The following is a 57,671-nucleotide window of genomic DNA, read 5'->3' on the forward strand; positions in this document are numbered from 1 at the left end:
CTTCCCGTAGGAGTCTCCGTGTATTTCCCCGAGCTGGTTAGAGGATTGCTTATTATTTTTTCATTTATAACAGCTAAAATAATATCTTACAACTACACCAGTCCGGGATCGCTCCGGGCGGTGACTCCTGCGGGAATAGCACGTGTCCGAAGACCCCGCAGAGTGGTTTTCTCGAGGAGGCTGAGGCCGTGCCCGCGGAAAGCATCCGCCCGGAGTGATCCCGGACGGCAGCAAAAGCGCGTTTTTCGGGAATAGAACTACAGTTTCTTCGCATTTATATCAACTGCGAAGTAAGCCTAACAGTTAATCCAAAGTCAACATTAGGAGGGTGTTTCGAATCCTCCTAATTTTAACAGGGCTTGTTTGTCAAATTCACTCTCAGTTGAGATATGACAAAATAATTTATAAAAAATTAAATAAAATTTCAAAAAATAGTGATTTATCGGTATAATGATTATAGTATAACTATAAGGAGGAATGCAGAATATGGAATTTACCCGTAAATGGCATGATCACTATCCGGATGAAATCCCGCCGTCTTTGGAATACGATGAGAAACCGTTACATGCTTATCTGGTCGAAAGCGCTAAAACATACAAAGAAAAGAAAGCGCTTTACTTTTTGGGGAAAGAGATGACTTACTCAGACCTGTATGCCGAATCAAAAAAGATGGCCAGCTATTTGCAGTCTCTCGGTGTAAGAAAAGGGGATAAAGTAGCCATCATGCTTCCAAACTGTCCTCAGGCAGTAATCAGCTATTATGGTATTCTTATGGCCGGTGGTATTGTCGTGCAGACCAATCCTTTATATAAAGAAAGGGAATTGGAATATCAACTGAATGATTCCGATACATCTGTCATCATCTGTTTGGATATCCTGCTCCCGCGAGTAACAAATGTAAAAATAAAAACCAGCCTGAAGCATACGATTGTAACCGGTATAAAAGATTATCTGCCATTCCCTAAAAACCTGATCTACCCGTTTATCCAGAAAAGAGAATACAACATGGTGGTTAAAGCCGAGCAAAGTGCGGATACCCATGTATGGAAGCTGCTAATGGAGAAGTCTTCCGGAGAATACCTGGAGACAGAAATTAATCCGAAAGAGGATCTCGCACTGCTTCAATACACGGGTGGTACGACTGGATATCCGAAAGGGGTCATGCTGACACATTTTAATCTTACTTCCAATGTTCAAATGTGTGAAGCGTGGTTGTACAGATCAAAAGATAGTCAGGAAGTAGTTCTAGGTGTCCTGCCATTCTTCCACGTTTACGGAATGACGACTGTTATGAACTTTTCAATTAAACAAGGTTCCAAAATGATTCTTATGCCCAAATTCAGTGCTGGTGATGTACTTAAGACGATTCACAAACAAAAACCTACCCTGTTTCCAGGTGCCCCAACCATATACGTTGGTCTTTTGAACCATCCTGATCTGAAGAAGTATGATCTGTCCTCCATTGAAGCTTGTCTCAGTGGTTCTGCCCCATTACCTCTGGAAGTACAGGAGCAATTTGAGAAGGTTACAGGCGGGAAGCTTGTTGAGGGATATGGTTTAACGGAATCTTCTCCTGTCACCCATGCAAACTTTATATGGTCAAACCGAGTGAATGGAAGTGTTGGTGTACCATGGCCGGATACAGACTCCAAAATCTTCAGGATGGATTCTGCTGGTGAAGAAGAGGAAGTTGGGGAAGTAGGAGAAATTGCTGTGAAAGGTCCTCAAATTATGCAGGGATATTGGAATAACCAGGAAGAAACGGATAATGTGCTTAGAGATGGCTGGCTGTTTACAGGGGACTTGGGTTATATGGACGAAAATGGTTACTTCTATGTAGTCGACCGGAAGAAAGACATGATCATTGCTGGAGGGTATAATATTTATCCGAGAGAAGTTGAGGAAGTTCTTTATGAACATGAAGCGATACAGGAAGCTGTTGTAGCAGGGATTCCAGATCCATACAGGGGTGAAACTGTAAAAGCATATATCGTTTTGAAAGAAGGAGCTGCAATTACGGAGGAAGAATTAGATGAATACTGCAGGAAACACCTTGCCGCATTTAAAATCCCAAGATTGTATGAATTCCGTGATGAACTTCCAAAGACAGCTGTGGGTAAAATACTCAGAAGAAAGCTGATTGATGAAGAAACAGAAAAACAGAAAGAAAACACGACGATTGTCTGAGCCTCGTGCTCTTTTTCCTTCAATTTGGGGACAAGCTTTCCATTGACAGAATTATCTGGTGAATGTAGAATAAAATTATGAATGATTATTCACTCATTTATGGAAAGATTGGAAGCAGCTAAGGAGAAAATCATGAAAAATAATAAACCGAAATATAATCAAATTATTGAAGCGGCGGTTAAAGTTATCGCTGAAAACGGGTTTCATGCATCACAGGTTTCAAAAATCGCGAAAGCTGCACGGGTGGCAGATGGTACAATCTATCTATATTTCAAGAATAAAGAAGATGTTCTTGTATCCGTGTTTGAAGAAAAAATGGGACAATTTATTGATAAAATAGCAGAAGCGATAAGTCAGAAGCAAAATGCGGAAGAAAAGCTGTACTCATTGATTGAAATGCATTTCAGACAGTTGTCGGATGATTATTATTTGGCCATTGTTACTCAGCTGGAATTAAGACAATCAAATTATACTCTTCGTCTTCAGATCAATAAAGTTTTAAAACCCTATCTAACGGTTATTGACAGCATAATTAAGGAAGGGATGGAACAGAAGCTTTTTCGCAGTAATTTAAATATTCCACTGGTAAGACAGATGATATTTGGAACTATCGATGAAATCGTGACCAATTGGGTAATGAAAGAACAGAAATATGATCTGATGAGTCAGGTACCAGAGGTGCATGCTTTACTTATTGGAGCACTATCGTCAAAAGGTTAATGAATAATTACTTATCAATTATTGATAAAGGGGGATTTATGATAAATGGGAAAAGTTGTCTATGAGACAGATGGGAACATAGCTTACTTAACAATTCAAAGCCCGCCGGCCAATGCTTTATCGAGTACGCTTTTGAAGGACCTTTACGAGAAATTGGATGCGATTGAAGAGGAAAACAGCATTAAAGCAATCGTATTGAAGGGAGAAGGCAGATTTTTTTCGGCAGGTGCTGATATAAAAGAATTTACCAGCCTTCAGAAGGATTCCGATTATGAAACACTCTCGTTGAATGGACAAAGGATATTAGACCGAATTGAAAAATCCTCAATCCCTGTCATTGCAGCAATACATGGTGCAGCTTTAGGTGGAGGACTCGAACTTGCGATGGCATGTCACATACGTATCGTGACTGAAAACGCGAAACTCGGCCTGCCGGAAATGAGCCTCGGCATAATACCTGGCTTTGCGGGAACCCAGCGGCTTCCAGGTTATGTTGGAACCGCAAAAGCCTACGAAATGATCCTTACAGGTGAACCCATAAGTGGATCCCAAGCTGCAGCTTATGGACTTGCAAACAAAGCAGTAGCTGAAGATGCTTTAATTGCTGAAGCTGCAAAACTGGCAGAAAAAATAACCGCTAAAAGCAAGCCGGCAATCAATCATATAATGAACCTTATTCCATATGCAAAGACAGAACAATTTTCAGTCGGCGTTCGTGAAGAAGCGAAAGGTTTTCGCGACGTATTCGGTTCTGAGGATGCAAAAGAAGGTATAGCGGCTTTTCTGGAAAAACGTAAGCCGAATTTTCAGGATAAATAGATTATAATAGTTTAGGAGGATGCTAGATGAATATTTATGTACTGTTGAAAAAGACATTTGATACGGAGGAAAAAATATCTGTTTCAGGTGGAAGAATTGAAGATGATGGCGCAGAATTTATTATTAACCCCTATGATGAATATGCAGTGGAAGAGGCGATTAATCAGCGCGATGCACACGGTGGAGAAGTTACAGTAGTGACGGTTGGAGATGAGGACTCCGAGAAGCAATTACGAACCGCTTTGGCAATGGGTGCGGATAAAGCTGTATTGATCAATGCCGAAGAGGATGTTGAAGAGGGGGATCAGTATACAACAGCGAAAACTCTCGAAGCTTTTTTTGAAGATAAAAATGTGGACTTAATTCTTGCCGGAAACGTAGCAATCGACGAGGCAAGTGGTCAAGTAGGTCCAAGGTTAGCTGAACTATTAGGTTTCCCATATGTTTCTACAATTACAAGCCTGAAAATTGATGGTGAAACAGTAATACTGGAAAAAGATGTAGAAGGCGATGTTGAAATCATTGAAACCAGTCTTCCCCTATTGGTTACTTGTCAACAAGGATTGAATGAGCCTCGCTATCCATCCCTTCCAGGAATAATGAAAGCTAAAAAGAAACCATTGGATGAACTGGAACTGGATGATTTGGATCTCGATGAAGATGATGTAGAGCCAAAAACAAAAACAATCGATATTTTTCTTCCACCTGAGAAAGAAGCAGGCAGAGTTCTGGAAGGAGAAATCGCAGACCAGGTAAAAGAATTGGTATCTTTGCTTAAAAACGATAAAAAAGTACTTTAAGACTTGCTGATGAAAGGAGTAACGTTATGAGTGATAAAATATTAGTTATTGGTGAAGTAAGAGAAGGGGAGTTACGGAATGTTTCTTTTGAAGCTGTCGCTGCTGCCAAAAAAATCGGTCCCAATGGAGAGATTATTGGTGTAGTGGTAGGAGAAGGCAGCCTGAGTGGTTTGGCAGAAGAAATGATTCAATACGGGGCTGATCGGGTTACAACGGTATCTCACGAAAATCTGAAAACGTATACATCTGAAGGTTACGGACAGGCTGTAATGGCAGTCATAAATGATGAGTCACCAACAGGAATCGTGATGGGGCATACGTCCATTGGAAAGGATTTGACGCCAAAACTAGCCAGCAAATTGCAGTCCGGTTTAATTTCGGATGCTGTGGATATTGAAACAGACGGCGATCAGACAGTGTTTGTTCGGCCAATATATTCAGGGAAAGCATTTGAGAAGAAAATTATTACAAATGGAATTACGTTCGTGACAATAAGGCCGAATAATATTTCGCCTTTAGAAAAAGATGAATCCCGCAGTGGTGAGATTAAGACAAAAGATGTAGATGTTGCAGACATTCGAACAATTGTAAAAGAAGTTATCCGTAAAGCATCTAAAGGTGTAGACTTATCCGAAGCAAATGTCATTGTTGCTGGTGGCAGAGGTGTAAAAAGTGCTGAAGGTTTTAAACCGTTATATGAGCTTGCCGATGTTTTGGGTGGTGCCGTAGGAGCATCCCGTGGTGCATGTGACGCAGAATACTGTGACTATGCCCTGCAAATTGGTCAGACAGGGAAGGTAGTTACGCCAGACCTGTATATTGCAGTAGGTATTTCAGGTGCCATCCAGCATCTTGCGGGAATGTCCAATTCCAAAGTGATTGTTGCCATCAATAAAGATCCCGAATCGAACATTTTCAATGTGGCCGATTATGGAATTGTCGGCGACCTGTTTGAAGTAATACCACTACTTATAGAGGAAATCAAGAAAATAAAATAACAGCATGACATGATGACCTGATACAAGAGAACAAATACTTTCCTTCCACAAGTATTGTACTTAAAAAGGATGTTCAGACAGGGAGGTAAATGCCGATTCTGTCCAGAGTCCTATAGGCCAGAGCATTTTGATACCAGCAATCATAAGGAAAAGACACCCACTGAAGTTTTGCCGATATAAAAAAGTGCAAGGATGTCAGCATTTCATATATGCACGTTAGCAGACACATCTTTACTGACTAATCAGATGTCCTGAGCATTTGTCATGAGCAAACTATTAGGAAGTATATACGGACGGTGATATACTCTTACTAAGCTTCACTTAATATGGATTTTTTAGGAGGTAAAAAATAGTGGCTATTAAAAATGTTACTGACCAGAACTTTACGGAAGAAACATCTAAAGGGCTTGTATTAGCGGACTTTTGGGCACCTTGGTGTGGACCTTGTAAAATGATTGCTCCAGTATTGGAAGAAATCGACGGAGAAATGGAAGAAAAAGTTCAAATCGTGAAATTGGATGTGGACGAAAACCAGGAAACTGCAGGCAAATATGGTGTTATGAGTATCCCGACTTTACTATTGTTCAAAGATGGTAACGTTGTTGATCAAGTTATTGGTTTCCAGCCAAAAGAAGCATTAACAGATCTAATCAACAAACACGCATAAAACAGCCAAAATTTTTGTACATTCTTTCAAAAAGTGTATAATATGAACAAATATGTAAATCCCTTGTTACTGATGTAACAAGGGATTTTCTAAAGAAATAAAAGGATTTGAAATGACTATGAATGATAAAATAGAAGAGAAGCTGGCAATAGTGCCAGGACAGCCCGGCTGTTACTTGATGAAGGACAGGCATGGCACGATTATATATGTCGGGAAATCCAAAATGTTGCGAAATCGAGTACGTTCCTATTTCCGTGGAGCCAACGATCGAAAGACACAGCGACTGGTTCAGGAAATAAATGACTTCGAATATTTTGTAACCTCTTCTGAAATGGAAGCACTTATTCTCGAAATGAATCTGATCAAAAAATATGATCCGAAATATAATGTCATGCTTAAGGATGACAAAAGTTACCCATACCTAAAAATTACTTCGGAAAGACATCCTCGGCTGCTGATCACACGGAAGGTTAAAAAGGATAAAGGAAAGTATTTCGGTCCTTACCCGAATGTAATTGCTGCCAGGGAAACAAAGAAGCTGCTCGATCGTATGTATCCACTAAAAAAATGCAATAATCCGCCTGGAAGACCATGTCTGTACTACCATATGGGCCAATGCCTGGCATGCAGCAAGCAACCTCCTGCTGTTCAGGAGTATCAGGAAATCGTACAGGAGATCACATCTTTTCTTCAAGGTGGCTATAAAGAAATACGAAAAAACCTGACAGTCAAAATGCAGGAAGCCAGCGAACTGCTTAATTTCGAACGGGCGAAAGAGCTCCGCGATCAGATCCAGCATATAGATGCAATCATGGAACGTCAGAAAATGACGATGAATGATTTGGTGGACAGGGATATCTTTGGTTACAGTTATGACAAAGGTTGGATGTGTGTTCAAGTTTTCTTCATCCGTCAAGGGAAACTGATAGAAAGAGACGTCACTGTATTTCCATTCTTTGATGACCACGAAGAAACGTTTGTAAGCTTTATCGGTCGCTTCTATTTACATGAAAATCATTTGAAGCCGAAGCAGATTCTTGTTCCGATTGGCACGGATGGCCAATTATTGCAGCATCTGCTCGAAATCAACGTTCATACCCCACTTCGGGGACGAAAAAAACAGTTGGTTGAACTGGCGACCAAAAATGCAAAAATAGCATTGAATGAAAAATTCCAATTGATTGAACGTAATGAAGAAAGAACCATCAAGGCGGTGGAGGAACTTGGCGAACGCTTAAATATCGAAGTTCCACATCGGATTGAGGCTTTTGACAATTCGAATATTCAGGGGACAGATCCTGTTTCCGCGATGATCGTTTTCATTGATGGGAAACCAAATAAGAAAGAATATCGAAAATATAAAATCAGGGATGTAAAAGGTCCTGATGACTATGAAACGATGCGTGAAGTTATTCGCCGAAGATACTCCAGAGTGTTGAAGGAAGATCTTCCATTACCTGATCTGATAATGGTCGATGGGGGAAAAGGCCAAATGTCAGCCGCGGCGGATGTCTTGGAAAACGAATTGGGCCTTGATATCCCGCTTGCAGGTCTGGCAAAGGATGATAAACATAAAACAAGTGAGTTGTTATATGGGGTCCCCCCAGTAATTATACCACTGGATAGACAATCTCAGGAATTTTATCTCGTTCAGCGTATTCAGGATGAGGTCCATCGGTTTGCAATCACTTTTCACCGTCAACTGCGGGGAAAAAGCCTATTCCAGTCCGAATTGGATAAGATTCCTGGTATAGGGGAAAAAAGAAGGAAGCTGTTACTCACACATTTTAAATCCGTCACAGAGATTGCAAAAGCATCCGTACCAGATATCACGAAGCTGGGAATACCGAAGAACACAGCAGAAGACATTATCAGTCATCTAAATAATGAAAAATAGAGAAAGGCAGAAGCTCCCCCTTATGGAACTTCTGCCTTTTTCTAAAAATAAGAAAGCATATTTAACAGCAATTAATTCTTATTCATAAACAGTAACGTCCAGTACCAACGCTTTTGTTCAGTAAATTACATATCTGCATGCCGCTTGATCAGTCGGTAAATACTACCGAGAATTCTATTTGATTAATGCGCTGATTTATTTCTTCCAAGCATTCACATTCAATTCCTTCCACTGACTGGAGAGCCTCCGATAAAAAACCAGCTTCCATCCGGAATTCCGTTTCAAAAGGAGCCTTTAATCGCAACACGACAGAGTCAGACAACAAATGAAAAATCAGTTCCTTTCTCTTTCGTTTCACCAACTCAAGCCGGCCCCAACCTAACTTATCAAACAGATAATATATATCTTCCACAGTATTGAAATCGAATTTTCTTGCCAGGTTTTTCCCCATAAAATAGAGTAGGGTGTCTTTCTCCTCTCCCATCATTTCCGGTAAGGTCACATAACGCAGGATGTCGTAACCCGCCCCTGTGGTATTTAATTCTTCCAGATCTGATAAATCCAATGTTTGATGCTTCTTTGACATCCTTTTCATCCTTTCCAACAAAAAACTGCACCCATTTCCATTCGTGCTGGAAAAACGGCTCCAATGCTATTATCATTATCTATATAAATAAGGCAATAATCAAGTGTTCTCCTGATTTAATATTATCGGATCATCCTTTTATCTCTATTAATCTATAAAATTAGTGTCATGTTTTCTTGACGCTTTTACCAGTAAGAAGTACAATAAATATGTTACAAATTTGGGCTATTATAAAAAGTTACGCTATTTGGTATTAAAGCGCTTTACTTTTTTAATAGGCTACATATCTCAGACAATACGAATCAGACTAAGGGGGGTAAACATGGCAGAGCAACGTGAGTTTTTCTACAGAAGACTGCATTCATTCTTAGGTGTTGTTCCAATTGGTATATTCCTGGTGCAGCATTTAATAGTGAATCATTTTGCTGTGTATGGAGAAGAAAGTTTCAACCAGGCGGCAGGATTTATGGGAGGGCTTCCATTTGTACTGTTGCTGGAAATATTCGTAATCTATCTGCCAATTTTGTTTCATGCAATTTTAGGGGTATATATTGTTTTCACTGCAAGAAACAATGTAAGCAGGTACGGATTCTTCCGCAACTGGATGTTCAAAATTCAGCGTATTACCGGGATCATCACACTTATATTTATCGTATGGCATGTATTCGAGACACGTGTTCAAATCGGTCTTGGCAATGCAGAGGCTAACTATACTCTAATGGAAGGCATTTTAACAAATCCTTTTATGTTCTGGTTCTACGTTATCGGTGTAATATCTACAGTATTCCACTTTGCTAACGGACTATGGAGCTTCCTGGTTACATGGGGAATTACACAATCTCCGAAATCACAACGAATTTCTACGTATGCATGTATCGTTGTTTTCTTTGCGGTCAGCTATTTGGGAATCAGAACGCTGATCAGATTTGCGTATGGTGTTTAATAGAAAGAGAAGGAGTGAGTAAAGCAAAATGAATAATCGTAAAGTCGCTGTTGTCGGTGGCGGATTAGCCGGGTTAATGGCAACCATAAAAGCAGCCGAAGCAGGCGTAAAAGTAGATCTGTTTTCTATCGTTCCTGTCAAACGCTCTCACTCTGTATGTGCTCAAGGTGGTATTAATGGAGCAGTAAATACAAAAGGGGAAGGAGATTCTCCTTGGCTTCACTTTGATGATACAGTGTATGGTGGGGACTTCTTGGCAAATCAGCCACAAGTAAAAGCTATGTGTGATGCAGCTCCAGGTATTATACATATGTTTGACCGTATGGGTGTTATGTTCAACCGTACGCCGGAAGGATTGTTGGACTTCCGTCGTTTTGGAGGTACACAAATGCACCGTACAGCATATGCAGGAGCAACGACAGGTCAGCAGTTGTTATATGCACTTGATGAACAAGTACGTCGTTTTGAGGTTGAAGGCCTGGTTACGAAATATGAAGGCTGGGAATTCCTGCAGGCGGTAATTGATGAGAATGGTGTCGGCAGGGGAATCGTTGCACAAGACGTTAAAACACATGAAATTAAAGCGTTTCGCTCTGATGCAACCATCTTTGCTACTGGTGGACCGGGAATTATTTTCGGTAAATCAACAAATTCCATGATCAATACGGGATCTGCAGCAAGTGTCCTTTATCAGCAAGGAGCTAAGTATGCTAACGGAGAATTTATCCAAATTCATCCAACTGCTATTCCCGGCGATGATAAATTACGTCTCATGAGTGAATCTGCTCGTGGAGAAGGCGGACGTATTTGGACTTACAAAGATGGTGAACCGTGGTATTTCCTGGAGGAAAAATATCCTGCATACGGAAACCTTGTGCCGCGTGACATTGCAACACGTGAAATCTTTGATGTATGTGTCAACCAAAAACTTGGCATCAATGGAGAAAACATGGTTTATCTAGACCTTTCCCATAAGGATCCTAAGGAACTTGATATCAAACTTGGTGGAATCATCGAAATCTATGAAAAATTTGTTGGTGAGGATCCACGCAAGGTTCCGATGAAAATTTTCCCTGCAGTCCATTATTCCATGGGCGGTCTATGGGTTGATGAAAGTCAGATGACAAGTATTCCTGGTATTTTCGCAGCTGGAGAATGTGATTATTCACAGCATGGCGGTAACAGACTTGGAGCTAATTCACTGCTTTCCGCAATCTATGGAGGGATGGTCGCTGGACCGAAAGCTATCGAATATATTGACGGTCTCGACCTGCACGCAGATGATCTCAATGAAGAGTTATTTGAATCATTGGAAAAAGAAGAGAAGAACAGCTTCGAACAGCTAATGAATATGGAAGGTACGGAAAACGCATACCAGATTCATAGAGAGCTCGGAGAATGGATGACTGATAATGTTACAGTTGTGCGTGAAAATGACAAACTGCTAAAGACTGATGAGAAAATCAAAGAGTTACTTGAGCGTTGGGACAATATCAATATTAATGATACTTCCCGCTGGAGCAACCAAGGGGTAATGTTTACACGGCAACTGAAAAATATGCTCCATTTGGCCAGGGTGATTACCATTGGAGCCTATAATCGTAATGAAAGCCGTGGTGCACATTACAAACCGGAATTTCCGGAACGTAATGATGAAGATTGGTTGAAAACAACGATTGCCGAGTTTGATGCTGCGGCAAAATCTCCTGTATTCAGTTATGAGGAAGTTGATGTATCGTTGATACCACCGCGTAAACGTGACTACACATCAAAACACTAAGGAGGAGTAAATATATATGGCTGAACAAAGTAAAGTTACCTTTATTATAACTAGACAAGACGGCCCGGAATCTGCTCCTTACGAGGAAACGTTTGAAATTCCTTACCGGCAAAATATGAACGTTATATCCGGCCTTATGGAAATCAGACAAAATCCTGTCAATGCAAAAGGAGAAAAGACAACTCCGGTAATGTGGGATATGAACTGTCTCGAAGAAGTTTGTGGAGCCTGTTCCATGGTCATCAACGGGACTGCCAGACAATCCTGTGCAGCATTGGTTGATCAGCTGGAGCAGCCGATTCGTCTCGAACCAATGTCAACATTTCCGGTAGTACGTGATTTAATCGTTGACCGTGAGCGCATGTTTGACGCATTGAAACAAGTGAAAGCATGGATTCCGATTGATGGTACGCATGACCTCGGACCAGGACCTCGTATGCCTGAGAACAAACGCCAGTGGGCTTATGAGCTATCTAAATGTATGACTTGCGGTGTATGTTTGGAAGCATGTCCAAATGTAAACGATAAATCAAACTTTATCGGACCGGCAGCAATTTCACAGGCACGCCTGTTCAATGCGCATCCAACTGGCGAGATGAATGCTAGTGATCGTTTGAATGGTTTAATGGAAGATGGCGGAATTGATGGATGTGGAAACTCACAGAACTGTGTGCAAGTTTGTCCTAAAGGGATTCCTTTGACAACTTCCATAGCGGCAATGAACCGTGCTACAAATATCCAGGCATTCAAAAACTTCTTCGGAAGTGACAGCGCATTATAATAATGAGAATAATAGCAAGAATGACCCTTACCTTTTCCAGGTTAGGGTCATTCTTGTAATAGGCTGTTTCTATAAGGTTGATACTGTGCTTACTCGCCCCAACGAAATAATTCTGCTTGTGTATAAAATGTGTAGATTGCGACGGAACTTAGGCTTATTCCCAGAGATATATGCTTCTCCCGCCGTCCGGGATCGCTCTGGGCAGTCGCTTTCCGCGGGCACGGCCTCAGCCCCGAAGAGAAAACCACTCTTCTGGTCTTCGGACACGTGCTTTTCCCGCAGGACAAGGAAGGCTTCGTCAGCTTTCACATCGCACGAAGAAAATTGGTTTTTATTTTCGAGGAGTCGACTGCCCGCCGCTCACCCGTACTGGTAAAGCTGTATAATTAGATTTTGTTATTAAGGATGCAGTTTATTAGCAGCAAACTTAACCAGCTCGGGGAAATACACGGAGACTCCGTGAAAATGCGTCCGCATTTTCTGCGTGCGATGTAGCGCTGCCGAAGCTTTCCTTGTCCTACGGGACGAGAGGCATAGGTGAGCCACTGAAATGCGTGATTCTTGAAGGGGCTCACCAGCCGCCTTAGGATGCGCGCAGTGTATTTCCCCGAGCGGTCGCCGAAGTATCTCGCTTCCATTATTCGTGCCAAAGTTCTAACACAAATAGAAGTTACGTCGCATTTTATATCTACTGCGAAGATTCTAATACTGAATATATAACGATAAGAGCCTTATGAAAAAGGAGGAAAGGTAAGTGCGAACAATAAATTACATAGAGAATATGGAGCAATGGCGTTCAGAGTTCACGTTTCATATTCCTGTAAAAGTGCGATTTTCAGAAACGGATATGTACGGCCATGTTAATAATGTTTCTCCCTTTATTTATTTTGAAGAAGCCCGCATTGATTATATCAAGCATACAGGACTGCTGACAGACATGGCAAGCAAGGATGGGGCTGTTATTGTTGCGGATTTGCAATGTGATTATTTACAGCAAATATACTTTAGTGAAAAGTTAAAAATGTATGTGAAGACACATTCTGTTGGAAACTCGTCCTTTGAACTTCATTATATGGCGATCAAAGATAATGGTGAGATCGCACTTACAGGTCGCGGCAGGATGGTATACTTCAACCCACAGACAGGACGACCTCAGCCATTGTCAGAGTCAAAGAAAAAGCTGCTCGTGAAAAACTAAATTTCCTTTCGGAGACAGCTCTCGTTCAATTTATACAGGCTGGTTAGAGCATATTACTTTGCCAAGACAATCAAAACCGACCCCCTGTTAAGGGAAGTCGGTTTTGTTAGAGTTTTAATTCCCCCATGCGAAGAAGCTCGACTACGGCTTGTGATCGCCCCTTGACTCCCAATTTTTGCATAGCATTTGAAATATGGTTCCGGACAGTTTTTTCGGAAATAAACAATTCTTGTGCTATTTCTTTTGTTGTCTTATCCTGCACTAATAGTTCAAACACTTCTTTTTCGCGTTTGGTTAATAATTGCTTCGGTTTGTACTCTTTGTCCTTCAAATGTTACCCCCTCCTTGCTCTATAGAGCTGCAGTATGAAGGGAAATTATTTAGTCAATATAGCTTATGAAATGTTAAGCAAATAGTGCGCACATTTCAGTCAAATATAGAGCGTTTTTTCAGTCGAATAGTTTTCAATTTAGAGGATATGGTTTACTATTAAGTTGATATTGAAATACATAAGCTATCCGTTTTCCTCTGGATGGGCAAAATCAGTAATTTTGAATATACTGTGAAGTACATGATAACTCTATATAGTACAATGTTTTTACCAGGGTATGTTAAACTGTTCGTTAATGATAATTGTAGGGGGTAACACTTTTGGGAAAAGATGCAACAATGGAATCCGTTAAGAAAATGGAGAAAAGACTTCGTTATATTTCCGGTATTATTAAGCAAAACGGCCGGAAAATATTAAATAATTATCCTATAACATCACCGCAATTTGTTGCATTGCAATGGCTGTTGGAAGAAGGGGACCTGACAATTGGCGAGTTATCCAATAAAATCAGTTTGGCCTTCAGTACGACAACTGACCTTGTTGATCGGATGGAAAAAAATGAACTTGTTGAGAGAGTCCGAGACACAAACGACAGAAGAGTAGTAAGAATACATTTATTAAATAAAGGAAAGAAGATAATTCGTGAAGTAATCAAAAAACGCCAGGAATATCTTGGTGAAGTTCTTGAAAAGTTTAGTGATGAGGAAAAAGATTCATTAAACTACCTGCTTGATTTTCTTTATGAGGAAATGAAGTCTGTAAATGAAAAATAACAACAAAGAGGAGACAGTATTTTGGATAGAGCGATCGGTGTTATCGATTCGGGGGTGGGAGGCTTGACCGTAGTCCATGAATTGATGAGGCAATTACCAAAGGAAAAACTTATATACCTGGGTGACACTGCCAGATGCCCATATGGCCCCAGAACGAAAGAAGAAGTACAAAGATTTACCTGGGAAATGGTAGAATTCTTATTGACCAAGGATATTAAAATGCTTGTCATTGCCTGTAATACGGCAACTGCTTTCACACTTGAGGAACTAAAGGAAAAGCTGGATATTCCTGTCATTGGGGTTATTCATCCAGGTGCGAGAGCGGCGATAAAATTCACAAAAAATAATCAAGTTGGAATTATTGGTACGGAAGGCACGGTGAGAAGTGGTGCCTATACGAATGCATTAAAAAAAATTAAAACGGATATCCACGTTAGTGCACTTGCGTGTCCACTATTCGTTCCGATTGTCGAAAAAGGTATACTGTCAGGAGCGCAGGCAAAAGAAGTTGTTAGCAAGTCATTGAGTCCATTGAAGACCGATAGGGAAATGGATACATTGATACTAGGCTGTACGCATTATCCGCTACTGAAGGATACGATCCAGGAGGTTATGGGTGACCACGTAACCATCATATCTTCGAGTGAGGAAACAGCAAGGGAAATAAGTACCATTCTCGATGTTCAACAGTTATTGAACAAGGAAGAATTAAGTCCTGTCCATCAATTTTACACAACTGGAGATTTAGAGATTTTTATTGAAATATCGAAGAGCATTTTTAAAGAATCAAAGTTTCAAATGCTGACAATAAAGAAAGCAGCTATCAGCAAACAACAGGTGTCCTAAAACGGGCACCTGATTTTTTTGTTTTTGTTTTTTGTTTTTGTTTGGTCTATTTTTTTCTGAGGCTCGTATATATAGTAGTACAAACCATCGTAGGGGGGAATGACATGCGTAAGCGAGGAATGCTTTTGATTGGGACAATGAGTATTTCTGTAATACTTTCAGGCTGTTTTCAGGGGGAGCAATCTTTAGAAGAAATAGATCCGCCTCAGGATGCTGAAGCTGTGGATAATTTGGAAAATATAGCGGAAGAGGTAAATGAAGATACTGAGGTAGTAGCGGAAGAGACGGTTCCAAGGCAGCTGTTTTTAATTGATTCAAACGGAATGGTTGCTTCACAGACTCTTGAACTGCCAGCTCCGAATGCTAATGAGGTTGCAGCACAGGTGTTGGAGTATCTTGTGAAGGGCGGGCCGGTCACACCTATGTTACCAAATGGATTTCAGGCCGTTTTACCGGAAGGAACCGAAGTATTAGGTTTGAATCTTCAGGAAGATGGCACCATGATTGTGGATGTTTCCGAGGATTTTAAAAATTATGAGGGTACGGAGGAACTCAAGATTCTGGAATCCATGACACACACATTGACACAGTTTGAGAATGTGAGCAAGATCAAGTTAAGAATCAACGGGCAAGCACTCGATGAAATGCCTGTAAACGGGACTCCGATAGGTGATGGCTACTCCCGTGTGAATGGAATAAATATCGTTGATACGGATACATTGGATTTGCTTGAAAGTAAACCTGTAACGATGTATTACCCAGCAGAGCATGATGAAAACCGGTATTATGTTCCGGTTACACAATATATTGAGGTTGATGATAACAATGAATTCAGTTCTATTATACAAGGATTGATAGATGGACCAGGCTTCCAAACAAATGTTGTGCATGTATTTAATTCGGAGACATTATTGGCGAGTGAACCAGTATTAACTGATGGGGTGCTCGAGATTGTATTTAATGACGGAATTCTAAAAGATAGCGACCAATCCGTCATATCAGATGAGGTAATGGAGACGATCGTACGGACATTAACAGAGCAGCGTAATGTGGAAGCAGTAAATGTAAAAGTTGAAAATGTTAATCAGTTAGTAAATGAAAATGGGGAAGCGTATTCGGAACCTGTAACGAAGGAAACATTTACCCCGACGGAAAGACTATAAAAATAGGCTGAGCTCATCAGCCTATTTTTTTAGCTATTTTACAGCAGAACTTTTTGATTGGCACCTCACATATATCCCATGTCTGTTACGGACTTGAAAATCTATAACTATGTAGTAACTGCCAGCTGATCTCCACTGTGGAGAATAGCGCACCTTAGGGTTCGGACTCAAAGAGCGTATGAAGTAATTTGCTTCCAGTATAGAGTGCCACCGATCTAACTCAATAGAAGTTACGTCCATAGTTACTGTGAAAGTCAAAAATCTGAATAGCGGTAAAACTTACGGAAAGAGCCAAATTAAAGGGTATCAGCGTGTCTCTTTTGTATAAAATATGATAAGCTATTGATTGTACGATGAGGAGGAAATAGTTATGAGAAACGACCAACGAGAAGTCAACAATCTGAGACCGATGAAAATTACTGCAAATTATATTAATCATCCGGAAGGTTCTGTCCTGATAGAGGCCGGTAATACAAAAGTAATCTGCAATGCTAGTATAGAAGACAGGGTTCCGCCATTTATGCGCGGTCAGGGGAAAGGCTGGATAACAGCAGAGTATGCCATGCTTCCGCGTGCAACTGCGCAACGTAACATAAGAGAATCCTCTAAAGGAAAAGTAAGTGGAAGAACAATGGAGATTCAAAGGCTAATTGGCCGTGCACTACGATCTGTAGTTGATTTGGACAAAATAGGCGAAAGAACGGTATGGGTGGATTGTGATGTGATCCAAGCTGATGGCGGTACGAGAACAGCATCCATAACAGGGGCTTTTGTTGCGGTCGTTCTTGCTTTCGGCAAGTTATTGGAGAATAAGTCCCTTACAAAAATGCCGGTAAAAGACTATTTAGCTGCAATTTCAGTCGGAGTATTGCCTGATGGGACCGAGGTTCTTGATTTGGACTACGAGGAAGATTTCAAGGCACTTGTCGATATGAATATTGTCATGACTGGTGCAGGGGAATTTGTTGAAATACAGGGAACCGGGGAAGAAGCTACTTTTTCCCATAACCAGCTGCAAAATATGTTGAAACTTGCCGATGAAGGTTTGCAGGAGATTGTGGAAAAGCAAAAAACGGTGATTGGCGGACTAGCTGAACGCATCGGCGAAACGAAGTAATTATCTGATAAGGAGAAAATTGCAATGAAGCAAATAATAATCGCTACGAAAAACAAAGGAAAAGCCAAAGAATTTAAAGAATTCTTTTCAAAACACAATATAGAGGCAATTTCATTATTGGATCTGGACCAGGATATCCCGGATGTGGAAGAAACCGGCTCCACATTTGAGGAAAATGCAGCACTAAAGGCAGAGCAAATCGCAGCGTTACTAGACACCCCAGTGCTTGCGGATGATTCCGGTTTGATGATTGATGCATTGGATGGCAGACCAGGTCTTTTTTCCGCCAGGTATGCAGGAGAACCCAAAGACGATCAGGCGAACATAGATAAGGTGCTGGAGGAGATGAAGGAGATACCGGAACCGGAGAGGACTGCCAGGTTTATTTGTGTATTGGCAGTTGCCATTCCAGGAGAAAGAACCATTTTCCGAACAGGTTATTGTGAGGGTAAAATCAATTTTACCGAAAGAGGTGAAAACGGTTTTGGCTATGATCCGATCTTTACGCCGGAAGGTTATGAAGTAACCATGGCTGAGTTGACACCGGATGAAAAGAATCAAATAAGTCACCGAAAAGATGCGATTAGTCAATTGGAAAAATGGATACATACTCTATAGACAGCAATATTCGGAGGGGATTAAATGACGAAGGTTCTGATTATGAGTGATAGCCATGGTTTGACTGAAGAAGTGTCCATGATTAAGGCCCGTCATGATATAAAATTCATGATTCATTGTGGTGATTCGGAATTAGATCTTGATGCGGATGAAATGGACGGATTTTATAAGGTGGCGGGAAATTGTGATTTTGATGCCAGATATCCAGACGAACAGACGATCCAGTTAAATGACCTTACTTTTTATGTTACCCATGGGCATCTTCATCATGTAAAAATGGGGCTATTGGGATTGTCCTACCGGGCAGCGGAAGAAAAAGCAAACGTAATATGCTTCGGACATACCCATATTGCCGGTGTGGAACAGATTGATAAACAGCTCTTTATCAACCCGGGAAGTATCCGTTCACCTAGGAATCGGCAAGAAAAAACTTACGCAATAATGGAATGGGACAGTCCAGCTTCGGTAACAGTAAACTTTTATACAGTTAATGGAGATATGCTGGAAGACCTTGCCTTTCATGCCACCATATGAGAGACGAACAGCTGATCAGGAATCATATGGAAATGGTTCCTGATTAGACCTTTAAAAATTAATTTAAATTTACTGTTGACAAAAAAATATATTTTGCATATAATAATTCTTGTCCGCTAATTTTGGACACTAAAAAATACTTCACATAGTACATATATGAACGTCGTTAGTAAGGGTGGCTCACCTGCAGGTTATATTTATGTAGCAGGGATTGAAATATTTCATAACATAGTAGTGGCTTGAGTGCATTTATGGTAACCGAAGTTGCGTGAATCTAATTAAATAATCTATCATACACCGTGCGGGTGTAGTTTAGTGGTAAAACCTCAGCCTTCCAAGCTGATGATGAGGGTTCGATTCCCTTCACCCGCTCCAAACATCATATGTCCCAGTAGCTCAGCTGGATAGAGCAACAGCCTTCTAAGCTGTGGGTCGCAGGTTCGAATCCTGCCTGGGACGTCTAACAAAGAGAAACCTAAGGGAGTATATTAGGTTTCTCTTTTTTCTTAGTTGCAGAGCAGGTTGCGAATGTACGTACAAACGCTATGTAATGTTTATTTATTAAAAATACGGGAATCCATAGTTACTAACGTATTTGAAATTACTGTGCAAGGGGAAGAGGTGAATAAATGGAACCGAATTCAGATAATATCATACTTTTTCCAAGATTAAAGAAAACACTTGAGGAAGACAGTTTAAAAGCACTTCAGGAAAAAAAGTATGATGAGGCTCTTGGGAAATTAAATCAACTGATAAGCTATGGTGAGGACAGTCATGAAATTGTGATAGGGAAACTTATTTGTCTGATGGAACTGGGGAGGCATGAAGAAGCACAAGATCTTTGTGAGGAACTGATTCAACACAAGAATGAAAACTATTATCATTATGTACATATTTATTTGACCATCCTGTTTCAGACTAGCCAATATAGGCTTTTAATGGAACAGATTGAGTATGAGTTTGAAAATAATCAGGTTCCGGAGCCATTACAGGAACAATTTAAGCAGTTGTACGATATGAGCGAAAAAATGAAACTTGACTTTGTTATGGAAAAGTCCGACACTAAAGTCGAGGAGTTATTTACGGCTGTAAACCAGGATAACCATATAGAACAATGGCGGATTGTTGATCAGTTGAGAAGCATGAAGGTACAGCCGGATACTCAAATATTGTCTTTATTGAAGAGTGAACATGTGCATCCCGTTATCAAAACAGCGATACTTGCCTGGATGAAGGATGCAAGCATAACAGATGAGGTGGAAATACATAAATTTAGTTTAAGTACGCATGTGAAACCAATTGAAATTCCACCGATAAAAACAAACGAAGTGTACAAACAGATTATGTTACTGCTGAGTGAGGTCGAACAGAATAATCCGACATTATTCCAGCTGCTAGACCAGTTACTTTATCGCTACATATATGTGATCTATCCATTCATGCCGCCAAGTGAAGATGTGGAATCGATTATGCAGGCAATCAAAAATATAGGAAATCAGTATTTACATATACAAATTGAGGAAAGCGATGAAACGAGTGACGAAGTTCAGCACTATATGAAAGAAATCAGAATGTGCGACTCTTTATATTTGAGTATCATAGAGGAATAGGGTTTCCGGCAGCAGTAAATGCTTGAAACCACTATTAATTATGTTATAATGAGATGGTTGCAAATTTGATTATATATCAGAATACGCATGAAAAGTTAAAAAATGAATGGAAACAATAGATTTTGGAGGGAATTTTATGACAGCAAAATGGGAAAAGCAAGAAGGCAACAAAGGAGTACTTACATTTGAAGTAACATCTGAAGAATTTGATAAAGCATTGGATCAAGCATTCAAAAAAGTTTCCAAGGATGTTCAAATCCCTGGATTCAGAAAAGGTAAAATTCCGCGCGGACTATTTGAAAAACGTTTTGGTGTTGAATCACTTTATCAGGATGCAGTGGATATTGTGCTTCCTGGTGCATATACGCAAGCAATTAATGAGACGGATATCTTCCCTATCGCTCAGCCGGAAGTGGACATTGAGCAAATTGAAAAAGGAAAAGACCTGGTTTTCACTGCTACTGTTGAAGTGAAACCGGAAGTAACTTTAGGTGATTACAAAGGCCTTGAAGTTGAAGAGCAATCTGTAGAAATTACAGATGAAGATGTAGATAAAGAACTCGAGCAAATCCGCGAGCGTCATGCAGAGCTTGTTGTCAAAGAAGAAGGTAAAGCTGAAAACGGCGATACTGCTGTAATAGATTTTGAAGGATTTCTTGATGGAGAAGCTTTTGAAGGCGGAAAAGGAGAAAACCATTCATTGGAAATCGGTTCAGGACAATTCATCCCTGGTTTTGAAGAGCAATTAATCGGTAAAGAAACGGGCGATGAATCTGAAATTGAAGTTAATTTCCCCGAAGATTACCATGCAGAAGAGCTTGCTGGTAAAAAAGCCGTTTTCAAAGTTAAAATACATGAATTGAAATTCAAAGAACTTCCTGAACTGGATGATGAATTCGCTAAAGATGTTGACGAAGAAGCAGAATCTCTAGAAGATTTGAAGAAAAAGAAAAAAGAAGAGCTTGAAGCTCAGGGAAAACAGAATGCAGAAAATGAAAAACGCGAAGCACTGATCCAAAAAGCATCTGACAATACGCAAGTTGATATTCCAGATGCCATGGTTGATACAGAGTTGGATCAAATGGTGCGTGAATTCGAACAACAATTGCAAATGCAGGGCATGACAATGGAAATGTATGCACAGTTCTCTGGCCAAGATGAGGCAGCATTGAAAGAGCAGATGAGAGAAGATGCAGCTAAACGTGTTAAAACGAATCTTACTTTAGAAGCTATCGCTGAAGCTGAAAATCTTGAAGCTTCTGACGAAGATGTTCAGGCGGAGCTTGAGAAAATGGCTGGCATGTACGGTGCAGAAGTCGATCAGCTAGTACAAATGCTTGGTGGCAATACAGATACGATTAAAAATGATTTGAAAATGAGAGCGGCTATTGATTTCCTGGCTGAAAACAGCAAAACTGTCCAATAAATCAAACATTAACTAAAATGTTCTCAAACAAGGTGCGATTTATGTCGCACCTTGTTTTGCTTTTTTGAAGTAAATCATGCTATTAATTTGGTTTACCTCATATAGTAAATGTAAGACGTTTCCAAAGTTATAAGTTGACTTTTTTTAATATTTATCCATAATGGAAACAACAACCATTTTTAAATGCAGCATTTCTTACGTTCATCACATAAAAGGTTTATTGTTTTGTTTTTTAAATTGTATCTGATATGATGACTATAAAAGTTGAAAGCTGATATAAAATTCAGCATGTTTAGGGGTGAGATGTAATGTTTAAGTTCAATGAAGAAAAAGGTCAACTGAAATGTTCATTTTGTGGAAAGAGTCAAGAACAAGTACGTAAGTTAGTCGCCGGTCCTGGCGTTTATATATGTGATGAATGTATTGAACTCTGCACAGAGATTGTTGAGGAAGAGCTTGGTACGGAAGAAGAAATGGAAATGGAAGAAATTCCGAAGCCAAAGGAAATCTGTAATATTCTTGATGATTATGTTATCGGGCAGGAAAAAGCCAAAAAGAATATGGCAGTGGCGGTATATAATCACTATAAACGTATTAATACTACAAAAAGTACGGATGACGTTGAAATATCTAAAAGTAACATAGCGATGATAGGACCAACAGGAAGTGGTAAAACATTGCTGGCTCAAACATTGGCTCGTATCATTAACGTACCTTTTGCAATGGCAGATGCGACATCATTAACGGAGGCAGGTTATGTCGGTGAAGATGTTGAAAATATTCTTCTCAAATTGATCCAGTCAGCAGATTATGATGTTGAAAAAGCTGAGAAAGGGATTATCTACATCGATGAGATCGATAAAGTTGCCCGGAAATCAGAAAACCCTTCCATTACACGAGATGTATCGGGGGAAGGGGTTCAGCAGGCGCTGCTGAAAATTCTTGAGGGGACAGTTGCTAGTGTTCCGCCACAGGGTGGACGAAAGCATCCACATCAGGAATTTATCCAAATCGATACGACAAATATCCTTTTCATCGTCGGTGGCGCGTTTGACGGAATTGATCAGGTAATCAAACGACGTCTAGGTAAAAAGGTAATCGGTTTTGGTTCAAATGAAAAACAGGAAGATCTGGATATGGGACAGCTGCTTTCAAAAGTATTACCTGAAGATCTGCTGCGTTATGGTCTGATTCCTGAATTCATTGGACGTATTCCAGTTATCGGGAGTTTGACCCCGTTGGATGAAGATGCATTGATTCAGATTCTGACGAAGCCTAAAAATGCACTGGTCAAACAATACCAAAAGCTATTTGAAATGGATAATGTCGAGCTCGAGTTCGAAGAGGAAGCCTTGGTGGAAATCGCCAAAAAAGCAATTGAACGTAAAACCGGAGCTCGTGGTCTGCGTTCGATTATAGAGGGCATCATACTGGATGTTATGTTCGATCTCCCATCCAGGGAAGATGTTGAAAAATGTGTCATAACTAAAGATACAGTTACAGAGGAAGATGGCAGTCCGAAACTGATTTTTAATGATGGAACGGTTAGAAAAGGAAACGAAAAGCTTCCAAAAGAAAGTGCATAGATAAAGTATGAGACTGACTCGGGGCAACTTCTTCTTTTTGAAAGAAATGCCTTTGGTTGGTCTCTTTTTTTGTTTATGAAAGCAAATTACGGTCATACTAACGGAGATAAAATAAAACAAAAGGTAATAAATGGATTTACAAATGGCTGTTTTTTCATTAGACTTAAGTGATACATAATAGAATTAGTTTCAATAATACATATAAAATGGAGGTACTGATAATGAGTGACAAGACAATACAAATTCCCCTCCTCCCTTTGCGTGGACTGTTGGTGTTTCCATCAATGGTTCTTCATTTGGACGTAGGCAGAGATAAATCAATTGCGGCACTTGAAAAAGCGATGATGGAAGATCAAAAAATCTTTCTCGCCGCCCAGAAAAAAATCGATCTGGATGATCCGGAGCCTAAAGACATATATACAATCGGAACGGTGGCGACCGTAAAACAAATGCTGAAATTGCCAAACGGAACCATACGAGTATTGGTTGAAGGGTTATCTAGAGGTGAAATTCAGCGCTATATTGATTCGGATAACGAATATATGATTGAGATAAACCTGTTGGCGGAAACCCATGGTGATAAGCACGAAGAAGAAGCTTTAACACGCTCCTTGCTGGAACAATTCAAGCAATACATAAAATTATCCAGAAAAATAACACAGGAAACTTATGAAACAGTCGAAGATATCGAGGAATCGAGCAGGCTGGCCGATATAATCGCATCCCATCTGGCGCTTAAGGTAAAAGATAAGCAAGAGATTCTGGAATTAACAAATGTGACTGACCGAATTAAGCTTCTGATCAAAATTATCTCGAATGAGAAAAAGGTTCTCGATCTGGAAAAGAAAATCGGACAGCGTGTAAAGACATCCATGGAAAAAACACAAAAAGAATATTATTTGCGTGAACAGTTAAAGGCCATCCAAAAGGAGCTCGGTGAAAGGGATGGAAAGTCCAGTGAAGTTGAAGAACTGCGGGACAAGATCGAGCAGTCAGATATGCCGGAGCATATTATGGAAGTTGCCCTTAAGGAATTAGGAAGGTATGAAAAAGTACCTCAAACTTCTGCTGAGAGCTCTGTGATCAGAAATTATTTGGAATGGCTGATCGTGTTGCCATGGACGAAAAAGACACAGGATCAGATTGAGATCAAACATGCTGAAAAGATATTGAATGAAGATCATTATGGTCTGGAAAAAGTAAAAGAGCGTATTTTGGAATATTTGGCCGTTCAAAAACTGACGAATACGATTAAAGGGCCCATTTTATGTCTTGTTGGTCCACCAGGTGTAGGTAAGACTTCACTTGCCAAATCAATATCCCGGTCAATTGACCGTAATTTCGTTCGTATTTCACTTGGTGGTGTCAGGGATGAGGCAGAAATAAGAGGTCACCGAAGAACATATATAGGAGCCATGCCAGGGCGAATTGTCCAAGGTATGAAAAAAGCAGGTACAATAAATCCGGTCTTTCTTCTGGATGAGATTGATAAAATGTCAAATGATTTCCGGGGCGACCCTTCTGCCGCGATGCTCGAAGTGTTGGACCCTGAACAGAACAGTACATTCAGCGATCATTTTATCGAAGAAAACTATGATTTGTCCAATGTGCTTTTTATTGCAACAGCAAACAATGTAAACAGTATCCCTGGACCGTTATTGGATCGGATGGAACTTATCTCAATCGCTGGTTATACCGAGGTGGAAAAGCTTCATATAGCGAAAAAGCATCTATTTCCAAAGCAGCTGAAAGAAAATGGTCTGAAAAAAGGCAATATGCAGATCAGAGAAGGGGCCATCCTGAAACTGATCCGGACCTATACTCGGGAAGCAGGGGTACGTGGTCTTGAAAGGCAATTGGCCAAATTATGCCGGAAAGCAGCGAAAATAATCATTTCAAAAGAAAAAGATAAAGTGATTGTAACTGAGAAAAGCCTGGAAGAATTACTCGGCAAGCCTATTTACAGTTATGGCCTTATGGAACAGGAAAATCAAGTAGGAACTGCAACAGGTCTGGCTTACACATCTGCTGGAGGCGATATCCTTTCGATTGAAGTCAGCCACTATCCGGGTAAAGGTAAATTGACGCTTACTGGAAAACTTGGAGATGTCATGCAGGAATCAGCCCAGGCTGCATTCAGCTACATTCGTTCCCGTACAACAGAATTTAAAATTGAACCGGATTTTCATGAGAAATATGATATCCATATTCATGTGCCGGCCGGTGCCACACCTAAGGATGGGCCATCAGCCGGAATTACAATTGCTACCGCACTCGTTTCTTCATTAACTGGAAGGGCAATTAAGAAGGAAGTTGGAATGACAGGGGAGATTACACTTCGGGGACGAGTATTACCGATTGGCGGATTAAAAGAAAAGTCGTTAAGCGCACATCGAGCGGGCTTGACTACACTGATTGTGCCGGAAGAGAACGAAAAAGATATAGAAAATATACCAGAAAGCGTGCGAAACGAACTGACATTTATCACTGTAAAACACCTTGATCAGGTTCTCGAGCATGCATTAGTGGGGGAGAAAAATGAAAGTAACAAACGCTGAAATTGTAATCAGTGCCGTAAGTCAAAAGCAATACCCGGGTGACATGCTGCCCGAGATTGCCCTTGCTGGTCGTTCCAATGTTGGTAAATCGTCATTCATTAACAAGCTGATCAACCGCAAGAACTTGGCACGCACATCCTCAAAACCAGGGAAAACACAAACACTAAATTTTTACAAAATCAATGATGGCTTCTATTTCGTTGATGTTCCTGGATATGGATATGCAAAAGTTTCCAAAAAGGAACGGGAAAAATGGGGAGTTATGATGGAAGAGTATTTCCAGACAAGGGAAACGTTAAAAGCTGTCTTACTTATTACGGACCTTCGTCATGAACCGACCAAGGATGACCTGCAAATGTATGAATTCTTGAAATATCATGATCTGCAGGTCATCATCATTGGGACTAAACTTGATAAAATACCTAAAAACAAAAGGGCGCAGCATATAAAGCGTACAAAGCAGACATTTCAGGCAGGGCCAGATGATATTGTCATACCATTCTCTTCCGAAACCGGAGAAGGTAAAGAGGAATCATGGTCTGTAATTACTGCGTTTTTAAAAAACTGATAAAAGCTCACTTGCCAGTATCTGCACATGGCAAGTGAGCTTTTTTAACAGGAAAGAGATGTATAAATTGCAATTTATTCATCTCTTTCTGAGAAAATAGATTCCGACAAGGATGAGTGCAATCGGCCAAAAGCTTTCTAATACATCAACAATCTCGTATATCCAATCCAAATAATCCGGCAGATTAATAGAAAAGATCATCAGGACAGCAAGAGCAACGAGAAACAGCCCCGGAAGCAATCCATTCTTCGTTTTGCTGTAACGAACGATGAATGCCAATCCGATAATCAATAGAAATACTGCCCAATGATCAATCCAGAAGCTGTAATGCTGGACTCCATGCAAGTGAATTCCTATCCCAAGAATGATTGTTCCACCGAATAAATTTTGATAGCCTTTTGATGTGTAGCTATGTATTAGAAGTGAAAGGCCGATAATAATGAGTAATGTCTGCCAGGAATAAAAGTCTGTAAGAATTGGAATCTTAAGCTCTCTTAAAAGAAAATAGATACCGATTCCAATGAGTAGATAGGCGAGTAATGAATTTTGTTTTTTCATTAATGAATGTCCCTCCGGAGTATGAGTCGATTTGTTGATAACCCGTCTACAGTATGGTAAAGTACAGACGAGTTGTTATTATACGTTTTATACTAACATATTGTTTCAGAATCTGTTCACAATTTAATGATAAAGACTACCGCAATACATGTTATACTAGTAGACAGGTAACGTAAGTATGGGGATATATCCGTAATTTATCTAGAGGCAGGAAAGTACAGGCTTGCCTGTCTGCCTAAGCGAAATGAAGGCTGTCACCGAAAGACTTGGTGGCAACCAAGTTTTCTAATGGGGGTAGAAAAGTGCATATTTTAAAAGTAGGTTTCAATTATAAAACAGCCCCTGTAGAAATAAGGGAGAAGCTCACGTTTGCAGAACAATCTCTTCATGAGGCGATGGTTGAATTGAAGAGACAGAAAAGCATTCTGGAAAATGTGATTGTTTCAACATGCAACCGGACAGAAATCTATGCCGTGGTCGATCAATTACACACCGGCCGTTATTATATAAAGCAATTTCTGGCTGATTGGTTTCAAATGGATAAGGAGGAATTTTCCTCTTATTTGCGTATTACGGAAGATGATGGTGCAATGGAACACCTTTTCCGTGTTTCTACAGGGCTTGACTCTATGGTACTTGGTGAGACGCAAATCCTTGGTCAGGTAAAACAGGCATTTTTGACCTCACAGGAAATGCAGACGACTGGAACGATCTTTAATGAATTATTTAAACAAGCGATTACATTTGGAAAGCGTGCCCATAAAGAAACAGAAATTGGCGAGCATGCCGTTTCAATCAGTTATGCTGCCGTGGAATTGGCAAAGAAAATCTTTGGTGATCTGCAGAACAAACATGTAGCAATTCTCGGGGCGGGAAAAATGGGCGAGCTTGCTGCCAAAAACCTGCAAGGCTCAGGGACAACGGAAATTACGGTTATTAATCGTACATTGAAAAAAGCAGAAGAGCTGGCAAATAAATTTAACGCAAAAGCCCAAAGCATGGACAACTTACTGGATGTTATTCAGAAAGCAGATATATTAATCAGCTCCACTGGATCTGATTCTATTGTACTGACGAAGGAAATGCTCGAGCCAATTCAGAAAAACCGCAAAGGAAAAGTTCTTTTCCTCGTAGATATTGCCGTTCCAAGAGATGTCGACCCACAAATCAGCAATCTGGATGATGTGTTTCTTTATGATATCGATAATTTAAAAAACATCGTTGATGATAACCTGGAAGCTAGAAAAGCAGCTGCCAAGCAAATAGAAATAATGATGGAAGAAGAAATTGTCATGTTTAAGGAATGGATGAAAACATTGGGAGTAGTGCCTGTCATTTCGGCATTACGTAAAAAAGCACTATCCATCCAGGCGGAAACGATGAAAAGTATCGAAAGAAAAATGCCTGATATGACAGCCCGTGAAAAGAAAGTGATCAGCAAGCATACAAAAAGTATTATTAACCAGCTGTTGAAAGAACCGGTTACACAAGCGAAAGAGCTTGCCGGGAGCGAAAAGGCAGAAGAATCATTACAGCTTTTCATCGATATTTTCGGTATTGAGGAGGAAGTGAAGGAAGAATTTGAGAGACAGGCAAAAAAAAGTGAATTGATGCAGACACTTGCAAAAGATGAAAAAACTTCCTTTCCGGTCATTGAAAAATTATCTACCAGTTAACACCAAAAAGGTTGGAGCATCAGTACAGAATAGAGGCATGTGACTATAACCGGCACGTTTAGCCCACCTATTTTCACCGCATCTATTTCCTTGTGTCGATGTGCACTTCTTTCTCGAACGAAAATATGGAAAGTGTATTAGGCGATGGACACTGTGGCTGGATGTGGATAGCCATTATGCCCTTCGTTATCCAGGCCGCCAATTACAGTTTCCTAAGAATGAAGAAAGGATAATACGATGATTGAAATGAAGTGGCTTTATGAAATTATTCTTATTATATACGGCTTCAGTTTAATCGGTTATTTTATAGATTTCATTCATAACAGCCGGAAAGCAAATAGAATTGCTTTCTGGTTGCTTAGTATGGTTTGGTTTATTCAAACTGTTTTTTTCGTTTATGAGATAATCGTTCAGAAGAGCTTTCCTGTTGCGACCGTCGTGGATAGTCTGCTTATGTATTCATGGGTCCTCATTACGTTTTCGCTCATCATCAATAAACTGTTTCCTGTTCGTTTTATAGGAATGTTTATAAATATATTCGGATTCTTTATTTTGTTGATGTATGTGGCTGCAAGTGCTGCCAACCGTTTTCCAAGTCAGGCGATTGCTTTTGTACATGAAATTCTCATTGCCCATATTACACTTGCAATCATTTCGTATGGTTTTTTTACATTGGCGTTTTTGCTATCCATTATGTATTTAATTCAATATCGTTTCTTAAAAAAGAAAAAAGGTTTAAAATGGATGTGGCGGCTTGGTGATTTAGGTGTGCTGGATAACTATAGTTTTAGAGCGGTGTCGGCAGGGGTACCATTATTATTAATAGCGATTATACTAGGTGTCGTCTGGGCCAATGTCTCCACATCAGCATTTTTTTGGATTGATGCTAAAACGATTGGTTCCATCATTGTTTTGATTGTTTATACAGTGTATTTAATTTTAAGGATCATATTCGGTTACAAAGGAAAGTTCCTATCATCTTTCAACACAGTTGCTTTCCTGATTTTGCTGATCAATTTCTTTTTATTCAGCTCATTATCGAATTTTCACTTTTAGGAGGATCATATATGCGCAAGATTGTAGTAGGTTCAAGACAAAGTAATTTAGCCCTGACCCAAACAAAGTGGGTAATTAATCAGCTGAAAGAAGCTGGAGTTAAAAATGATTTTGAAATAAAAAAAATCGTAACAAAAGGAGATCGGATTCTTGATGTTACGTTATCAAAAGTAGGCGGTAAAGGTCTCTTTGTAAAAGAGATTGAGCAGGCTATGTATGATAAGGAAATTGATTTTGCAGTACATAGTATGAAAGACATGCCATCAGAGATGCCAGAGGGACTTGTGATTTCTTCTATTCCTGTGAGAGAAGATCATCGTGATGCCTATATTGCAAATGATCATGTAAAACTTGCAGACTTGCCAAAAGAGGCGATTGTTGGAACAAGCAGTTTACGTCGAGCAGCGCAAATACTCGCTGAACGTCCGGACCTAAAGATTAAATGGATCCGCGGCAATATTGAAACACGGATTCGAAAATTACAGGAAGAGGACTACGATGCGATTATTCTTGCTGTCTCCGGGCTTAAACGGGTTGGATTGAGTGAAGAACTAATTACCGAATACTTGGAGCCGGAAATCTGTGTTCCAGCTGTTGGGCAGGGCGCTTTAGCTATTGAAAGCCGTGAAGATGACGAAGAAATCCGCGGGATTCTGGAAAAAATCAACGACGACTTAACAACAAGAACTGTAACAGCAGAAAGAACATTTCTGAACTTACTTGAAGGCGGATGCCAAGTACCAATTGGCGGATACGCTTACCTTGAAGAGAATGATATTGTCCTGACCGCATTAGTCGGAACACCTGATGGAAAAACAATACTCAAAGAAATTGTCCGAGGAAGTGATCCGGAAGCAGTCGGAAAAGAGGCGGCAGAATCATTGATCAAGCAAGGTGCCAAGGAGATTGTGGAACAGGTAAAAGAGGAGCTAGACAAGTAATGGATCTATCATTGCATGGATGCAAAGTTCTTATAACAAGGGAAGCGAAGCAGGCAAATGTGCTTGCAGAAAAACTTGCAGCCCTTGGTGGCATACCTGTTACGGTTCCATTACTTAGAATTTCATGTAAAGATGCAAAGGAAAATCAGCAAATCCTTGCCAAAATCCAGACCTATACATGGATTTTTTTTACAAGTGCCAACGGGGTGGATTGTTTTTTTCGTCTAACTGAAAAATATCACGTGCATACTTTTGGACAACTTAAATTTGCCACTGTGGGTCAGAAGACAGAACAGGCTTTAAATGCATATGGTTATCAAACCTCATTTGTTCCTTCTACCTATAATGCGGAGAACATGGCCAAGGAATTTGGGAATGAATTCAGTGAGGAAGGTCCAGTCCTCTTGATTCGCGGCAATCGTTCAAGGGATGTTCTGCCGGTGGAATTTTCCAAAAAGCAGCTAGCCTTTGATTCCATGGAGGTTTATGAGACATCTGTTAATAATGATGCAAAAGAAGAGCTCAATCAAATCCTGTCAAAGGATGACATTGATTTTATTACTTTTACAAGCCCTTCAACTGTTGAGGCATTTCTGGAAATGGCTGAAGCGATACCTGAGAAGAATATTGTCTGTATTGGTACCACAACAGAACAGCGGGCAAGGGAACTTGGTTTCAGTGCCATCATTACACCACATAAGTTCACTACAGAGTCGATGCTAGAAGCAATAAGCAATTACATAAACAGAAAGGAAGGATCATATGTCTCACCCGATAAACTTTAAGCGCCACCGAAGATTACGTTCATCCTCGGGCTTGCGTTCCATGGTACGTGAAACGCATTTACGTACAGAAGATTTTATTTACCCGATGTTTGTCATTGAAGGCCAAAATGTAAAAAATGAGGTTCCATCAATGCCGGGGGTATATCAGCTTTCCTTTGACTTATTGCTTGATGAGGTAAGGGAAGTGTACGAGCTTGGAATCCGCTCTGTTATTTTCTTTGGAGTAATCTCAGAGAAAGATGAAGTCGGTTCTGGAGCATTCGCAGAGGACGGCATTATCCAAAAAGCGACACGTCTAGTCAAAAAGGAATTTCCTGAACTGCTTGTAGTCGCTGATACTTGCTTATGCGAGTACACTTCACACGGTCATTGCGGTGTTATTCACGATCATGACGTCAATAATGACGAATCACTGAAATTACTCGCCAAAACTGCAGTTTCCCAAGCCCAGGCAGGTGCAGACATTATTGCACCTTCCAATATGATGGATGGTTTTGTCGCAGTTATCCGGGCAGCATTGGATGAGGCCGGATATTTACATATTCCAATTATGTCTTATGCTGTAAAATACGCGTCAGCATTCTACGGTCCATTCCGTGATGCAGCAGACAGTACACCACAGTTTGGTGATCGCAAAACATACCAGATGGACCCTGCAAACCGATTGGAAGCACTGAGGGAAGCTGAAACTGACGTTGCGGAAGGAGCAGATTTTCTTATTGTAAAACCTGCAATGTCGTACCTTGACATCGTTCGTGAAGTGAGGGACAACTTTAATTTACCAGTAGTTGCCTATAATGTAAGTGGTGAATATGCGATGGTAAAGGCAGCAGCGCAAAATGGCTGGATTGATGAGAAATCATTGGTAATGGAAAAGCTAACTTCCATGAAACGTGCCGGAGCAGATTTAATCATCTCGTACTTTGCAAAAGATGTTGCCATATGGCTGAAAGAAAATGACTGAAGGGGTGTAAATGGTGAGAAGCTATAATAATTCTATGGATGCATATAAAGAAGCAGTAAATTTAATGCCTGGCGGAGTCAATTCTCCCGTACGAGCATTTAAATCAGTTGGGATGTCTCCTGTTTTTATGGAAGCAGGAAAAGGTTCCAAAATTTACGATATCGATGGCAATGAATACATCGACTACGTATTAAGCTGGGGACCATTGATTTTAGGGCATGCTGATGACCGTGTGGTAGCAAGCTTAAAGGAAGCTGCCGAAAAAGGGACGAGCTTCGGGGCTCCAACCGTACTGGAAAATAAACTTGCACAGCTTGTGATTGAACGTGTACCTTCAATTGAAATGATCCGTATGGTCAATAGTGGTACAGAAGCTACAATGAGTGCCATTCGACTTGCAAGAGGATATACGGGCAAAGACCTTGTCTTAAAATTTGAAGGTAGCTACCATGGGCATGGAGATTCTTTATTGATAAAAGCAGGCTCAGGTGTTGCGACGCTAGGTTTGCCGGATAGTCCGGGAGTTCCGAAATCGATTGCCAGCAACACGATTACAGTACCGTATAATGATATGGATAGTGTGAAGGTTGCATTTGATAACTTCGGTGATAACATTGCGGCAGTTATTATGGAACCTGTGTGTGGTAATATGGGCGTTGTCCCACCACAGAACAGCTTCTTGCAGGAATTAAGACAAATAACAGAAGACCATGAGACTTTATTGATCTTTGATGAAGTTATGACTGGATTCCGTGTAGACTACAATTGTGCACAAGGTCATTTCGATGTTACACCAGATCTTACTTGTCTCGGTAAAGTGATTGGCGGGGGACTGCCAGTTGGTGCCTATGGCGGAAAGCGTGAAATAATGGAGCAAATTGCCCCATCTGGACCGATTTATCAGGCTGGAACATTATCAGGTAATCCATTGGCCATGACTGCAGGCTATGAGACATTAGCAGCTTTAACAAAAGAATCATACGAAGCGATCAGTGAAAAAGTTGATCATCTTGTCGATGGATTCCGTGCAGCCGCTGCGGAATATGATATACCATTGCATATTAACCGTGCTGGTTCTATGGTTGGAGTATTCTTTACGAATGAGGAAGTAACGGATTTTGAAAGTGCCCAAGCATCAAACCTTGATTACTTTGCACAATATTATCGGGCGATGATGGACGAAGGTGTCTTTCTTCCGCCATCACAATTCGAAGGACTATTCCTTTCCACAGCCCATACGGATGAAGATATTGCAAAAACAATCCAGGCCATCCGTACAGCATTTTCTAAAATAGAAAAGCAGTAATCATCATAAATTAGACATAAGCTATTCCGTTATTGAAAACATCTGTAAAGGTGAGATTCAATGAAGGAATAGCTTTTTTCATGCATATACAATTGTTGCTGTTCATATAGATTATAAAGACATATCGGCATATGGATATATGTTGAAGGGAGGAATTTTTGTGACAGGCGATTCCAAGGCATTTACCTTTGAACTGGAGGAGTCTCTGTTTTTCGAAAAGGGACAGGAAGTTGCGGAAATGAGAGCAATAGCTTTAGAACCTGAAATCTCTATTCAGTCCTATGATGAGTACATTTCCATTAAAGGAATTATTGAACTGCGTGGAGAATATGAAAGATCACCGTCTGCAGAGAGCGAAGATGAAGTGCTTGATTTCGACGATTTCCAGGCAAAACGTTATGTGGAAAAAGTCATTGAAGAAGACGGTACAGTTGTTTTCTCCCACTCTTTTCCGGTAGAGATTTCCGTACCGCCTTACCGGGTTGCAGACTTGAACGATGTGACGGTGAATATTGAATCATTTGATTATGAATTACCGGAATCAGGTAAATTAAAGCTCTATGCATCCATTGAAATCCATGGAATCAACAGTGAGGAAGAAAAACCACGGACAGAAAAAGAAGAACAAGTTCTGGATGAGTTTGCAGATGATGAAGAAGATACCTTTGAATTCGAAATCAGAAAGCAAAAAGAAGAATTTGCTGAGGATAGGGAAGAATCGAAAGAAGCAGAAACGGAAAATCCTCCTGAAGTAATAGAGCAGGAAAATCAGGATATCCAAGCTGAAGAAACGGAAGGCGAAGCTATGGAGAAGGAAGATCCAGACCGTTGGAAAGTAAAGTCCCAGACATTAGCGGAGTTTTTCAATAAGTTACCAGAGGAACAAGAAGATAAGGCAGAAGATATGGAAGAATTGGTGGCACAAGAATCGGAAGTTAATTCAACAGACGATAACAGCACTTCCGATGGTGAGCAATCTGTTGAGGTTCATCCTTCGGGGTATGAAGAGCAAACCATGGAGGACGCTACTTATTTATCGGATATTTTTCGAAGCACTGAGGAAGAAAGCTTCACAAAAATGAGACTTTGCATTGTTCAGGACCAGGACACAATTGAAAGCATTGCACAACGTTTTTCGATCAGTCCACTGCAATTGATAAAACATAACGATTTGGATACGGATTTTGAAGTATATGAAGGCCAGCTGTTGTATATACCGCACAACAGTTAAGAGATTTAACCCCTTGTCTATTTATATTCAGGGGGTATATCATTTTAGGGGTGGTGAATGAGATGGATAAGATAAAGAAAGTCATGGAAGCCTATAAGGTCTATCCAATCCGTACAGAAAAAATAACCGAGCGATTATACCGAGTGAATGACGGCCAACGCGATTACGCCCTGAAAATGAGTAAACTAAATGAAGCGAATATTGAAAAATGGCAAAATGTATATTACTTGGCGAATGAAAAAAACCTCTCGGAAATAGTACCAGTATATTTAACAAAAAATGGCAAGCTATTCGAGAAATTCAATGAAGCGTTCTTTTACCTGACTCCATGGATAGATATTCCTGCCCGTGGAAATGATGAAAACACAATAAAGAATACAATGCATCGTTTAGCAAGTGTACATGAGAAAACCAAAAATTCCCAGCGTATTTCCAGTGAGAAATTAAAAGAAAACTTTCATACATATCAAACCTTTTGTAAGCAGTTGCCGTCAGAATTGCTTTCCATTATAAGACAGTTTGAAGGTAATCGGTATATGTCGCCATTTGAGCTCCTGGTTTGCACGCAGTACAGAGACCTCGAATATGCAACCAATGCAAATAATGAGTTAATTAATGACTTCCTTGAACAAAATGAAGCACATATCCCATGGAATCGTTGCCTCTGTCACGGTAATTTGCGAAAAGAGCATATTGCAGATCGGCATCTTTTGAATTGGGAAAATGCTGGGTACGATTTACCTGCAACGGATCTGGCTGTTTATTTCAGTCACTTGACCGGAAATTATGACCAACCCGTCGAAACGATAACAGAAGGGTTCAAAATCTACAAAGAAAAAAACGACCTTTCTGGACCGGAAATGCAGCTGCTTTCGATTTATCTGTTTAACCCATCTTCTTATATAACAATCGTTCGTGATTACATGGGGCGTTCTTCCACTAAGCCAATGACAGACCAAATCACAGAATTGCAGCAACAATACAGAAAAATCCTTTTCGCAATAAAATGGAGGAAGTTCATCAGGGAGGAATATGAGAGCATCTCTTTTGACAACTCTGCTACCTAAATCCATTCCAAATAAAATGCAATAAACAGACCGATAAACAATCCAAGCAACAGCACATCAAATGTTGTAGGAATAAGTAACGTACGTATTAATTGGAAAATCAGGATTGGCAATGTTACCTTTTCCAGAACGTAGAGACAGTGCCTCCCCCATGGAGGAAGCTTATACCGATAATAACGGGCCACTGAATACACCTCTTTTTGGTAAAATTATGCTCACATCTTCGCTTTTGCTTATATACTATGTATAAACACCCCACATTTGTGCAATACAATAGTAAAAATAGTTGACGTTGCAGGTTGTTACGGATAAAATAATAAGCATACTAATAAGTAAACCAATATACGAAAGCGATGACAGGGAAGAGTACAGAGTAAACGCCTAAAAGAGAGGGAAATCAAGTGCTGAGAATTTCCCAGGCAGGTTGTTCTGGAAGGTCGCCCAAGATGCAGCTTCTTTGAAATTGTAGTAGAGGAAGCCGGTCATTGACCGTTATCAATACATGAGTGTACAAACTCTTTCATAGTGCAGATAAGCAGGTGTAAACCTTCTCTATTTGTATTCATGCAAATAGGGCATTTGCCTGAATGCATGGGGACTGCCAGCATATTCCGAGTTTGTAAACAAAGGTGGTACCACGGAAGCTTACCCTTTTCGTCCTTTATTTCAGGATGAAAAGGGTTTTTTAGTATAGTTAAAATAGGAGGCATACAAAATGAGCGATCAGGAAAACACATCACTTCCATCAAAGTATAACCCACAGGAAGTGGAAAAAGGACGATATCAGTTTTGGGTGGAAGGAAAATACTTTGAGGCTACCGGTGATCCGGATAAAGAAGCCTTCTCGATTGTTATTCCACCACCAAATGTAACCGGGAAACTTCATCTCGGTCATGCATGGGATACAACAATGCAGGATACGATATCCCGTATGAAACGGATGCAGGGCTATGATGTATTGTGGCTTCCCGGTATGGATCATGCCGGAATTGCAACACAGGCAAAAGTAGAAGCAAAACTGAAGGAACAGGGTACAAATCGATATGAGCTTGGTCGTGAGAAGTTTTTGGAAAAGGCATGGGAATGGAAGGAAGAGTATGCGGATTTCATTCGTTCGCAGTGGGAAAAAGTTGGTCTTGGCCTTGACTACTCCCGTGAACGTTTCACATTGGATGATGGCCTGTCAGATGCGGTTAAAGAAGTCTTTGTCAGGTTATATGAAAAAGGGCTTATCTATCGCGGGGAGTACATCATTAACTGGGACCCCGAGACCCAAACAGCTTTATCCGATATTGAGGTGATTTATGAAGAGGTGCAAGGTAAATTTTATCATATGCGCTATCCAATCAAAGACAGTGACGAAACAATTGAAATAGCAACTACACGTCCCGAAACAATGCTTGGTGATACCGCAGTTGCCGTACACCCGAAAGATGAACGTTATAAACATCTGATCGGCAGAACGGTGATCCTGCCGATTGTAGGTCGTGAAATTGAAATTGTAGCCGATGAATATGTGGATATGGAACTTGGATCGGGTGCAGTTAAAATAACACCTGCTCACGACCCTAATGATTTTGAAATTGGTAATCGGCATGATCTGAAACGTATCCTTGTTATGCATGAAGATGGTTCCATGAATGAGAACGCTGGAAAATACGAAGGGCTTGACCGCTTTGAATGCCGTAAGCAGATTGTGAAGGATCTTCAGGACATGGATGTTCTGTTTGAAATAGAAGAACGTGTGCATCAGGTAGGGCATTCTGAACGAAGTGGCGCAGTTGTGGAACCATATCTTTCAACACAATGGTTTGTTAAGATGGAACCCCTCGCAGAAGCTGCAATAGAGATGCAGCACGGGGAAGATAAAGTGAATTTCGTTCCGGAACGTTTTGAGAAAACATACTTTAACTGGATGGAGAACATTCGTGATTGGTGTATTTCGCGCCAGCTTTGGTGGGGACATCGCATTCCGGCATGGTATCACAAAGAAACAAAAGAGGTCTACGTTGGAAAATCAGCGCCAGCAGATATCGAGAATTGGGAGCAAGATGAAGATGTGCTTGATACATGGTTCTCCTCTGCATTATGGCCGTTCTCCACAATGGGCTGGCCGGACACGGAGGCAGAAGACTTCAAACGCTATTTCCCGACAGATGTACTTGTAACGGGATACGATATCATTTTCTTCTGGGTAGCGAGAATGGTATTCCAGTCGAAGGAATTTACTGGAGAAAAACCGTTTAAAGATGTACTGATGCATGGACTTATCCGGGACGCCGATGGCCGTAAAATGAGTAAGTCATTAGGTAATGGCGTTGACCCAATGGATGTAATAGAAAAATATGGGGCCGACTCATTAAGATACTTCCTTCTGACTGGTTCTACACCAGGTCAGGATCTGCGTTTCCAATGGGAAAAAGTGGAATCTACCTGGAACTTTGCCAATAAAGTATGGAATGCATCGCGCTTCTCATTAATGAATATGGAAGGATTGCAATATGAAGATATTGACTTAAGCGGAGAGCTTTCCCTGGCTGATAAATGGATTCTTACACGCCTGAATGAAACGATCGAATCGGTAACGAAGAATACCAATAAATATGAGTTTGGTGAAGCTGGTCGTCATCTATACAATTTCATCTGGGATGAGCTTTGTGACTGGTATATTGAAATGGCAAAACTTCCACTATATGGTGACGATGAAGAGAAGAAGCAAACAACAAGATCTGTTCTTGCCTATGTACTTGATCAGACAATGCGTATGCTGCATCCATATATGCCGTTTATTACTGAAGAAATCTGGCAGCAGCTCCCACATAAGGGAACTTCCATTACGGTAGCAAAATGGCCGGAAGTACGCAATGAGTTCCATGACGAAGATGCCTCCAAGGAAATGAAACGATTAGTGACCATCATCAAGTCGGTACGTAATATTCGTGCGGAAGTGGATACACCGATGTCGAAACAGATTAAGATGATGATTCAGGCAGAGAACGGGGAGATTGTTCGTGAGCTTGAAGGTAATCGTGAATATCTGGAACGCTTCTGTAATCCTAGTGAATTAATGATTGCTGAAAAATTGGATATACCTGAAAAGGCGATGTCTGCTGTTGTAACGGGTGCAGAAATATTCCTGCCGCTTGAAGGACTGATTGATTATGAAAAAGAAATTGAGCGTTTAGAGAAGGATTTGACCAAATGGACAAAAGAAGTTGAACGCGTTCAGAAGAAACTATCCAACCAAGGTTTTGTCAGTAAAGCACCACAATCAGTTGTAGATGAAGAAAAACGCAAGGAACAGGATTATCTCGATAAACAGGCCAAAGTTAAAGCACGATTATCGGAGCTTAAGGGCTAACATGAAAACAGCGGAAATCTGATCAGATTTCCGCTGTTTTCATGTAATTTCAGCTTTGATAAATGCCATATACTTTTCAAGAATATTGATGTCACTCGTTGCACTTAACGTTCTGGAGCCTACCACATCTTCTATCTCATTAAATAATAATTCACCATTATGGCCAATTAAAAAATCGATTCCAACCATCCCAAAATCAAAGTGTACGATAATCTTATATATCTGTTCTTTTTCGTGCTCCTTCAGATTATAAAGTTTGGCAGATCCACCGAGTTTATAATTAGCTCTGAAATCCGACGAGCTTTCGCGCAGCACGGCACCAACAATCTCTTTACCGACAATGAACACACGAAGATCCTTACCTAGCTGCACGTCTGCAGATTGAAGGATGATATCTGTCTGAATCGTTGTTTTGCATTTCATCCAATCCTTTGGGTTTTCGATATAATATACCTGCTTGCCGCTTCTGCCGCTTACTTCCTTCACAATAAACGGGTATGAGAAGGGGGGTGTATCCGGAATATTGTCTTTGCTGCTGAAAATTGTTTCCACCATCGGAACTCCCAGCTGATTAACATGAAGATGGGTCAAAGCTTTGTTATTGCAGATACGGGAAACCTCTGCAGAATTAAATACGGGTATTCCCATCGCTTCCAAATGAAGGTTCAATAATGGTTCAACACTTCTGACAATAGTAAAATCCGGTTGGGGTACAGTCTTGTTATTAACCTGTATGCTCATATCATTGTTTATGATTCCAATCGTCATTTCTTCACGAAGGATTAATGACAATAACAGATCTTGTTTGTTTGCTTCGTCCATAAGCCACTTAATATAAGATGCGTTTTGCAAGGCATCTGTTTTACTGTAAATAAGCCAGCCATTTTTCACGACAAAACCTCCGTAATATAGTCTATTATGTATTCGGCAGCGTTTATACCAGTACAGTCAAGAAGGTTTCTAATATGTGCATTTGAATTAACCTCACAAATCAGGCGGGTCTGCCCAGGACCTATCAATATATCCACCCCGCCAAAGTCAGCATGAATGGCCTTTACTGCCGATACAGCAAGCTGCGATTCGATTTTGGACGGTTGATAAGATTCCATCGATCCGCCTGCAGTGACATTTGCACGAAAGTCATTCCTATTTGTTCGTTGCATAGCTGCAACTACTTGGTCTCCAACAACTTGGAGACGTAAATCTCTTCCGAAGCTGGATGGGATAAATTCCTGGAACAGATAAGGTTTCTCTTGTATCTCCTCCATCTTCTCCATGACAGCCTCCTTGCTCTCCAGCAAATAAACCTGTTCCCCAAACGAACCATATGTTTCCTTAATAATTAAAGGGAAACCAAAGGTGTTCGTGACCTTATTCACTAGCTCAGAATCAATTTTACCATTTTTAAAAATTTTGGGCGCAATGATTGTCTTCGGTATTGGTAGGTTATTGGCTGCCAGTAACTGATAGGTGGCAATCTTATCATCGCTTATTTCGATAGCCTGACTGGAGTTGAAAACACGAATGCCGAGTAATTCAAGTTGTCTCGCCAAATAAATATCTTTATCGGCAAAAACGACAAAATCCGGTAAGTCAATATTGCCGGTATGTAACAAATCAAGCTTGTTCTCTGTAAGCAAACCAAGCAAAACATTATTTTTGAAGATGACAGTTTCTATATTTTTTTCCGTAGCTGCCTGCTGTACCATTTCCGCATAATCAAGAAATTTATTTCCGGGCAGATTGCCATTATATATAATCCAGCCTTTTATATTCATAGGGTATATCCTTTCTGCTATAATAAATTTTACTTACATATTGGAAGGTGTGGAACGATGTTTACTACGTTTCAGGAAGTAGAAGCTTTTTTTGACTCTAGAAAATCACTAGGGATTAAACCTGGATTGGATCGTATGAATAACATACTTCAACAGCTGGGTAATCCACAAAGAAACATACAGGCAGTGCACATTGCCGGAACCAATGGAAAGGGTTCGACCGCCCAATACATCAAAAATGCCCTCGAGGCGAACGGCTATCAGGTTGGCGTTTTCTCTTCACCGAGCCTTTCCGGACTGACGGGCCATATACTTCTTGATGGTAAAGAAATCGGTGAAGAAGCATTCAAAGATTTATGTAATGAAATTTATCCAGTGATTAAGCAAATGGATGCGGCCGATCTTGCACCAACGGAATTTGAAATCATTACAGTGATCGCATTTATTTATTTCGCACGCTATAGTGATATTGCTCTTATTGAAGCGGGTATGGGTGGCAGGGAAGATACTACCAATTGCATTCAGCCTATTTTATCTATTATCACGAATGTTGCGAAAGACCATATTGGCTTTCTCGGAAATACAATTGCAGAAATAGCTTATCAGAAAGCCGGCATTATTAAAAGTGGTGTCCCTGTTATTACCGGAGAGCTTGTGGAAGAAGCACTGCCTGTTATTAATTTGGAGGCTGAGAAAAGAAAAACAACAGTCTATCGGTTTGGTGCCGATTTTACGTTTGAAAAAAGAAATGATAATTATATGATTTGGACAAACGGCCAAAGAAAAGCTGTAACAAAGCTGCGCATGCTTGGCAAACATCAGTGTAAAAATGCGTCTATTGCATTTATGGCACTTGAGAAACTTTCAGATGCAGGATATGCAATGTCATCGAAGAAAGCAGCAGATGGGATAGGAAATACAACGCTTGCAGGAAGATTTGAAATGGTAAGCAGAGAACCTGCCATTATTTTGGATGGTGCCCACAACCCAGATGGAATAAACGCTTTCGTAAACACTGTTGAGGAGTACTATGGTGAGGCTGAAAATCATATTTTATTTGCTGCTTTTAAAGATAAAGAACTGAAAAAGATGCTAGAGCGAATGGAGACCAGTTTTTCGTCGATTACACTTACAAGCTTTAACCATCCCCGTGCAGCTGATGCCTCTGAACTAGGAGATTTAGTAGAATATGCAGAAAATAAGAAGGTAGCAGCCAATTGGGAAAGGGCAGTGGATGAGATTCTAGAAAACAAATCAGGAAATCACTTTATTACTGGCTCACTGAATTTCATTTCCTTAGTACGTACATATATTTTAAATAAGTCAGCTTACACCGAGTGACATTGAAAAAAGGCTTTTACAATTATGGGTGGAAGATACGCTGTTTAAGTGGGTCTTGATTGACTGTTAGTTCCTAGTAATATGGATATCCTGAGACTCCCTGGCTCCTTTCAGTGTTTTAACTTTAGTTAGTGGCACAAGAGTTGTGTAAATAATTGAAAGAAGCAGAAAGATGTAGAACGATTTTTTCTTCTTCTGTCATTATTCGTCTTACTTTTTATATATGCTGTGCTAGAGTTTAACATATTAACGGGCATAGGAGGCGAGTTATGGAAAAAAATAAGGCAGTACTAGTAGAAAAGAATGGGAAACAGCTAAAATATAAACTGCAGGATCGAACAAATCGCCACTCTCCAGATGAAGAATTCGCGGCTGCCCTCGAAGAATCTGATGAATCGATTCCCGTCCTGAGTGGCGTCAATAAATATAACGCTTCTAAAAAGAAAAAGAAAAGCAGAATTTATTTTTCCAAGCCAATGTTATTCGCTATTCTATCGGCCATCATCGTTGGGACTGTGATGGGATTCGCGATGCTTCGTATTTTCGTGGATGTGGAGGCTGAAAGTGATGGACAACCGCTTAATAATCAGCCGCCAATCACAGCTGCGAATGAGAACGCCTCCGCTGAAAAGGCATCGCCATTTTCGATGGACCCACTGGAGGCATATATATTACAGGCGGGGGTTTTTTCAGAAAAAGAAAATGCAGAGAAGTGGGCTGCAGAATATACGGATAAAGGAATTGAGACGATTATATGGAATAGGGATAATCAATTTTATCTCTTGGCTGGAATCGCTCCAACGAAAGAAAAGGCAGTGTATATAGCTGATGAATTAAAAACCGGAAACTCCATTGATCTATTTGTAAAGGAATGGAGTACGATTGCAGGCGAAGCACCATTAAATGTTGAAGAACAGGAGTGGGTAGGTCATTTTCAGGATGTGTGGAAGGATTCATTGAGCAACATGAACGAAGGGCAGTCAAACTCTATCGATAACTGGAGTAATCTAATGGACAGGAAACCGAATCAATCGGATATATTAGCCCCCCTGGTTACCTCTATAGGCGATTCAAGCAGGGAAGGGAACCCGATACAGCTATTGCAATGGATGTATCACTATGAGCAAATGATGGAATCTAAGCAGTAGAACAGGTAATTTACATATTACCTGTTTTTTAATTTTACGTAACAAAAGTTGGCTTAAATTACTATTTTCCCTAAGCGATTTTCTAATAATAGAGACGAATACCCCCTTTAAAATACAATTTTGATAATTTGTTAGTCTGAAGAGTAATGAGTATGATAGTGTTATCAAAATTGAAAGGGGAATGGAAATGACTCTACCTACCGTAACGATTAAGGATGTACCTAAGGAGGATCGCCCTCGTGAAAGATTGTTGAAGCTTGGTCCAGGACATTTATCGAATCAGGAAATACTGGCTATTCTTATTGGCAATGGAACAAGGGAAGAACCGGTAATGTCGGTGGCAAATCGGATACTAATGCATTTTGAAGGTTTAAAATTATTAAGGGAAGCAACAATTGAGGAGCTAACTTCGATTAAAGGTATTGGCACTGCAAAAGGCTTAATCATTTTGTCTGCAATTGAACTAGGAAAACGCATGAATGAATACAAACCGAACGATAAATATATTATCCGTTCTCCGGATGATGGAGCCAACTATTTAATGGAAGAAATGAGAAATTTGACCCAGGAACACTTTGTCGTTTTGTTTTTAAATACAAAAAACCAGATTATTCATCGGCAGACAATTTTTATCGGCAGTCTCAACGCCTCGATCGTTCACCCGAGGGAAGTCTATCGGGAAGCAGTAAAACGGTCTGCAGCCTTTATCATAGTAGCCCATAATCACCCCTCCGGAGATCCGGCACCCTCCCAGGAAGATATCCATGTGACCAGAAGATTGGTCGAGTCAGGAAAAATGATAGGTATTGAACTTTTGGATCATATCATCATTGGGGACAGGAAATTTGTTTCATTAAAAGAAAAAGGATACTTATAATACTATCTATTTTAGAAGATTTTTCGTATAATTATATAAGGACTGACAAAGCAGCGCCATTTTTCTATTTTAAAATGAAAGTGGCGCTTATTCTCATTAGGAATTTAGGTGGATTAGTTTACTTATTTCCATGAAAATGTAATAATTAGAGCTTGTTTACGACCAATAATTTAACGACAAGGTTTAACTACATATTAAAAGGGATTGTGTATCGGAAAGGGAGATAGCAGTGGGGATTTTTGATTTTTCACAGGATTTGGGAATAGATTTAGGAACGGCTAATACGCTAGTCTTTGTTAAAGGGAAGGGGATAGTAGTACGTGAACCTTCTGTAGTAGCAAAAAATACTACAACCGGCGAAATTGAGGCTGTCGGTAGTGCTGCCAGAAATATGATTGGACGAACTCCCGGAAACATATCAGTCATACGCCCGATGAAAGATGGGGTAATCGCTGATTATGAGACGACTGCTGTCATGATGAAATATTATATGAAAAAAGCGATGAAAAAACGTTCCTTTTTGGCAAAAAAACCAAGTGTCATGGTTTGTGTGCCTTCAGGTATCACGATGGTGGAGGAACGGGCAGTGATTGATGCTTCCAAGCAAGCAGGTGCTAAAGAAGCATATCCGATTGCAGAACCTTTTGCGGCGGCAATTGGTGCAGGCCTCCCTGTATGGGAACCGACAGGCAGCATGATTGTCGATATCGGGGGTGGAACGACAGAAGTAGCTGTCATCTCATTAGGTGGCATTGTAACGAGTGAATCTATCCGTGTTGCTGGTGATGATATGGATGAGGCAATTATTAACTATATTCGGAAAAACTACAGCCTCATGATTGGAGAAAGGTCTGCTGAGTCCATTAAGATGGATATCGGAGCTGCAAGGCAGCAGAATTCCGAGGAAGAAATGGAAATTCGCGGCCGAGATCTATTGACCGGATTACCGAAAACCATTACTGTAACAGCAAATGAAATTTCTGGTTCTCTTGGGGATACAGTCGATTCAATTGTAAACGCAGTAAAGATCACATTGGAAAAAACACCTCCGGAGCTGGCTGCGGATATTATGGATCGTGGTATTGTATTATCGGGTGGGGGAGCATTGCTCAGGAATCTGGAGCAAGTAATCAGTGATGAAACAAAAATCCCTGTATTTGTGGCGGAAAGTCCTTTGGAGAGTGTTGCAATAGGAACAGGAAAATCTTTGGAATATATCCACCATTTCCGCTCCAGTCCGAATGTGTCATCCCGACCTTTAAATAATTAAGTAGGTGTTTTTATGCAGTTTTTTCGTAATAAGAGACTTTTTATTCTACTCATAGGGTTTATCGTATTAGTGTCATTAATCGGTTATTCATTAACAGATAGAGATAAATTATCCACAGCTGAGAAATTTATTAATGATGCAGTCGGCTGGTCACAAAGTATCATTCATACTCCGGTAACCTTTATAACGGATATTGTGACAAATATAAAAGATCTCAAGAACACTTATGATGAGAACCAGCTATTGAAAGAGCAGCTTTCTCAATATAAGACTTTGGTATATGAAGTGCAGGAGATAGAAGAGGAAAACGAGGAACTTAGGGATTTAATCGGTATTACAGAATCAGCCAGAGATTATGTTCCAATACAGGCTACGGTAATTTCGAGATCTCCGGAGCGTTGGGTGGAACAAGTAACCATTAATAAAGGGGAGCAGGACGGTGTCCGTTCCAATATGGTGGTCATTACTGCAGAAGGAATGGTCGGAAAAGTTCAAAGTACATCTGAATTCACATCCACTCTGCAGCTTTTAACTGGTTTTGATCAATATAACCGCATTTCCGCCACAATATCACGAGATGATGAAAATGATATATTCGGTATGATTGAAGGGTTTGATGAGGAGACAAATTCACTCATCTTCAGAATTATCGAAGAATCAGAAAAAGATCTGGAAGAGGGAGAATTGGTTGTTTCCTCTGAACTAGGTGGAGAATACCCTGCAGGCCTGCCTATCGGTACTGTCAAAGAGGTGGTGTCGGACCAATACGGACTTACTCGTATTGCGATGGTTGACCCTGCTGCTGACATGTATGATTTCCGGAATGTCATTGTCGTCGATCGTGCCCTTGCTGAACCGGAAGAAAGCAGTGATGAGGAGGAAGAGGAATAATGAAACGTTTATTGTTCCCTCTCATTCTTTTTCTATTGACGATATTGGAAGGTTTAGCATTGGAACTATTGCCCCCGGATCTCGTCATGGGCAATTTGCTTATTGTTCCCCATTGGGTTTTCGCATTCCTGGTATATATGGCAGTATTCTATGATAAGGACAGTACGTATCATTCCGTTGTTTATGCATTGCTCTTCGGGTTGCTGATCGATGCAGTATATACTGGGATACTTGGTGTTTACATGTTCTCCTATGCCCTTGTAATCTACATAGTTCACGGTATGAAAAAAATTCTGCACGGGAATTTCTACGTGCTCGTATTACTTGGGATTGTCGGTATCTTTTTAGCTGATCTATTTATATATTTCATCTATTCTTCCATAGGGTTAGTGGATATGGTATTCGAAGATTATATTGTTCATCGGATGATTCCTACAATATTATCGAACCTTGTGTTTATCTTACTTCTTTATCCCATGACCGCCAAACATCTTGCCAGGTGGGGGAGAGAACAACTGACTGGAAGCAGTACACTATGAGCAGTACACTATGAGCAGGATGCTCATAGTGTGATTACATAAAAGAGACAGGTTATTTTAATGAGGTGAACTTGCTGTGCTGGACAAGAAACAAATGATTACTATAAAAGGAACTAGAGAAGGACTTAGCTTATTTATCGAAGAATCCGCATCGTTTGATGATGCAATAAAAGAACTAAATGAAAAGATTATGGCGAGCAAACCAAAGAAAGATGAACCTGTCGTATCTGTTAAAGTGAAATTGGGTAACAGGTATCTGAATGAAGAACAGGAACAGGTGTTAAGAAGAATTATAAGTGGGGAAAATCGTTTTCATATAGAATCAATTGAATCAGAGCTTATTAGAATAGAAGATGCGTTAAAGTGGCAGGAAGAGAGTGAGATTAAGGCAATAAATCGAATTGTAAGATCCGGCCAGGTCCTGTATATAAAAGGAGACCTTCTCTTGATCGGCGACGTCAATCCGGGAGGTAAGGTTATAGCGACCGGTAATATATATATTATGGGTAATTTATACGGTATAGCGCATGCCGGTTCAGAAGGAGATCGCGATGCCTTTATTGCAGCCTCCTATATGAAACCGACACAACTTCGGATTGCCGACTATATTAGCCGTGCCCCGGACTATGAAGCTGACGGTGTATATATGGAATGCGGCATCATCGATGAGGAACAGGATAAAATCATTATCGATTCATTAAAGATTCTTTCACATAAACGTAAGGAAATAAGCGGATTTGAAAGGAGAATGAATAATGGGTGAGGCTATTGTTATTACTTCCGGAAAAGGCGGTGTAGGTAAAACAACAACGTCTGCAAATATTGGTACTGCATTGGCTTTGATGGAGAAGAAAGTCTGTTTGATAGATACAGATATTGGCTTAAGAAATCTAGATGTAGTTATGGGACTCGAGAACAGAATTATCTATGATATTGTAGACGTTATTCAAGGACGATGTAAGCTGAAGCAAGCACTTATCAAAGACAAGCGGTTCGATTACCTGTCACTGCTTCCGGCAGCCCAAACCAGTGATAAAACTGCTGTCACAATAAGTGGAATGAAAGAAATAGTTGCTGAGCTGAAACAAGAGTATGATTATATCATCATTGACTGTCCTGCAGGTATTGAGCAAGGGTTCCAGAATGCCATTGCCGGAGCAGATAGAGCGATTGTAGTAACTACTCCCGAGAAGTCCAGTGTTCGAGATGCCGATCGTATCGTAGGATTGCTCGAGAAAGAGGATATGAAAGAGTCTCCGAGTCTAGTTATAAACAGGATCCGTAATCATATGATGAAAAGCGGAGATATGATTGATGTTGATGATATTGTCCAATTGCTTTCCATTGATTTGATTGGAATTGTCATTGATGATGATGAAGTTATTAAAGCTTCCAATAAGGGCGAGCCAATTGCGCTCAGCCCAAACTCGAAAGCATCGATTGCCTACCGCAATATTGCAAGGAGGATTTTAGGGGAAACAGTACCATTACAATCCCTTGAAGATGATAAAGGCGTTTTGATGAGAGTTAAAAAATTTTTAGGTATGCGTGGATAATATGAATGAAATAAGCTTGAACAAATAATCGTGTGTGCCACATATTACTGATGTAATGAAATAACCTTCATTGCATCTTTTTTTGTTCATACATCTTCCCACGAGAACATATACATATGTACAAATGAATCTGAAGGATTGTGAGGAAAATGGACAAAGATATCAGAGAAATAAGAAAGTCTATTGAACAGCGGAAGAAAAATCGGGGGCTCAATCCAGGAACTGATACCAAAAAACAAGTCATGTCTCCTTTTCCAGAAATAGAAGAGAAACATGGCTACTATCCTGTATTTACCGGTACGGGTGAACCAAGATCCAAAAACAATGCAGTGGCTGGTGTTGCAGTAAAAGGAATTTTGTCCGTCATGCTTTTTTTGGGTACCGCAATTGTCTGGCAAACGGATTCTGATCTTTTAGAAACGCCTAAGCAATGGACAAGCCAAGTTCTGACAGATGAATTTCCGTTTGCAAAAGTAAATGTGTGGTATAAGGAAGCTTTTGGCAGACCATTATCTTTGACACCTAATCCTGTGGCAGAGGTGGATCAGTCACAAACAATAGCTTTGCCTGTTTCGGGTAGTATTACAGAATCCTTTCAGGCCAACGGAACAGGAATTATGATCAGTCCAGGTGAAACGGCAACAGTATCCGCAATTCGGGAAGGGGTTGTCATTTTTGCCGGAAATGATAGGGAAACAAACAAAACGGTAACGGTACAACACTCGGATGGATCTGTATCCAACTATGGCAATCTAAGCTCTATTGATGTTCATCTATATCAGTTTATCACAGGGAATCAGCGAGTTGGAAGCTTTGTACCTGATGTGGAAAATGAAACCGTATATTTCTCAATTGTAAAAGATAATGATTATATTGATCCTGTACAGGTGATCCCGGTTGATGAACTTCAGTAAATATTTGCCGAGTATCCATCTCCATCCTGTGCTTTATATTTTTATTGTCATTTCTTTTTTGACAGGTACGTTCCTGGAATTATTCATTATCTTTTTTCTCGTACTGTTTCATGAAATGGGACATTATGCTGTTGCTAGAAATTTGAAATGGAGAATCGGAAACATCGTTCTTTGGGTATTTGGTGGCGTTATGGATACCGAGGAACATGGGAATAAACCAATAAAAGAAGAAGCACTCGTTACCCTGGCAGGTCCTTTCCAGCACTTGGTCATATATTTTCTGTGCTTTTTGGCAGAATCTTTTTACCTTGTTCCGGTATCTGTTGTCGAGCTCGTGCTATACTATAATACGGTCTTATTATTATTTAATTTACTTCCCATTTGGCCTTTGGATGGAGGTAAATTACTGCTTTTAATTTTATCTGCATACATTCCTTATAAAAAATCCTATCAGTTTACAATTTTGTTTTCTATGGTTACTACTGTCTGTGTTCTACTCATTCAGCTCTTGTTTTTCCCTTTTACATTAAGCTCATTTTTTATTTGGTTATTTTTGTTTGGGGAAAACAGGTCTGACTGGAAACAGCGCTCCTATGTATTTATGCGATTCCTGCTAAAGCGATATGAAGGGGAGTCTTCCATTAACGGTGTTATCCCAATTAATGTTGCATCTGACAGTACTTTTTTAGAGCTTTTTTCGCGGTTCAGAAGAGAGAAAAAACATCCCGTCTATATAATCTATCCAGGGAATGAACGAAAATCGGTCGATGAAACGGATTGTCTTCAAAGCTATTTCTATGAAAGAACCTATGATACTTCTGTTGGAGAAGCATTTTTATATAAATAAAACTATTTATCAGGTTTTCTTTATATTGCGCGGTTGATATAAAGTGCGAAGTAACTTCTATGTTGGGTCTCTAACCTGGTAATGGAAGCATGTTACTTCGGCAACCGCAGCCCGTATACACTCCGCTTTCCACGGGCGGCTGGTGAGCCCCTTCATGCTATCGCATTTCAGTGTCTCACCTATGCCTCTCTTCCCGCAGAAGTCTCCGTGTATTTCCCCGAGCTGTTATATTGTCCAGAAAATGAATTCGCTCTTTTATGGCAGTTGATTGGAGCGGAGGACAGTTGACTCCTGCGGGAACAGCACGTGTCCGAAGACCCCGCAGAGTGGTTTTCTCGAGGAGGCTGAGGCCGTGCCCGCGGAAAGCAACTGTCCGCAGCGGAAATCAACCAGCAGTTACTTCGCATTTTACATATTTTGTGACAGAAACATCATTATTTTCGTAGGGAAGGGTACCAGAGTATCGGACTTTTAGAAAACAGTGATTTATTTAGATAAGCTTGACATAAGCTGGCGAAACATGGTATTATCAATACGTTATTCATCGTAGCACCCGTGCTACAACCGCACAGATCAGGTTATAAACTTTTCGGAGTACCTGTATGGCGAGTCTGAGTCTATTAAGGAGGTGCAAGTATGTACGCAATTATTGAAACAGGCGGTAAACAAGTTAAAGTTGTTGAAGGTCAGGAAATCTTTGTAGAAAAAGTTGCAGGAGAAGCAAATGATTCTGTTACTTTTGAAAAAGTTCTTTTTGTTGGCGGAGATGATGTTAAAGTTGGTGCTCCATACGTGGAAGGTGCTACAGTAACTGCTAAAGTTGCTAAACAAGGTCGTCAGAAAAAAGTTACAGTTTTCAAATTCAAAGCAAAGAAAAACTACCATCGTAAACAAGGTCATCGTCAGCCTTACACAAAATTAGTGATCGAAAAAATTAATGCATAAGGGTTTTGGATTATGATTCGGGTAACTGTATTTCGAGCAGACAAACAAATTACATCTCTTGAATTATCCGGACATGCAGATAGCGGTCCATATGGATATGATCTCGTATGTGCTGGGGTTTCAGCTGTATCAATTGGTGCTGTGAATGCAGTGATGGAATTATGTGAAACAAACCTGGAAATCGAACAAGGCGGAGAAGGCGGTTATTTACATGTAAAACTGCCGGAACAGCTTGAACCTGAAATAATGGGGAAAGTGCAGCTCTTATTCGAAGGTATGATTATCTCACTTAAATCAATTGAACTTGAATATAGTGAATTTATTAAGATAGTAAACAAATAAGGAGGTGTAATCCATGATACGTCTAGATTTACAATTCTTCTCAACTAAAAAAGGTGCTGGTAGCACTAAAAACGGACGTGATTCCGAGTCCAAACGTCTTGGAGCAAAACGTGCCGATGGCCAATTTGTAACTGGTGGATCCATTTTATACCGTCAACGCGGAACGAAAATCTATCCGGGTGAAAATGTAGGTCGTGGTGGAGATGACACACTTTTCTCTAAAATCGATGGTGTTGTTAAATTCGAACGCTATGGCAGAGATCGCAAGAAAGTAAGTGTTTATCCTGCAGCCCAAGAAGCATAATTAAAACTATAAAACTCCAGCCAATTCGTTGGCTGGAGTTTTTATTTTACATAGGTTTCTTTTCCGTTGTAAATTTATACGTTCAAGTTCGCCTGCACTGCGGTCTCTTGCTTATGCGTACATTTCTAAACAGTCGCTTCCGCTTTTGGTTTATTTCTGCTATACTTTCATCATAATGGGGTGGTACGGGATGAGTACGGAGATTGTTCAAATGTTGCAGCATTATCGTCATGATTTAATGAACCGTCTGCAAATTGTGCAAGGTTATTTAAGCATGGGGAAAGCAGAAAAAGCAGAGGAGAAACTTAATGAAGCTTTGCATTATTACAATGAAGAGCGTAAATTGATGAGTTTGAATGTGCCCGAATTTATGCTTTGGATTCTGAAATTTAATAGTAATTTCAATAATTTCCGCTTGAATTATACTATTCAAGCAGTGAATAAAAACATGCATTTGTCAGATTCTATACTATTGGGTAACTGTATCGATATTATGGACAGCTGTACAGAGGAACTTGATTCACAGGTGCTTTATGAAATAGATCTGGAAATCAGAGAGGTATCAAATATGCCCTTTATGGATGTTGTTTTTTTCATTAAAGGGGAAGTTAATCCGATATCAAAATTGGAAAATATAAAAAAAAGGTTTGTAAATACAGAAATTGACATCGAGAAATCATTAGACGGATTGGTTTTTTCTTTTTCTGTTCCATGTCAATAATGAGGTGAAATGAATGTTTGTTGATCAGGTCAGTGTTTATGTGAAAGCTGGTGACGGTGGGAATGGACTTGTTGCCTACCGAAGAGAAAAATACGTTCCCATGGGCGGCCCTGCCGGTGGAGACGGTGGAAATGGTGCAGATGTAATTTTTAAAGTGGATGAGGGTCTTAATACGCTGATGGACTTTCGATATAACCGTCACTTTAAAGGGAAACGCGGAGAGAACGGAATGAGCAAGACGCAGCATGGCAAAAATGCTGCACCATTGGTTGTAGCTGTTCCACCAGGGACTACAGTAATCGATGAAGATACAGGAGAAGTAATTGCAGATCTGCTTGTACATGAGCAAGAGGCTATAATCGCCAAAGGAGGAAGGGGTGGACGTGGAAACACTCGTTTTGCCACTCCGAGAAATCCCGCTCCCGATATAGCCGAAAATGGTGAGCCTGGACAGGAGCGTAATATAAAGGTGGAGCTAAAGCTAATTGCTGATGTAGGGCTTGTTGGTTTTCCAAGTGTCGGTAAATCTACATTTCTTTCTGTAGTCAGTGCCGCAAAACCTAAAATCGCGGATTACCACTTTACGACATTGTCTCCTAATCTCGGTGTTGTCGACACAAGTGATCAGCGGAGTTTTGTTATGGCCGATCTTCCAGGTTTGATTGAAGGTGCATCTGAAGGGGTCGGACTCGGGCATCAGTTTCTTCGTCATGTGGAGCGTACAAGGGTTATCGTCCATGTTATCGACATGGCAAGCACAGAAGGCCGAGAGCCATACGAAGATTATGTAAAAATCAATCAGGAATTAGAAGAATATGATGAAAAGTTAATGAATCGTCCGCAGATTATTGCAGCAAATAAAATGGATATGCCTGGTGCAAAAGAAAACTTAGAAATTTTTAAAGAGCAGCTGGGGGAAGACATACCGGTGTACGAAATCTCTGCTCTTACAAAAGAAGGTTTAAGAGATATTCTTTTTGCCATTGCTGATACGCTCGAGGCAATTCCAAAAATCACGAAGGAATTGGATGATGTCGATGAAACGGTTGTTTACCGCCATCAGAAGGAAGAAGCACCTTTCCACATCACAAGGGATCCGGACGGTGCGTATGTTCTGTACGGTAATAAGATTGAAAAACTGTTTAAAATGACTGATTTCCAACACGATGAGGCAGTGCAACGCTTTGCCCGTCAAATGCGGGGAATGGGTGTAGACACAGCTCTCAGGGAACGCGGAGCCAAAGATGGAGATACAATCCGCCTACTTGATTATGAATTTGAATTTGTAGAATAAAAAAAAGCTTGAGCTTTTGGGGGAGGAAATTTTTTGACGACAATAGGCTATTTGGGCCCAAAGGGGACCTTTACAAAGCTGGCGGTAGATACTGCCTTCAATCAAGAAAAAAAGAAAAGCTATAAAACCATTCCCGAATGCATAGATGCCATTTCCATGGATGAAATTGAAATAGGTGTCGTCCCACTGGAAAATGCGATTGAGGGGACAGTCCAATTGACAGTTGATTATCTGATTCACCAGGTCAGACTTCCGGTTGCTGCTGAAATAGTCGTTCCTATCCAGCAGCATTTACTTGTCAGAAAAGATTTTGATGGCGATCTGCGTGACATTAGGGAAGTGCACTCTCATAGTCACGCAATAGCACAATGCCATCAGTATATTCATCAGCACTTGACGAACGCCACGATAAAATATACGACATCCACCGGTAAAGCAGCCGAACTTGTAAGTGAAAGCGGTGAATCGATTGCAGCAATTGGAAATAAACTTGCTGCAAGTGAATATGATTTAAAAATACTGGAAGAAAATGTACATGATTACCCAAATAATCATACGCGTTTCCTTGTTTTGACCAAAAATGAAGATTTAGTTAAAATTAATCATGAAGTACTATCAGAGAAAACAACCTTGATGATTACGTTACCAAGCGATCAGGCTGGTGCATTACATCAAATCCTGTCAGCATTTGCCTGGAGGAAAATGAATCTTTCCAAGATTGAGTCGCGGCCAACAAAGACAGGGCTGGGTAATTATTTCTTTATGATTGATGTCGAGCAGGCTTATGATGATGTTCTGTTTCCAGGTGTTCAAGCAGAACTGGAAGCCTTGGGCTGTAATGTTTCCGTTCTTGGTACATACCCTGTATATCATTTAAATATATAAGCTAACCACCGGGCGACTTTCATTCGCTTGGTGGTTTTCTTTTTTCAGTCGGTCCCCAATCCATTTCCTGGGCAACTTTTATTCTTTTCGTGCATATGCTGATATAGAGTAATTAGCCCAGATTTTTATGCAACGAAAGGAGCAGGATCAGTTTTGAAAATACACATTGTTCAAAAAGGAGATACATTGTGGGAAATCTCCAAGAAGTATGGCGTGGATTTTGAAGAACTAAAAGGAATAAATTCGCAGTTGTCCAGTCCGGATATGATCATGCCGGGGATGAAAATTAAAATACCTGGTACATCAAAACAAGTTCAGAAAGAAAATGTTGCACTCAAAGAAACAAAAAAGGAAACAGTACAGCAGCCATATAAGGATTTCTCACCAAAACCAATAGCTGCAATTCAAGAGGATGATGCTAAAGTCCAAAAACCGGTAAAGCCGAAAATGCCAATACCATCATTGCCACAAATGCCGGTATATGAACAGGATATCAAACAATATACAACGATAAACTTCCCGCAAATGCCGCAAATGAAAGCACCACAAGTAAAACCTGAAAAGGAAAAAGTTAAAAAAGAAGAAGTTAAGCAACAACAACCAATCATGAAGCCAATACAAAAGCCACAACAGCAGCCTGTAAAGCTGCCGCAGTCAACTATGAAGCCGGCACAGCAACCTATACAACCGACACAGCAACCCGTACAACCGACACAACAGGCACCTGTATATCAACCTATACATCACCAGCCAATGCAGCATCCGTGTCCTCCTGTCATCCCTGTATGCTGGCACCATTTCCACCATCCATACTGTCCACCTATGCCATATCATCACACACCGATTCCTTACGGTGAGCAAATGAATCCCAATTTTACTATGCCTGCCCAGGATTTCAATGTAGCTGATTGCGGCTGTAACGGAGGTCAAACGATGGCATATGGCCAGATGGATCCGGGCTTGTATCCAATGGCGGATGGTTACAGTGTACAACAACAGCCATTTGGTGGAATGTATCCACCGCAGTTTGGCAGTATGCAGGACGATGGCAGTCTTTATCCACAACCACCAGCATTTCCAGGGTTCTCTGCTTTACGTAAAGAAGAGAATGATCAAGAAATGGATGAAGAAAAAGAGAATGACGAATAGAAAATCAGCAGAGACGAATATCATTCGTCTCTGTTAGTTTATGGTGAAAAAAAGCGAAATAATGGCATTATTTTTTGAAAAATACTTAATCAATGTTAAAATATAGGAAATATAATGCAGCAAGGAGAGATTACAATGGAAAAAGATGTACATGGGATTGTGGAATGGCTCCAGAATCAGGTTAAAGAAACTGGGGTAGATGGTCTGCTTGTCGGAGTTAGTGGCGGTCTTGATTCTGCAGTGGTTGCCAATTTAATCAAACGGGCATGTCCGGATAACTCTCTCGGTGTCATGATGCCAATCTATACATCCGCTTCCGATTTGGGTGACGCTGAAAATGTAATTGAAAAATGTGGGATCGATTCGATGCTCGTTGACCTGACAGAGACCCATGAGGTGATGTATTCCCAGATTCAAAAAGGCTTGAAGGAAAAAGGCGAGTTCAATGAAGAGAATGACCGACTGGCCGGAGCAAACCTTAGGGCGAGACTTAGAATGGGAACATTATATACCATAGCGACGAACTACAATTATCTCGTTGTAGGTACGGATAATGCTGCAGAATGGTATACAGGTTACTTTACGAAATACGGTGATGGCGGTGTGGATATCCTTCCCCTTGTCGAATATACAAAAACAGAAGTTAGGGAACTTGCCAAGTATCTTGATGTTCCAGAACATATTGTGACAAAAAAACCGAGTGCAGATCTATGGGAAGATCAGACAGACGAAGCGGAAATGGGTGTAACCTATGATACGATTGATGCCTATTTGAAAGGCCAAAATATCGCAGAAAAAGATATAGAAATCATAGAGGATTTGCATAGACGGACAGCTCATAAACGTGAGGCACATCCAAAATATACAAGAAGCTGATTTTTCCTTAATTTAACTGTGTAATAAAACCTCCCTTATACAAACTATGTATAAGGGAGGTTTGCATTCTATGACAATAAAAAAAATAACCCCATTCATTCTAATGGTGTCAATTGTTGGTGCCTGTAACGGTGGAGCTCAAAATACTTCGGAACAGAGTTATGATGATTCGGTGCAGCCAATGCATTTTGATGAGAAAACAGAAGATATCTATGATGAACAGGAACCTTCGATTGGAGATATGGGTGGTTATCATCAAAGCGAACAAAGAAATGTAAATAAGTCTGATTTCAGTGAATATAGTGATGTTTTTACCAACGAGGAATCAATCCGTATATCAGAGGAATTGGCGAATCAGAAGGATATTATCCAGGCCCAGGTAGCCTCGACAGATGACCGTATCATTGTTGCTGTCATGCTGCGTGAGCATTTTGACCACCACGCATCTGTTGATATTGAAAGTGAAGTAAGGAAAATAGTGCCGGAAACGGAAAAGCAGATTACCGTCTATACAGACGATATACAATGGGATCGCATGAAAAA

Annotated in this window: 56 protein-coding genes, 2 tRNA genes and 2 other annotated features (1 of these 60 running past the window's edge); of the genes, 52 read left to right on the plus strand and 6 right to left on the minus strand. The window is 40.4% G+C overall.

The annotated features are described in order from the left end of the window. Window positions 1-486 precede the first annotated feature (486 nt). The 7 genes from A4245_RS08180 to uvrC all read left to right on the plus strand — a co-directional run bounded on the left by A4245_RS08180 (window position 487) and on the right by uvrC (window position 8,088). Window positions 487-2,187, plus strand: coding sequence for a long-chain-fatty-acid--CoA ligase (locus A4245_RS08180; RefSeq protein WP_067727238.1), 1,701 nt, complete (start codon window positions 487-489; stop codon window positions 2,185-2,187). A gap of 132 nt (window positions 2,188-2,319) precedes the next feature. Then, window positions 2,320-2,907 (plus strand): TetR/AcrR family transcriptional regulator, encoded by a 588-nt coding sequence (locus A4245_RS08185; RefSeq protein ID WP_067727239.1) that lies wholly within the window; start codon window positions 2,320-2,322, stop codon window positions 2,905-2,907. Window positions 2,908-2,952: 45 nt separating this feature from the next. Then, the gene (locus A4245_RS08190) at window positions 2,953-3,726 is read left to right on the plus strand and encodes an enoyl-CoA hydratase (RefSeq protein ID WP_067727240.1); all 774 of its coding nucleotides are present in this window, start codon (window positions 2,953-2,955) and stop codon (window positions 3,724-3,726) included. Between the two features lie 26 nt (window positions 3,727-3,752). After that, window positions 3,753-4,526 carry an electron transfer flavoprotein subunit beta/FixA family protein gene (locus A4245_RS08195; RefSeq protein ID WP_067727241.1) on the plus strand — a complete coding sequence of 258 codons (774 nt, stop codon included), beginning with the start codon at window positions 3,753-3,755 and terminating at the stop codon, window positions 4,524-4,526. A 26-nt stretch (window positions 4,527-4,552) separates the two neighbouring features. Further along, window positions 4,553-5,524, plus strand: coding sequence for an electron transfer flavoprotein subunit alpha/FixB family protein (locus A4245_RS08200; RefSeq protein WP_067727242.1), 972 nt, complete (start codon window positions 4,553-4,555; stop codon window positions 5,522-5,524). Between the two features lie 352 nt (window positions 5,525-5,876). Then, a complete protein-coding gene (trxA, locus tag A4245_RS08205) occupies window positions 5,877-6,191 on the plus strand; it encodes a thioredoxin (protein ID WP_067727243.1) in 315 nt (104 codons plus the stop codon). Between the two features lie 118 nt (window positions 6,192-6,309). Then, a complete protein-coding gene (gene uvrC / locus A4245_RS08210) occupies window positions 6,310-8,088 on the plus strand; it encodes an excinuclease ABC subunit UvrC (RefSeq protein WP_067727395.1) in 1,779 nt (592 codons plus the stop codon). Window positions 8,089-8,236: 148 nt separating this feature from the next. Here uvrC and A4245_RS08215 read toward each other — a convergent pair whose 3' ends face one another. Further along, complete coding sequence (locus A4245_RS08215; protein ID WP_067727244.1) at window positions 8,237-8,674, minus strand: YslB family protein; 438 nt, start codon at window positions 8,672-8,674, stop codon at window positions 8,237-8,239. 322 nt (window positions 8,675-8,996) lie between these two features. Between A4245_RS08215 and A4245_RS08220 the strand changes: the two genes are divergently transcribed. The 4 genes from A4245_RS08220 to A4245_RS08235 all read left to right on the plus strand — a co-directional run bounded on the left by A4245_RS08220 (window position 8,997) and on the right by A4245_RS08235 (window position 13,376). Then, window positions 8,997-9,617, plus strand: coding sequence for a succinate dehydrogenase cytochrome b558 subunit (locus A4245_RS08220; protein ID WP_067727245.1), 621 nt, complete (start codon window positions 8,997-8,999; stop codon window positions 9,615-9,617). A gap of 28 nt (window positions 9,618-9,645) precedes the next feature. Further along, window positions 9,646-11,397, plus strand: a complete 1,752-nt coding sequence (gene sdhA / locus A4245_RS08225; protein WP_067727246.1) for a succinate dehydrogenase flavoprotein subunit — start codon at window positions 9,646-9,648, stop codon at window positions 11,395-11,397. Between the two features lie 16 nt (window positions 11,398-11,413). Further along, window positions 11,414-12,178 (plus strand): succinate dehydrogenase iron-sulfur subunit, encoded by a 765-nt coding sequence (sdhB, locus tag A4245_RS08230; RefSeq protein ID WP_067727247.1) that lies wholly within the window; start codon window positions 11,414-11,416, stop codon window positions 12,176-12,178. A gap of 754 nt (window positions 12,179-12,932) precedes the next feature. Further along, a complete protein-coding gene (locus tag A4245_RS08235; protein ID WP_067727248.1) occupies window positions 12,933-13,376 on the plus strand; it encodes an acyl-CoA thioesterase in 444 nt (147 codons plus the stop codon). A 106-nt stretch (window positions 13,377-13,482) separates the two neighbouring features. Here the strand turns inward: A4245_RS08235 and A4245_RS08240 are convergent, their stop codons facing one another. Then, a complete protein-coding gene (locus A4245_RS08240; RefSeq protein ID WP_067727249.1) occupies window positions 13,483-13,707 on the minus strand; it encodes a helix-turn-helix domain-containing protein in 225 nt (74 codons plus the stop codon). A 338-nt stretch (window positions 13,708-14,045) separates the two neighbouring features. On the opposite strand from A4245_RS08240, the gene A4245_RS08245 reads away from it, so the two are divergent. From A4245_RS08245 to yihA, 13 genes are all read left to right on the plus strand, one after another. Further along, window positions 14,046-14,480, plus strand: coding sequence for a MarR family winged helix-turn-helix transcriptional regulator (locus tag A4245_RS08245; RefSeq protein WP_157087688.1), 435 nt, complete (start codon window positions 14,046-14,048; stop codon window positions 14,478-14,480). A 21-nt stretch (window positions 14,481-14,501) separates the two neighbouring features. Beyond that, window positions 14,502-15,326, plus strand: a complete 825-nt coding sequence (gene racE / locus A4245_RS08250; RefSeq protein ID WP_067727251.1) for a glutamate racemase — start codon at window positions 14,502-14,504, stop codon at window positions 15,324-15,326. Window positions 15,327-15,430: 104 nt separating this feature from the next. Next, the gene (locus A4245_RS08255) at window positions 15,431-16,489 is read left to right on the plus strand and encodes a GerMN domain-containing protein (protein WP_067727252.1); all 1,059 of its coding nucleotides are present in this window, start codon (window positions 15,431-15,433) and stop codon (window positions 16,487-16,489) included. Window positions 16,490-16,859: 370 nt separating this feature from the next. Then, a complete protein-coding gene (rph, locus tag A4245_RS08260; RefSeq protein ID WP_067727253.1) occupies window positions 16,860-17,606 on the plus strand; it encodes a ribonuclease PH in 747 nt (248 codons plus the stop codon). Between the two features lie 24 nt (window positions 17,607-17,630). After that, on the plus strand, window positions 17,631-18,224 hold the full coding sequence (locus A4245_RS08265) for an XTP/dITP diphosphatase (RefSeq protein WP_067727254.1): 594 nt from the start codon (window positions 17,631-17,633) through the stop codon (window positions 18,222-18,224). A 24-nt stretch (window positions 18,225-18,248) separates the two neighbouring features. After that, the gene (locus tag A4245_RS08270; RefSeq protein WP_067727255.1) at window positions 18,249-18,758 is read left to right on the plus strand and encodes a YfcE family phosphodiesterase; all 510 of its coding nucleotides are present in this window, start codon (window positions 18,249-18,251) and stop codon (window positions 18,756-18,758) included. A gap of 301 nt (window positions 18,759-19,059) precedes the next feature. Next, window positions 19,060-19,133, plus strand: a tRNA-Gly gene (locus A4245_RS08275). 10 nt (window positions 19,134-19,143) lie between these two features. Continuing rightward, window positions 19,144-19,217: transfer RNA gene (locus A4245_RS08280), tRNA-Arg, on the plus strand. Window positions 19,218-19,387: 170 nt separating this feature from the next. Next, the gene (locus A4245_RS08285) at window positions 19,388-20,368 is read left to right on the plus strand and encodes a tetratricopeptide repeat protein (protein WP_067727256.1); all 981 of its coding nucleotides are present in this window, start codon (window positions 19,388-19,390) and stop codon (window positions 20,366-20,368) included. 136 nt (window positions 20,369-20,504) lie between these two features. Beyond that, on the plus strand, window positions 20,505-21,794 hold the full coding sequence (gene tig, locus A4245_RS08290; RefSeq protein ID WP_067727257.1) for a trigger factor: 1,290 nt from the start codon (window positions 20,505-20,507) through the stop codon (window positions 21,792-21,794). Between the two features lie 308 nt (window positions 21,795-22,102). After that, window positions 22,103-23,380 carry an ATP-dependent protease ATP-binding subunit ClpX gene (clpX, locus tag A4245_RS08295; protein WP_067727258.1) on the plus strand — a complete coding sequence of 426 codons (1,278 nt, stop codon included), beginning with the start codon at window positions 22,103-22,105 and terminating at the stop codon, window positions 23,378-23,380. Between the two features lie 221 nt (window positions 23,381-23,601). Next, window positions 23,602-25,938 carry an endopeptidase La gene (lon, locus tag A4245_RS08300; RefSeq protein ID WP_067727259.1) on the plus strand — a complete coding sequence of 779 codons (2,337 nt, stop codon included), beginning with the start codon at window positions 23,602-23,604 and terminating at the stop codon, window positions 25,936-25,938. Beyond that, window positions 25,919-26,506, plus strand: a complete 588-nt coding sequence (yihA, locus tag A4245_RS08305; protein WP_067727260.1) for a ribosome biogenesis GTP-binding protein YihA/YsxC — start codon at window positions 25,919-25,921, stop codon at window positions 26,504-26,506. Before lon ends, yihA begins: the two co-directional genes overlap by 20 nt. 78 nt (window positions 26,507-26,584) lie before the next feature. Here the strand turns inward: yihA and A4245_RS08310 are convergent, their stop codons facing one another. Beyond that, entirely contained in the window at window positions 26,585-27,064 is a 480-nt protein-coding gene (locus A4245_RS08310; RefSeq protein ID WP_067727261.1) for a LiaI-LiaF-like domain-containing protein, read from the minus strand. A 302-nt stretch (window positions 27,065-27,366) separates the two neighbouring features. Between A4245_RS08310 and hemA the strand changes: the two genes are divergently transcribed. The 8 genes from hemA to A4245_RS08350 all read left to right on the plus strand — a co-directional run bounded on the left by hemA (window position 27,367) and on the right by A4245_RS08350 (window position 36,090). Next, window positions 27,367-28,740, plus strand: coding sequence for a glutamyl-tRNA reductase (gene hemA, locus A4245_RS08315; protein WP_067727262.1), 1,374 nt, complete (start codon window positions 27,367-27,369; stop codon window positions 28,738-28,740). Window positions 28,741-28,977: 237 nt separating this feature from the next. Further along, window positions 28,978-29,796, plus strand: a complete 819-nt coding sequence (locus A4245_RS08320; protein ID WP_067727263.1) for a cytochrome c biogenesis protein — start codon at window positions 28,978-28,980, stop codon at window positions 29,794-29,796. Window positions 29,797-29,807: 11 nt separating this feature from the next. Beyond that, window positions 29,808-30,737: a hydroxymethylbilane synthase gene (gene hemC / locus A4245_RS08325; protein WP_067727264.1), complete on the plus strand. Its 930-nt coding sequence runs from the start codon at window positions 29,808-29,810 to the stop codon at window positions 30,735-30,737. Then, window positions 30,737-31,522, plus strand: a complete 786-nt coding sequence (locus A4245_RS08330; RefSeq protein ID WP_067727265.1) for a uroporphyrinogen-III synthase — start codon at window positions 30,737-30,739, stop codon at window positions 31,520-31,522. The genes hemC and A4245_RS08330 overlap by 1 nt, the downstream gene beginning before the upstream one ends. Then, window positions 31,500-32,486, plus strand: a complete 987-nt coding sequence (hemB, locus tag A4245_RS08335) for a porphobilinogen synthase (protein ID WP_067727266.1) — start codon at window positions 31,500-31,502, stop codon at window positions 32,484-32,486. Before A4245_RS08330 ends, hemB begins: the two co-directional genes overlap by 23 nt. 10 nt (window positions 32,487-32,496) lie before the next feature. Next, window positions 32,497-33,792: a glutamate-1-semialdehyde 2,1-aminomutase gene (gene hemL, locus A4245_RS08340; protein ID WP_067727267.1), complete on the plus strand. Its 1,296-nt coding sequence runs from the start codon at window positions 32,497-32,499 to the stop codon at window positions 33,790-33,792. Window positions 33,793-33,952: 160 nt separating this feature from the next. Beyond that, window positions 33,953-35,023: a stage VI sporulation protein D gene (gene spoVID, locus A4245_RS08345; protein ID WP_067727268.1), complete on the plus strand. Its 1,071-nt coding sequence runs from the start codon at window positions 33,953-33,955 to the stop codon at window positions 35,021-35,023. Between the two features lie 62 nt (window positions 35,024-35,085). Continuing rightward, window positions 35,086-36,090, plus strand: a complete 1,005-nt coding sequence (locus tag A4245_RS08350) for a phosphotransferase (RefSeq protein ID WP_067727269.1) — start codon at window positions 35,086-35,088, stop codon at window positions 36,088-36,090. Here the strand turns inward: A4245_RS08350 and A4245_RS08355 are convergent. Then, complete coding sequence (locus A4245_RS08355; protein ID WP_067727270.1) at window positions 36,087-36,275, minus strand: hypothetical protein; 189 nt, start codon at window positions 36,273-36,275, stop codon at window positions 36,087-36,089. The genes A4245_RS08350 and A4245_RS08355 overlap by 4 nt on opposite strands. A 159-nt stretch (window positions 36,276-36,434) precedes the next feature. Then, window positions 36,435-36,755, plus strand: a binding site (T-box leader). A 50-nt stretch (window positions 36,756-36,805) separates the two neighbouring features. Between A4245_RS08355 and A4245_RS08360 the strand changes: the two genes are divergently transcribed. Further along, window positions 36,806-39,451 (plus strand): valine--tRNA ligase, encoded by a 2,646-nt coding sequence (locus tag A4245_RS08360; RefSeq protein WP_067727271.1) that lies wholly within the window; start codon window positions 36,806-36,808, stop codon window positions 39,449-39,451. 39 nt (window positions 39,452-39,490) lie between these two features. On the opposite strand, the gene A4245_RS08365 is transcribed toward A4245_RS08360, so the two are convergent. Both A4245_RS08365 and A4245_RS08370 read right to left on the minus strand, forming a co-directional pair. Next, complete coding sequence (locus A4245_RS08365; protein WP_067727272.1) at window positions 39,491-40,342, minus strand: ATP-grasp domain-containing protein; 852 nt, start codon at window positions 40,340-40,342, stop codon at window positions 39,491-39,493. Beyond that, the gene (locus tag A4245_RS08370) at window positions 40,339-41,229 is read right to left on the minus strand and encodes an ATP-grasp domain-containing protein (protein ID WP_067727273.1); all 891 of its coding nucleotides are present in this window, start codon (window positions 41,227-41,229) and stop codon (window positions 40,339-40,341) included. The genes A4245_RS08365 and A4245_RS08370 overlap by 4 nt, the downstream gene beginning before the upstream one ends. A 57-nt stretch (window positions 41,230-41,286) precedes the next feature. Between A4245_RS08370 and A4245_RS08375 the strand changes: the two genes are divergently transcribed. From A4245_RS08375 to A4245_RS08465, 19 genes are all read left to right on the plus strand, one after another. Next, on the plus strand, window positions 41,287-42,570 hold the full coding sequence (locus tag A4245_RS08375; RefSeq protein ID WP_067727274.1) for a bifunctional folylpolyglutamate synthase/dihydrofolate synthase: 1,284 nt from the start codon (window positions 41,287-41,289) through the stop codon (window positions 42,568-42,570). Between the two features lie 269 nt (window positions 42,571-42,839). After that, window positions 42,840-43,718, plus strand: coding sequence for an SPOR domain-containing protein (locus A4245_RS08380; RefSeq protein ID WP_067727275.1), 879 nt, complete (start codon window positions 42,840-42,842; stop codon window positions 43,716-43,718). A gap of 181 nt (window positions 43,719-43,899) precedes the next feature. After that, window positions 43,900-44,595 carry a RadC family protein gene (radC, locus tag A4245_RS08385; protein WP_407668375.1) on the plus strand — a complete coding sequence of 232 codons (696 nt, stop codon included), beginning with the start codon at window positions 43,900-43,902 and terminating at the stop codon, window positions 44,593-44,595. Window positions 44,596-44,824: 229 nt separating this feature from the next. Then, window positions 44,825-45,865, plus strand: a complete 1,041-nt coding sequence (locus A4245_RS08390) for a rod shape-determining protein (protein WP_067727277.1) — start codon at window positions 44,825-44,827, stop codon at window positions 45,863-45,865. Between the two features lie 12 nt (window positions 45,866-45,877). Beyond that, complete coding sequence (gene mreC / locus A4245_RS08395) at window positions 45,878-46,756, plus strand: rod shape-determining protein MreC (protein ID WP_067727278.1); 879 nt, start codon at window positions 45,878-45,880, stop codon at window positions 46,754-46,756. Continuing rightward, window positions 46,756-47,295 carry a rod shape-determining protein MreD gene (gene mreD, locus A4245_RS08400; RefSeq protein ID WP_234402379.1) on the plus strand — a complete coding sequence of 180 codons (540 nt, stop codon included), beginning with the start codon at window positions 46,756-46,758 and terminating at the stop codon, window positions 47,293-47,295. Before mreC ends, mreD begins: the two co-directional genes overlap by 1 nt. A 76-nt stretch (window positions 47,296-47,371) precedes the next feature. Continuing rightward, a complete protein-coding gene (minC, locus tag A4245_RS08405) occupies window positions 47,372-48,058 on the plus strand; it encodes a septum site-determining protein MinC (RefSeq protein ID WP_067727280.1) in 687 nt (228 codons plus the stop codon). After that, the gene (gene minD, locus A4245_RS08410; RefSeq protein WP_067727281.1) at window positions 48,051-48,851 is read left to right on the plus strand and encodes a septum site-determining protein MinD; all 801 of its coding nucleotides are present in this window, start codon (window positions 48,051-48,053) and stop codon (window positions 48,849-48,851) included. The genes minC and minD overlap by 8 nt, the downstream gene beginning before the upstream one ends. 149 nt (window positions 48,852-49,000) lie before the next feature. Continuing rightward, window positions 49,001-49,765 (plus strand): M23 family metallopeptidase, encoded by a 765-nt coding sequence (locus tag A4245_RS08415; protein ID WP_067727282.1) that lies wholly within the window; start codon window positions 49,001-49,003, stop codon window positions 49,763-49,765. Further along, window positions 49,752-50,612, plus strand: coding sequence for a M50 family metallopeptidase (locus A4245_RS08420; protein ID WP_067727283.1), 861 nt, complete (start codon window positions 49,752-49,754; stop codon window positions 50,610-50,612). Before A4245_RS08415 ends, A4245_RS08420 begins: the two co-directional genes overlap by 14 nt. Before the next feature lie 552 nt (window positions 50,613-51,164). Then, window positions 51,165-51,235, plus strand: a sequence feature (ribosomal protein L21 leader region). Window positions 51,236-51,248: 13 nt separating this feature from the next. After that, window positions 51,249-51,557 (plus strand): 50S ribosomal protein L21, encoded by a 309-nt coding sequence (gene rplU, locus A4245_RS08425; protein WP_067727284.1) that lies wholly within the window; start codon window positions 51,249-51,251, stop codon window positions 51,555-51,557. 12 nt (window positions 51,558-51,569) lie between these two features. After that, window positions 51,570-51,899, plus strand: coding sequence for a ribosomal-processing cysteine protease Prp (locus tag A4245_RS08430; protein WP_067727285.1), 330 nt, complete (start codon window positions 51,570-51,572; stop codon window positions 51,897-51,899). Between the two features lie 13 nt (window positions 51,900-51,912). Continuing rightward, window positions 51,913-52,203 (plus strand): 50S ribosomal protein L27, encoded by a 291-nt coding sequence (gene rpmA / locus A4245_RS08435; RefSeq protein WP_067727286.1) that lies wholly within the window; start codon window positions 51,913-51,915, stop codon window positions 52,201-52,203. A gap of 190 nt (window positions 52,204-52,393) precedes the next feature. Further along, on the plus strand, window positions 52,394-52,924 hold the full coding sequence (locus A4245_RS08440) for a Spo0B domain-containing protein (protein ID WP_067727287.1): 531 nt from the start codon (window positions 52,394-52,396) through the stop codon (window positions 52,922-52,924). A gap of 13 nt (window positions 52,925-52,937) precedes the next feature. Continuing rightward, the gene (gene obgE, locus A4245_RS08445; RefSeq protein WP_067727288.1) at window positions 52,938-54,218 is read left to right on the plus strand and encodes a GTPase ObgE; all 1,281 of its coding nucleotides are present in this window, start codon (window positions 52,938-52,940) and stop codon (window positions 54,216-54,218) included. A 33-nt stretch (window positions 54,219-54,251) separates the two neighbouring features. Continuing rightward, window positions 54,252-55,103 carry a prephenate dehydratase gene (gene pheA / locus A4245_RS08450; RefSeq protein WP_067727289.1) on the plus strand — a complete coding sequence of 284 codons (852 nt, stop codon included), beginning with the start codon at window positions 54,252-54,254 and terminating at the stop codon, window positions 55,101-55,103. A gap of 153 nt (window positions 55,104-55,256) precedes the next feature. Next, entirely contained in the window at window positions 55,257-56,252 is a 996-nt protein-coding gene (gene safA / locus A4245_RS08455; protein WP_067727290.1) for a SafA/ExsA family spore coat assembly protein, read from the plus strand. Window positions 56,253-56,387: 135 nt separating this feature from the next. Beyond that, entirely contained in the window at window positions 56,388-57,128 is a 741-nt protein-coding gene (gene nadE / locus A4245_RS08460; RefSeq protein WP_067727291.1) for an NAD(+) synthase, read from the plus strand. A 70-nt stretch (window positions 57,129-57,198) separates the two neighbouring features. Beyond that, a protein-coding gene (locus tag A4245_RS08465; protein ID WP_067727292.1) for a YhcN/YlaJ family sporulation lipoprotein crosses the window boundary here: on the plus strand, window positions 57,199-57,671 show its 5' portion. Its footprint extends 82 nt past the window's final position; only the first 473 of its 555 coding nucleotides appear in the window; it begins with the start codon at window positions 57,199-57,201; its stop codon lies off the right edge, out of view.

This window comes from Oceanobacillus damuensis (genome assembly GCF_001618145.1).
GTDB classification, from domain to species: Bacteria; Bacillota; Bacilli; order Bacillales; family Amphibacillaceae; genus Oceanobacillus; species Oceanobacillus damuensis.

Excerpts from the sequence above, each read along its gene's own strand:
- yihA (WP_067727260.1), top strand. The coding sequence starts at position 25,919 with ATGAAAGTAACAAACGCTGAAATTGTAATCAGTGCCGTAAGTCAAAAG.
- A4245_RS08320 (WP_067727263.1), top strand. The coding sequence starts at position 28,978 with ATGATTGAAATGAAGTGGCTTTATGAAATTATTCTTATTATATACGGC.
- lon (WP_067727259.1), top strand. The coding sequence starts at position 23,602 with ATGAGTGACAAGACAATACAAATTCCCCTCCTCCCTTTGCGTGGACTG.
- A4245_RS08350 (WP_067727269.1), top strand. The coding sequence starts at position 35,086 with ATGGATAAGATAAAGAAAGTCATGGAAGCCTATAAGGTCTATCCAATC.
- A4245_RS08375 (WP_067727274.1), top strand. The coding sequence starts at position 41,287 with ATGTTTACTACGTTTCAGGAAGTAGAAGCTTTTTTTGACTCTAGAAAA.
- A4245_RS08220 (WP_067727245.1), top strand. The coding sequence starts at position 8,997 with ATGGCAGAGCAACGTGAGTTTTTCTACAGAAGACTGCATTCATTCTTA.
- tig (WP_067727257.1), top strand. The coding sequence starts at position 20,505 with ATGACAGCAAAATGGGAAAAGCAAGAAGGCAACAAAGGAGTACTTACA.
- hemB (WP_067727266.1), top strand. The coding sequence starts at position 31,500 with ATGTCTCACCCGATAAACTTTAAGCGCCACCGAAGATTACGTTCATCC.
- obgE (WP_067727288.1), top strand. The coding sequence starts at position 52,938 with ATGTTTGTTGATCAGGTCAGTGTTTATGTGAAAGCTGGTGACGGTGGG.
- uvrC (WP_067727395.1), top strand. The coding sequence starts at position 6,310 with ATGAATGATAAAATAGAAGAGAAGCTGGCAATAGTGCCAGGACAGCCC.
- A4245_RS08370 (WP_067727273.1), bottom strand. The coding sequence starts at position 41,229 with ATGAATATAAAAGGCTGGATTATATATAATGGCAATCTGCCCGGAAAT.
- A4245_RS08180 (WP_067727238.1), top strand. The coding sequence starts at position 487 with ATGGAATTTACCCGTAAATGGCATGATCACTATCCGGATGAAATCCCG.
- clpX (WP_067727258.1), top strand. The coding sequence starts at position 22,103 with ATGTTTAAGTTCAATGAAGAAAAAGGTCAACTGAAATGTTCATTTTGT.
- A4245_RS08215 (WP_067727244.1), bottom strand. The coding sequence starts at position 8,674 with ATGTCAAAGAAGCATCAAACATTGGATTTATCAGATCTGGAAGAATTA.
- A4245_RS08330 (WP_067727265.1), top strand. The coding sequence starts at position 30,737 with ATGGATCTATCATTGCATGGATGCAAAGTTCTTATAACAAGGGAAGCG.
- A4245_RS08430 (WP_067727285.1), top strand. The coding sequence starts at position 51,570 with ATGATTCGGGTAACTGTATTTCGAGCAGACAAACAAATTACATCTCTT.
- mreD (WP_234402379.1), top strand. The coding sequence starts at position 46,756 with ATGAAACGTTTATTGTTCCCTCTCATTCTTTTTCTATTGACGATATTG.
- A4245_RS08245 (WP_157087688.1), top strand. The coding sequence starts at position 14,046 with ATGGAATCCGTTAAGAAAATGGAGAAAAGACTTCGTTATATTTCCGGT.
- A4245_RS08380 (WP_067727275.1), top strand. The coding sequence starts at position 42,840 with ATGGAAAAAAATAAGGCAGTACTAGTAGAAAAGAATGGGAAACAGCTA.
- mreC (WP_067727278.1), top strand. The coding sequence starts at position 45,878 with ATGCAGTTTTTTCGTAATAAGAGACTTTTTATTCTACTCATAGGGTTT.
- A4245_RS08440 (WP_067727287.1), top strand. The coding sequence starts at position 52,394 with ATGAGTACGGAGATTGTTCAAATGTTGCAGCATTATCGTCATGATTTA.
- A4245_RS08285 (WP_067727256.1), top strand. The coding sequence starts at position 19,388 with ATGGAACCGAATTCAGATAATATCATACTTTTTCCAAGATTAAAGAAA.
- A4245_RS08310 (WP_067727261.1), bottom strand. The coding sequence starts at position 27,064 with ATGAAAAAACAAAATTCATTACTCGCCTATCTACTCATTGGAATCGGT.
- A4245_RS08265 (WP_067727254.1), top strand. The coding sequence starts at position 17,631 with ATGAAGCAAATAATAATCGCTACGAAAAACAAAGGAAAAGCCAAAGAA.
- sdhB (WP_067727247.1), top strand. The coding sequence starts at position 11,414 with ATGGCTGAACAAAGTAAAGTTACCTTTATTATAACTAGACAAGACGGC.
- sdhA (WP_067727246.1), top strand. The coding sequence starts at position 9,646 with ATGAATAATCGTAAAGTCGCTGTTGTCGGTGGCGGATTAGCCGGGTTA.
- rpmA (WP_067727286.1), top strand. The coding sequence starts at position 51,913 with ATGATACGTCTAGATTTACAATTCTTCTCAACTAAAAAAGGTGCTGGT.
- A4245_RS08415 (WP_067727282.1), top strand. The coding sequence starts at position 49,001 with ATGGACAAAGATATCAGAGAAATAAGAAAGTCTATTGAACAGCGGAAG.
- A4245_RS08255 (WP_067727252.1), top strand. The coding sequence starts at position 15,431 with ATGCGTAAGCGAGGAATGCTTTTGATTGGGACAATGAGTATTTCTGTA.
- A4245_RS08360 (WP_067727271.1), top strand. The coding sequence starts at position 36,806 with ATGAGCGATCAGGAAAACACATCACTTCCATCAAAGTATAACCCACAG.
- minD (WP_067727281.1), top strand. The coding sequence starts at position 48,051 with ATGGGTGAGGCTATTGTTATTACTTCCGGAAAAGGCGGTGTAGGTAAA.
- hemC (WP_067727264.1), top strand. The coding sequence starts at position 29,808 with ATGCGCAAGATTGTAGTAGGTTCAAGACAAAGTAATTTAGCCCTGACC.
- A4245_RS08185 (WP_067727239.1), top strand. The coding sequence starts at position 2,320 with ATGAAAAATAATAAACCGAAATATAATCAAATTATTGAAGCGGCGGTT.
- radC (WP_407668375.1), top strand. The coding sequence starts at position 43,900 with ATGGAAATGACTCTACCTACCGTAACGATTAAGGATGTACCTAAGGAG.
- A4245_RS08190 (WP_067727240.1), top strand. The coding sequence starts at position 2,953 with ATGGGAAAAGTTGTCTATGAGACAGATGGGAACATAGCTTACTTAACA.
- A4245_RS08270 (WP_067727255.1), top strand. The coding sequence starts at position 18,249 with ATGACGAAGGTTCTGATTATGAGTGATAGCCATGGTTTGACTGAAGAA.
- rplU (WP_067727284.1), top strand. The coding sequence starts at position 51,249 with ATGTACGCAATTATTGAAACAGGCGGTAAACAAGTTAAAGTTGTTGAA.
- nadE (WP_067727291.1), top strand. The coding sequence starts at position 56,388 with ATGGAAAAAGATGTACATGGGATTGTGGAATGGCTCCAGAATCAGGTT.
- A4245_RS08200 (WP_067727242.1), top strand. The coding sequence starts at position 4,553 with ATGAGTGATAAAATATTAGTTATTGGTGAAGTAAGAGAAGGGGAGTTA.
- A4245_RS08195 (WP_067727241.1), top strand. The coding sequence starts at position 3,753 with ATGAATATTTATGTACTGTTGAAAAAGACATTTGATACGGAGGAAAAA.
- rph (WP_067727253.1), top strand. The coding sequence starts at position 16,860 with ATGAGAAACGACCAACGAGAAGTCAACAATCTGAGACCGATGAAAATT.
- hemL (WP_067727267.1), top strand. The coding sequence starts at position 32,497 with ATGGTGAGAAGCTATAATAATTCTATGGATGCATATAAAGAAGCAGTA.
- A4245_RS08420 (WP_067727283.1), top strand. The coding sequence starts at position 49,752 with ATGAACTTCAGTAAATATTTGCCGAGTATCCATCTCCATCCTGTGCTT.